Raw genomic sequence first — 57385 nt, forward strand, 5'->3', positions numbered from 1 at the left:
GCCATCGCGGCCGCGGGTATCCCTGCCGTAATCCTCCGCAACAACTGGTACACCGAGAACTACGCCGCCGACGTCGCACGCGCGAAGGAGACGGGCGTCATCGCTGCGAGCGCCGGGGACGGCCGCGTTGCATCGGCAAGCCGTGGCGACTTCGCCGAGGCGGCGGCTGTCGTGCTCACTCAGGACGGTCACATCGGTCAGGTCTACGAGCTTGGTGGAGACGTCGCCTGGAACTTCGACGATCTCGCCGCCGCGGCGTCAGAGGTCACCGGCCGTGAGGTGCGCTACACGCCCCTCACCACCGAGGAGCATGCGACCGCGCTCGAGGCAGCAGGACTCGACGCAGGCACGATCGGCTTCGTGACCACGCTTGACGCGAACATCCGCGATGGGGCTCTCGCCGAGACTGATGGCACCCTCTCGCGGCTGCTCGGGCGCCCCACGACACCCCTCATCGAGGGATTGCGCGCAGCGCTCTGAGCAGTGGATCCGTCGCTCAGGGTCTGCCGGACGACGGGCCGCAACGACGACGACGGCGGCCCCGATGATCGGGACCGCCGTCGTTCGGCTCGGCCGGTGCTCAGTCGAGCCGGTGCTCAGTCCAGGTAGTCCCGGAGGACCTGGGAGCGGCTCGGGTGGCGCAGCTTCGACATCGTCTTGGACTCTATCTGCCGGATCCGCTCGCGGGTCACGCCGTAGACCTTGCCGATCTCGTCCAGGGTCTTGGGCTGGCCGTCGGTCAGCCCGAAGCGCATGGACACCACGCCGGCCTCCCGCTCGGAGAGGGTGTCGAGCACGGCGTGCAGCTGCTCCTGCAGGAGGGTGAAGCTGACCGCGTCGGCCGGGACCACGGCCTCGGAGTCCTCGATGAGGTCACCGAACTCGCTGTCGCCGTCCTCGCCCAGCGGGGTGTGCAGGGAGATCGGCTCGCGGCCGTACTTCTGGACCTCGACGACCTTCTCGGGCGTCATGTCCAGCTCCTTGGCCAGCTCCTCCGGGGTGGGCTCGCGGCCCAGGTCCTGGAGCATCTGCCGCTGCACCCGGGCGAGCTTGTTGATGACCTCCACCATGTGCACCGGGATGCGGATGGTGCGGGCCTGGTCGGCCATGGCGCGGGTGATCGCCTGGCGGATCCACCAGGTGGCGTACGTGGAGAACTTGTAGCCCTTGGTGTAGTCGAACTTCTCCACCGCGCGGATCAGGCCGAGGTTGCCCTCCTGGATCAGGTCCAGGAACAGCATCCCGCGGCCGGTGTACCGCTTGGCCAGGGAGACGACCAGCCGCAGGTTGGCTTCCAGGAGGTGGTTCTTCGCCTGGTGGCCGTCGTTGGCGATCCACTGCAGCTCGCGCCGCATCTTCGGCGAGAGCTCGTCCGCCTCGGTGGCGAGCTTCTCCTCGGCGAACAGGCCGGCCTCGATCCGCTTGGCGAGCTCGACCTCCTGCTCGGCGTTCAGCAGCGCGACCTTGCCGATCTGCTTGAGGTAGTCCTTGACCGGGTCCGCGGTGGCCCCGGCGGTGACGACCTGCTGGACCGGGGCGTCGTCGTCGTCGGTGTCGGAGACGACGAAGCCGGTCTCCTCGACGGCGTCGTCCGCGGCGGCGGCCGGCTCGGCCGGCACGTCCGGGACGGCCTTGAGGGCGGTGGCCTTCTTCGCCGCGCTGGTCTTGACTGCCGGCCGGGCGGCGCCGCCGGACTTGCGGGAACGGGTGGAGGCCTTCTTCGCCGGGGCCGTCGCGGCGGTCACCGGCTGCTCCTGGACCTCGTCCACCGAGTCCTCCGCGGGCGCATCCAGGGTGGACGTGCCGGTCGGACGGGTGGTCTTGGGGGCAGAGGTGGACACAGAGAACCTTTCGGCGGGGGATCTGGGGGCCGACGGCGGAGCGTGGCAGCCCTACAATTATAACCTTGGGCGAACCTGAGAGCGCGCGAAAACCGCTGCGCGCCCCGGTCCTCGACCGTCACTCCCTGCAACGCCAGGGCCTCCGCCGGTATTTCCGGCCGGCTGCCGCCCGTCGGCGCGCCGGTGGCGCCCGGCCGACTGCCCCTCACCCCGCGCCGACCGGCCGCGCCCGACGCCCACGCCGACCGGCCGCGCCCGACGCCCGACGACCGACGCCCGCGCCGACCGGCCGCGCGCCCGGCCGCGCCGATCGTCCCTCAGCGCACCGGCTCGTAGGCCTCCATCGGCGGGCACGCGCAGACCAGGTTCCGGTCCCCGTAGGCGCCGTCGACCCGCCGCACCGGCGGCCAGTACTTGTCCGCCAGCAGCCCGGGCACCGGGTAGACCGCCTCGGCGCGGGTGTACGGGTGGTCCCACTCCTCGGTGAGCGACCGGGCCGTGTGCGGGGCGCCGACCAGCGGGTTGTCCTCCCGCGGCCACTCCCCCGCCCCCACCTTCGCCGCCTCGGCGGCGATCGCCACCATCGCCTCGCAGAACCGGTCCAGCTCGGCCAGGTCCTCGCTCTCGGTCGGCTCGACCATGAGCGTGCCCGCGACGGGGAAGCTCATGGTCGGGGCGTGGAAGCCGTAGTCGATGAGCCGCTTGGCGACGTCGTCCACGGTGATCCCGGTGGCGGCGCGCAGCGGGCGCAGGTCCAGCACGCACTCGTGGGCCACGTACCCGCCCGGGCCGCGGTAGAGCACCGGGAAGTGCGGGTCCAGCCGGGCGGCGACGTAGTTCGCCGCGAGCACCGCCGCGCCGGTGGCCCGGCGCAGCCCCGTCCCGCCCATCAGGGCGATGTAGGCCCAGCTGATCGGCAGGATCGACGGCGACCCGTACGCCGCCGCGGCGACCGCCCCGTCCCGCCGCCCGCCGGGCAGCGCCGTCGGGTGCCCGGGCAGGAACGGCGCGAGGTGGGCGCGGGCCGCGACCGGCCCGACGCCCGGCCCGCCGCCGCCGTGCGGGATGCAGAAGGTCTTGTGCAGGTTCAGGTGCGAGACGTCCCCGCCGAACGCCCCGGGCCGGGCGTGCCCGAGGAGCGCGTTGAGGTTGGCGCCGTCGATGTAGACCTGCCCGCCGGCGTCGTGCACCGCCGCGCACACCCGCCCGACGTGCTCCTCGTAGACCCCGTGGGTGGAGGGGTAGGTGATCATGATCGCCGCCAGGTCCGCGGCGTGCTCGGCCACCCGGCGGTCCAGGTCGGCCAGGTCCACGTTGCCGTTCTCGTCGGTGGCGACGACGACGACCCGCAGCCCGGCGAGCACCGCAGAGGCGGCGTTGGTGCCGTGCGCCGAGGCGGGGATGAGGCAGACGTCCCGGTGGCCCTCCCCGCGGCTGGCGTGGTACCCGCGGATCGCGAGCAGCCCGGCCAGCTCGCCCTGGGAGCCCGCGTTGGGCTGCAGGCTCACCGCGTCGTAGCCGGTCGCGGCGGCCAGCCACCCGGCCAGGTCGCCGACCAGGGCCTGGTAGCCGGCCACGTCGGCGGCGGGCGCGAAGGGGTGGATGCGGGCGAACTCGGGCCAGGTGACGGCGGCCATCTCCACCGCGGCGTTGAGCTTCATCGTGCACGAGCCCAGCGGGATCATCCCGCGGTCGAGGGCGTAGTCCTTGTCGGCGAGCCGGCGCAGGTAGCGCATCATCGCGGTCTCGGTGCGGTGGCTGGTGAAGACCGGGTGGGTCAGGTAGGCGGTGGTGCGCCGCAGGTCCGCGGGCAGCGCCGGGAGGCCGCCATCCGGTCCGACGGCGTCCGGGTCGGTGCGGCCGACGGCGTCGGGGCGGGTTGCGTCCGGGCCCACGGCGTCCGAGCCTCCATCGCTCGGGCGGGTTGCGCCCGCGTCGACGGCGGCCCCGCCCGCCGGGTCGCCGTCGTCCGCCTCCGCGCCCACGGCCGTGAGCACCGCGGCGGCCAGGGTCGCCACCGTCTCCGGCGTCGTGGTCTCGTCGGTGGAGATCCGCACCTGGTCGGCGTCCTCGACCCAGACGGTGATGTCCCGGGCCAGCGCCGCGGCGGCGACGGCCTCCGCCCGGCCGGGGACGGCCAGCTCGAGGGTGTCGAAGAACGTGGCGTGCACCGGCTCGACCCCGCCGGCCCGCAGCGCGTCGGCGAGCGCGACGGCCCGCCCGTGCACCTGCTCGGCGATCGAGCGGAGCCCGTCCGGGCCGTGGTAGACCGCGTACATCGCGGCCATCACGGCGAGCAGCACCTGGGCGGTGCAGATGTTGGAGGTGGCCTTCTCCCGGCGGATGTGCTGCTCCCGGGTCTGCAGGGCCAGCCGCAGCGCGCGCTCGCCGTCGGCGTCCCGGGAGACCCCGACGAGCCGGCCGGGCAGCTGGCGGGTGAGGCCCTCGCGGACGGCGAGGTACCCCGCGTGCGGGCCGCCGAAGCCCATCGGCACCCCGAAGCGCTGGGTGGTGCCCACGGCGATGTCCGCGCCGTACTCCCCCGGCCCGGCTAGCACGGTGCAGGCGAGGAGGTCGGCGGCGACGACGACCAGGGCGCCGGCGTCGTGCGCGGCCGCGGTCAGCCGCTCCAGGGCGGCCCGGTCCGGCACCCGGCCGGACGCGCCCGGGACCTGGACCAGCACCCCGAAGACGCCGTCGAGGTCGGGCTCGGCCAGCAGGTCGGTGACCTCCAGCTCGATCCCGACCGGCGCGGCCCGGGTCTCCAGCACCGCGCGGGTCTGCCGGAAGGTGTCGGCGTCGACGAGGAAGCGGTTGCCCGCGCCGCGCGCCGCGCGGCGGGCCAGCAGCATCCCCTCGGCGGCCGCGGTGGCCTCGTCGAGCATGGAGGACCCGGCCACCGCCAGCCCGGTGAGGTCGATGACCATCGTCTGGAAGTTCAGCAGCGCCTCCAGCCGGCCCTGGGAGATCTCCGGCTGGTAGGGGGTGTAGGCGGTGTACCAGGCGGGGTTCTCCAGGACGTTGCGCTGGATCACCGGCGGGGTGTGGGTGTCGTAGTAGCCCTGCCCGATCATCGAGGTGCGCACGGTGTTGTGGCCGGCCAGGGCCCGCAGCCGGGCCAGCACGGTGGCCTCGTCGGCGGGCTCGGGCAGCCCGGCCGGGACGGTGTCCTCCCGGATGCTGGCCGGCAGGGCGGCGTCGAGCAGCGCGGGCAGGGACTCCGCGCCGACGGCGGCCAGCATCTGGCGCTGGTCCGCTTCGGTGGTCCCGACGTGCCGGTCGGCGAAGCTCCTCACGCGTCCTGCCCCTCCACCAGCGCGGTGTAACCGGCGGCGTCCAGCAGCCCGGCCGGCTCGCCGGCCAGCCGCATCCGGTACAGCCAGCCGGCGCCGTAGGGGTCGGCGCCGATGCCCTCGGGGCTCGCCACGGCGGCCTCGTTGTGCCCGAGGACCTCCCCGTCCGCGGGCGCGACGAGGTCCGAGACCGACTTGGTGGACTCGATCTCCCCGCACGCCTCCCCCGCGCTGAGCGTGCGGCCGACCTCGGGCAGCTCGACGTAGACCACGTCGCCCAGCGCCTCGGCGGCGTAGCTGGTGATGCCCACGGTGGCCACGTCGTTCTCGACGGCGACCCACTCGTGGTCGGTGGTGTAGCGGCGGTCGGTGGGGTGGCTCATCGGTTCTCCTCGGGCGGGGCGGCGGCGGGGCTGGGCTGCCGGTCGGATGGGGCGGGCGGTCGGGCGGGGCGGCGGTAGAAGGGTAGGTCGACGACGGTCATCGGCTGGCGCGTGCCGCGCACGTCGGCCGCCAGGACGGTGCCGACGGCGGCCGCGGCGGGGTCGACGTGGGCGAGCGCGACGGGGTGGGCCAGGGTGGGCGAAAGGACGCCGGAGGTCACCGTGCCCACCTGGGCGTCGCCGTCGTGCAGGATGGCGCCGGCGCGGGCGGCCCGCCGGCCGGTGCCGGCCAGCCCGACCAGGGCGGTGCGGGCCGGCTCCTCCGCGCGGCGGGCGAGGGCGTCCCGGCCGACGAAGTCGTGGTCGAGGTCCACCAGGCGGCCCAGGCCGACGTCGTAGGGGGTGGTGGCGGTGGTGAGCTCGTGGCCGTACAGCGGCATGCCGGCCTCCAGGCGGAGGGTGTCCCGGGCGGCCAGCCCGCAGGGCTGCACCCCGGCGGCGCGGCCGGCCTCGAGCAGCGCCCGCCACAGCCCGACGGCGGAGGACGCCGGCACGGACAGCTCGTAGCCGACCTCGCCGGTGTAGCCGGTGCGGGCGAGCAGCACCGGGGTGCCGGCGACGGTGGCGGTGGTGACGCGGTAGTACCGCAGGGCGGGGACGTCGGCGTCGGTGAGGGCGGCGAGCACGCCGGGGGCGGCCGGGCCCTGCAGGGCGATGAGCGCGCGGGCCTCGGTCCGGTCGGCCACGTGCACGCCGGCCCGGGCGCCGTCGGCGGTGGCGCGGCCGGTGACCTCGTCGAGCACCCGGAGCCGGTTGGCGGCGTTGGCGACGATGAGGAACTCCGCCTCGGCGAGGCGGTAGACGATGAGGTCGTCCAGGATGCCGCCGTCGGCGTCGGTGAGCAGGGAGTACCGGGCCCGGCCGACCGGCAGGGTCGAGCTGACGGTGACCAGGGCCCGGTCCAGGGCGGCCGCGGCGCCCGGGCCGCTGACCTCGATCTGGCCCATGTGCGAGAGGTCGAACAGGCCGGCCCGCTCCCGCACGGCGGCGTGCTCGGCCAGGTCGGAGGTGTAGCGCAGCGGCATCGACCAGCCGGCGAAGGTGGTCATGGTGGCGCCGAGGGCGACGTGCTCGGCGTGCAGGGCGGTGGTCGCGGGGGCCATCAGGAGCTCCGGGGTCGGGACGCGGGCGTCGGTGGACCGTTCGCCCCCTCTGTCACTGGCACCTGAGAGCTTCGGCCCGGCGGGGCCTTGCACCGTGGGCGAGGCCGGTGGCCTGCATTCCAGAGTGGCCTGGCCGTCGCGGTCCGGGGACCTGAGAGATTCCGGGGGTGGTTGCTCCTTCGGTGCGCCGCGTCGGCGCTCTCCCGCGGCGGCTCGTCGCGGCCGGTATGCAGTTGGGTTCGGCGCGCCTCGGCGGGCGCGTCCGTCGGCACGGTACCACCCGCCTCGGCGGGCCGGTCGGCGCGGGCGCCACCCTGGCCTCGGCGGTCCGGGCCGGCCGGCGCGGGTCCCGCGCGGCCGGGGGCGGGACGACGTCAGGACTGGACGGGCTTGACGGCCAGGACGGGGCAGGCGGCGTCGAGCAGGATCCGCTGGGCGTTGGAGCCCAGGATCAGCTTGCCGACCGGGGACCGGCGGCGCAGCCCGATGACGAGCAGGTCCGCCGACGTCTCGGTGACCACGCCGAGGAGCTCCTCGGCGACGTCCTTGCCGCGGCGCAGCCGCACCTCGTAGGCGAGGTCGGCGGCGTCCAGGCGGTCCCGCAGGGCGTCGGCCTGGGCGTCCAGGGTCGTGTCGTCCTCCCCGGGCCGGGCGGAGAGCACGACCACCAGCCGCGTCCCGCGCCGGCGGGCCTCCTCCACCGCCGCGTCGAGGGCCGCCTCGCCCTCGTTGGTCCCGAGGTAGCCGACGACGACAGACATCCGCACTCCGTTCCCGGGCCAGGGCCCGCGCGTAAGGTGGCTGCGACGGTACCCGATCCGGGCGCGGGACCCGCGCGCGTCCGTGGCCCCACCCGTCGGCGGCCGTCAGCGCCGCGTCCAGGGCCGACGGTTCCGGGCGCAGCTACCTCTCCGACCTCCACGGAGTCACCGGAGCCCGTCCCCGCGGGGTCACCGGGCCGTCGGCATCCCGCCGCCGCCGGGTCAGCGCCGGTACCAGGGCGGGGAGATGGCGTGGCTGAGCGCATCGACGACGATCTCGGCGAGGATGTGCCCCGGCTCCTCGGCGAGGGCCTGCTTGGCGTAGACCTGGGCCCGGGTACCGTCCAGCCCCCACCAGGCGAGGAAGGCCAGCAGCCCGAGCGGCGGGCCGGCCGCCCCCTCCGCCGCATGCGCGGCGACCGCGGCGACGAGGGTGGTGGCGCCGTCCAGCGCGCCGCGGTGCTCGGGCTCCGGAGCAGCGTCGAACACCGCGTCGGCGGCCTCCGGGTCGAGGAGTGCCACGCTCGAGCGGCGGTTGCTGTCCACGACGCTGGTGAGGACGGCGTCGCGGACCACCTTGTCCTCCAGGAACGCCAGCAGCCGGCCGAGGGTGGCCGGGTCGGGGGTGGCCGGGCCGGTGGACATGCCCCGGTGGTGCTTCCGGTGCCCGGGCCGGCGGTCGCCGCGCCGACCGCCCGGCGGCCGGTCGGACGGCGCGGCGTCCCGGTCGCTCGGCCGGCCGGTCAGGGCGGTGTCCCAGAGCCGCGCCCCCTCCTCCCGCCACGCGCGCAGCGGCGTCTGGTCCCGTGCCGGCCGCGCGCCGGGGACCCCGAAGGCCGCCCCGCGCACCATCGGCGCGCCACCGGCCCGGGCCCGCGCCGCCACGCCCCGGGCACGCTCGGCCGCCGCCGCGCGCTCTGCCTCGGCCCGGGCCTCCGCGTCGCGGGTGCGGGTGAGCGCCAGGTGCGCACGGCTCGGGAGGGCGGTGTACCCGGCCAGGACCAGGTCGGCGGCGAGGGCGCTGCTCTCCAGCTCGGCGGCCGGCCGTCCGGCCGACGGGCAGCATTCGCACGGCTCGAGGTGGGCGTACCCGCCGGGCGTGACGAGCCAGGTGGTGAACGGTCGAACCAGCGAGGTGGCCTCTTCGAGGGCCGCCAGCGCGGCGCGGACCGTCGGGTTCGTGCGCGCGGCGGGGACGGTGCCGTCGGCATAGAAGACCGCGAGGAGGGAGTCGGCGCCGTCCTCCTGCATGTGCCGGACGAGACTGGCGGCGAAGGCCCGTCCGCCCCGAGCCTCGGTGAGGTCGATGGTGTCGGTCCGGGCGATCATGCCGCCGGTCTGGGTCCGGCCCTTGCCACGCAGGGCGAGCAGGACGACCGAGCGTTCGGGGTGGAACCCCAGCCGGTAGGGCAGGTGAGCGATGAGGTCGCGCGGGTCGGAGGCGCGCAGCACGGTGGTGTCCATGGCTCATGGCACCGCTGGTTCGGCGCGGGCCACCCGCGCCGCCCACAGGCACCACGCAACGCGCAGGAGCGCCGCCGGAGCTGTGGACGGCGGGCGGCTGTGGACGGTCGGCCCGGGGCGGCTGGTCGACCGCGCAGGGCCGACGGGGCCCGGGCGAGCTGCAGAGGCCGCCGTGCGGCCGGCGAGCTGCCGGAACGGCCGGGTGCCCCGCAGGGGCCGCCGGACGTGCCGAGCGAGCTGCGGAGGGTCGGCCGGGGGCCGCCGCGTGCTGCGGGTTAGGGTCGAGCCATGCCGACCGCCCCGCTCGCCGACCTCTGCGACCGGGTCGCCGCCCGGGTCCAGGCCGCCCTCTCCGAGCTGTCCGAGACGTTCGGCGACGTCGACGGGCCGCTGGCCGAGTTCGTCCAGCCCGCCCGGGACCTCCTCTCCGGCGGCAAGCGGCTGCGGGCGCAGCTGTGCGCGGCGGGCTGGCTGGCGGCCGACGCCGCCGAGTACGGCGAGCCGGTCGTGCTCGCCGGGTCCGCGCTCGAGCTCTTCCAGGCCACCGCCCTCGTGCACGACGACGTCATCGACGACTCGCTCACCCGCCGGGGAATGCCCGCCGCGCACCGGCACTTCGCCGCCCAGCACGCCGAGCGATCCTGGCTCGGCAGCCCGGAGTCCTACGGGCAGGCCGCCGCGATCGTGCTGGGCGACCTGCTGCTCGGCGCCTCGGCGATGGAGCTCGAGCGCGCCCGGGACCTGGTGCCCGCCGCGGCCGCCCGCCGCGCCCGGGACATCTACGACGTCATGACCTCCCAGGTGGCGCTCGGCCAGTACCTCGACATCCGCGCCCAGGACATCCCGTGGGGCGAGGTCGAGCGGCCCATCGACGACGCCCTGACCGTCATCCGGCACAAGTCCGCGAGCTACTCGGTCCAGCACCCGCTCACGCTCGGCGCCGCGCTGGGCGGCGCGGACCAGCAGGTCCTGGACCTGCTGGCCGCCGTCGGCGGCCCCCTCGGCGTGGCGTTCCAGCTCCGCGACGACGAGCTCGGGGTCTTCGGGGACCCGGGCCTGACGGGCAAGCCCGCCGGCGACGACCTGCGCGAGGGCAAGCGCACCGTGCTCCTCGCGCTGGCCCTCGAGCGGGCCGACGACCAGGGGCGGGCCCGGCTGCGCCAGGTCGGCAGCCCCCACCTGGGGCCGACGGACATGACCGAGCTGCAGGACCTCATCCTCGGCACCGGCGCGGTCGCCGCCCACGAGGAGCTCATCCAGGCCTACCGCGAGCAGGCCCTGTCGACCCTGGACGGGTCCGCACTGCCCCCCGCGGCCGTCGCCGTCCTCGGCCAGCTCGCCGACGCCCTCACCCGGCGGCACGCGTAGACCGGCCGTAGGCCCGTCCCAACGGGCCGAGCCAGAACGCCAGCCCGGCCGGGGTCAGAACGCGAGCGTCTGGGCGACCCTCCGGACGGCGTGGGTGCGGCCGGCCTGCAGCGCCTGCAGGGGCGTGCTGCCCAGCTCCTCGTCGACGGTGTAGAGCCAGCGGTAGCTCTCCTCGTCGTCGAACCCGTTGTCGGCGAGGAGCGTGAGCGTGCCGCGCAGCGTCGGGAGCGGGCCGGGCGCCTGCTCGTCCCCGCCCTGGAGGAGCTCGACCGGCACGGCCGGGGCGCCGTCGGGCCCGTGCGGCACGGAGAGGAGGCGGTGGTCCCGCAGCATCGCCCGGACGTCGCGCTGCCGGACGCCGAGCAGGTCGGCCACCTCCGGCACCGAGAGCCACCGGGCGGGCTGCTCGTCGGGACGTGGCGGGTCGGCGGAGGGACTGCTCACCGGGGAACCATAACGATCGGGACACGGACGGTCTTGTTGGCACACCACATGTGTCGCTACTGTCACGTTCGTTAACACAGGCCACGGCCGCACGCTGCTGGAACGTCCGATCCGCTCGGGGGACGTGTCGGGCGGGTGCCGGCAGGACAATGGAGGACCGATGACGGCCAAGCGCCGCTCCCGCACCGCAGCACGCACCCCCGGACGCGCCGGCGTCGGGCTCGCCCTGGCCGCCACGACCGCCGTCGGCGTGGTCATGCCGGCGCACGCCGCCCAGGCGGTCAACGGGCCGGCGGTGGTCCACCGCCCGCCGAGCGCGGCGCCGACCGTCCGCCCCGCCATGACGCCGACGATGACCTACCAGGTCCAGGCCGGGGACACGGTGACCCACATCGCCGCCCGCACCGGGTCCAGCGTCGCCGCCATCGCCCGGGCGAACGGGCTGGACTCCCGGGCGCTCATCCGGGTGGGCCAGATGCTGCGGATCCCCTCCCCCGCCACCGCGAGCACCGCCGCGCCGGCCGCCCCGGCGCCGTCGGCCGGCGTGCACACCGTCAAGGCCGGGGAGACGGTCTGGGGGATCGCCCGGCAGCACGGCACCACCGTCGCCGCCATCGTCGCGGCCAACTCCCTGGGCTCCCCGGACCGGATCTACGTCGGCCAGCAGCTCCGCCTCACCGGCGGCGGCACCCCGGCCGCCCCGGCGCCCACGGCCAGCCCGGCCGCGGCGCCGGCCGCCACCTCCTCGTCGGCGGCCGGCGTGCACACGGTCAAGGCCGGGGAGACGGTCTGGGGGATCGCCCGGCAGCACGGCACCACCGTTGCCGCCATCGTCGCGGCGAACTCCCTGGGGTCCCCGGACCGGATCTACGTCGGCCAGCAGCTGCGCCTCGGCGGCGGCGCCCCGGCTCCGACGGCCGCCCCGGCCCAGTCCCCCGCGCCCGCACCCGCGCCGGCCGCCGTCTCGGGCAGCTACACCGTACGGCCCGGCGACACCGTCTCCGCGCTGGCCCGCTCCTGGGGCACCTCGGTGGCCGCCGTCGTCGCGGCCAACAACCTCAGCGCCTCGGCCCTGATCTACGTCGGCCAGCAGCTCACCATCCCGGGCGCCCCGGCGCCGAGCACCGCCGCCAAGCCGGCCACCGACCAGCTCGTGCCCAGCACCTTCCTCGGCCGCACCTACCCCGAGGCCACCGTCGGCGCGGCGAACGCGAACAAGGCCACCCTGCTCGCCGTGGGCGTGCCCTCGCGCGAGCAGATGCAGGCCCTGGTGGTCCAGGTGGCCCGGCAGATGGGCGTCGACCCCGCGCTCGCCCAGGCCCACGCCTACATCGAGTCCGGCTTCAACCACGCCTCGGTCTCCCCGGCCAACGCCATCGGCACGATGCAGGTCATCCCGTCCTCGGGCGAGTGGGCCTCCCAGCTGGTCGGCCGCAAGCTCAACCTGCTCGACCCGCACGACAACGTCGTGGCCGGGGTGGCGATCATCCGTCAGCTCGTGCGCACCTCCCCCGACCTCGACACCGCCATCGCGAGCTACTACCAGGGCGCCGGCTCGGTCCAGCGCAACGGCCTGTACGAGGACACCAAGCGGTACGTGGCGACGGTGCGGGGGCACATGGCCCGCTTCTGAGCCGGTCCCTCCGGATTCGCGAGAACGGCCCGCGGGCACGACCCGCGGGCCGTTGCCGTCGGTGGCGGGACGCGGTCGTGAGCCGGACGGCTGAGCACGCGCTCGTTGCCCTGGCCGACGGCGCCCGGGCCCCTCATCCCGGCCCGGCCCGCCCCGGCGGGCCCCGTCATCCCGGCCCGCCCCGCCCGGCGAGCCCACCGCTCCCGGCCGGCCCGCCCAGCTAGGCTCGCGCCCGTGGACGCCACCACCCTCGACCCGATGATCGGCCGTCTCATCGACGACCGGTACCAGGTCGACGCCCGCATCGCCCGCGGCGGGATGGCCACCGTCTACCGCGCCACCGACCGGCGCCTGGAGCGCACGGTGGCGGTGAAGGTCATGCACCCCCACCTGGCCGAGAGCGCGGAGTTCGTGGCCCGGTTCCGCCGGGAGGCCCGGGCCGCGGCCCGGCTCACGCACCCGGCCGTCGTCGCCGTCCACGACCAGGGCACCACCGGCGACGCCAGCTACCTGGCGATGGAGTACGTCGACGGGCCGAACCTGCGGGACGTGCTGCGCCAGCGGGGCGCGCTGCCGCTCGGGGAGGCGCTGAGCATCGCCGGGCAGGTCCTCGACGCCCTGGCCGCGGCCCACCGGGCCGGGCTGGTCCACCGGGACGTGAAGCCGGAGAACGTGCTCCTCACCGCCGACGGGCGGCCCAAGGTCGCCGACTTCGGGCTGGCCCGGGCGGTCACCGAGGCGACCGCGGCCACCACCGGCACCGTGCTCGGCACCGTCGCCTACCTCGCCCCGGAGATCGTCACCCAGGGCCGCGCCGACCCGCGCGCGGACGTCTACGCCGTCGGCGTCCTCCTCTACGAGCTCATCACCGGCCGGCAGCCGTTCACCGGCGAGGCGCCGATCCAGGTGGCCTTCCAGCACGTCAACGCCCGCATCCCGGCCCCGTCGACGGCGGTGGCCTGGGTCCCGGCCGAGGTGGACGAGCTGGTCGGGGCGCTGACCGCCAAGGAGCTGGACGAGCGCCCGCGCGACGCCGCCGCCGCCCTCGTCCTGCTGCGCCGGTGCGCCGCCGCGCTGGACCCCGCCACGCTCGCCCGCCGGGCGGACGCGGCGCCGGCCGCCGGCACCGGGGACCTGCAGCCCGTCCCGGCGATGGCCGGCGGCGCGGGCGAGACCGAGGCGGTCGAGGTCCGCCACGGCACCGTCGCCCTGCCGATCGGGGCCATCTCCCCCGCCGAGCCCCCGGCCCCGCCGGCCCGGCGCCGGCGCCGCACCTGGCCCCGGCTGCTCGCGCTGCTGGCCGTGCTGGTCGTCCTGGTCGGCGGCGGTGCGCTGTGGTGGTTCGAGGTCGGCCCCGGCGCCCGGGTCGCCGTCCCGGCCGTGGCCGGGGAGGCGGAGGACGACGCCGTCGCCGCCGTCCGCGCCGCGGGTCTGGAGCCCGACGTCACCCGCAGCCACCACGACGACGTCCCCGCCGGCGTCGTCATCGCCGCCGACCCGGCCGACGGCGAGGCCGCCAAGGGCAGCACCGTGGAGCTGTCCGTCTCCCTCGGCATCCTCGAGCTGGAGGTCCCCGCGCTGGTCGACGGCACCCGTGAGGACGCCGTGGCCGCGCTGGCCGCGACCGGCCTGCCGCTCGGCGAGGTCACCGAGGAGTTCCACGCCACCGCGCCGGCCGGCACGGTGCTCGCCGCCACGCCCGCGCCGGGCGAGGTGGTCCCGCACACCACCCCGGTGTCGCTCGTGGTGTCCAAGGGCCGGGAGCCGGTGGACCTGCCCGACGTCACCGGGGAGCCGCGCGCCGACGCCGCCGCCGCCCTCGAGGCGGCCGGCCTGGCGGTGGGCGACCTCACCGAGGAGCACTCCGACACGGTGCCCGAGGGCGCGATCGTCCGGCAGTCCCCGGCCGCCGGGTCGGAGCAGCTCTACCGCGGGGACGCCGTGGACCTGGTGATCTCCCTCGGCCCGGAGCTGGTCGCGGTGCCCGACGTCGTGGGCCAGCAGGTGCAGGCCGCCCGGCAGGCGCTGGAGGGCGCCGGCTTCCGGGTGGAGGTGCAGGAGGTCCTCGGCGGCTTCTTCGGCACCGTCCGGGCGCAGGACCCCGCCGGCGGCGGGCAGGTCCCACGCGGCAGCGTCATCACGCTGACGGTGGTGTAGGGGCGCGGCCGGGGGCGGCGGCTGTGCCCCGGGCGCGCTCCCCGGGTCTACTTCCGCCGGCCGCTGCCCGCCGGCACCGACGTCGAGGCCGGCCCGGCCGCCGTCGGCCCGGCAACCTGCTCCGGCGTCCCGGCGAGGTCCGCCGGGCCAGCCTCCTGAGGCTCCGCCGTCGTCAGGGTGTCCGCGGCGTTCAGCTCGGCCAGCGTCTCCCGGGTGAACCCGAAGAAGTAGGTGGCGGCCCAGCCGGCGAGGTAGCCGACGAGCAGGCCGCCGGCGTAGACGGCGATCGCCGGGCCGATCCCGCCCGAGCCGGTGACCAGCGGGAAGAGCGCCCAGCCGCTCGGGCCGATCGCAGTGGAGCCCACGGTCGTGCCGAGCTGGACGAACGTGCCGATGAACGCCCCGCCGAAGGCGCCGCCGACGCAGGCGGTGACGAACGGCCGGCCCAGCGGCAGGGTCACGCCGTAGATGAGCGGCTCGCCGACGCCGAGGAACCCGGCCGGCAGCGCCGACTTGATCGTCCGGCGCACGCCCTGGTTGCGCCGCAGCCGCATGAAGACCGCGATCGCCGCGCCCACCTGGCCGGCGCCCGCCATCGCGAGGACCGGCAGCAGGATGGTGTAGCCGTCCTGCTCGATGAGCGTGGTGTGGATCGGGATGAGGGCCTGGTGCAGGCCGAACATGACCAGCGGGAGGAACAGCCCGCCCAAGACGAACCCGGCGACCGGCCCGCCCACCGAGAGCAGCCAGTTCGCCGCCGTCCCGATGCCGGTGGAGATCCAGGCGGCGACGGTCATCAGCAGGAAGATCGTGACCAGGCCGGTGACCAGCACGGTGACCGTGGGGACGATGAGCATGCTGAGCGAGCGCGGGGCCCACGAGCGGACCCAGCGCTCGACGTAGGCGCCGAGGACCGCGGCGAGCAGCGCACCGACCACCCCGCCCTGCCCCGGGGAGAGCGCCTCGCCGAGCACGGTGACGTTCGCGACGGCGGCCGAGGGGATGATCGCGGCGATCGCGCCGCCGAGGATGGGGGTGCCGCCGAACTCCTTCGCGGCGTTCATCCCGACGAACACGGCGATCAGGCTCATGAACCCGCCGGCGACCGCGCCGAGGGCGGGGGTGACGCCGGCGAGCCACGGCGCGGAGCCGTTGGTGACCAGGTTCGTCAGGATGCCGTTGACGCCGGCGATGATGCCCGCGGCGATGAGGGCCGGGATGAGCGGCAGGAAGATGTTGGCGATGCGCCGCAGGAAGTTCTTCACCGGCGTCTGGTTCCGCGCCTTCTGCCGGGCCTTGATCTCGGCGCCGCGGGCGCTGAGGTCCTCCGCGCTCGCCCCGGCCGGGCCGGCGGTCAGCGGGGCGTCGGCGGCGGCGCTCATGTGCCGGGCGACGTCGTCCACCAGGCCCGGGCCGAGGACCACCTGCATGGTGTCGTCGACGACGACACCCAGGACGTCCGGGGTGGCCTTCAGCCGGTCGGTGTCGACGGCGGCGACGTCCGCCACGCCGATCCGCAGCCGGGTGATGCAGTTCTCGATGTCGGTGATGTTGCCGGCGCCGCCGAGGGCGGCGGTGATCTCCGCGGCCGTCCTGCTCGGGTCAGCCATGACTCACTCCTTCGGTTCGGGTCTCGTTGGGGCCGGTGGGGCCTGGGCTGGTGGGCGCCGGGCCGCCGGGGCGTGGGCCGGTGGGCGCTGGGCCGCCGTGGCCTGGGCCGGTGGGGCCGGCGTCGGGGAGGCCATCAAGGGCGCGGCGCAGGGAGCCATCGTGCGCGGCCAGGCGGCGGACGACGTCGTCCGGGCCCAGCCCGCCGAGGATCGCCAGGATCGCGCGCTTGGCCTCCCCGCCGTTGGCCGTCAGGGCGGCGTCGACGGCGGCGTCCGGGGCGCCGGTGGCCAGGGCGACGATGCGGCGGGCGCGGGCCCGGAGCTTCTGGTTGGTGGCCCGGACGTCCACCATCAGGTTGCCGTAGGTCTTGCCCAGGCCGACCATCGCGGCGGTCGAGATCTGGTTGAGGACCATCTTCTGGGCGGTCCCGGCCTTGAGCCGGGTGGAGCCGGCGAGGACCTCCGGCCCGACGACGACCTCGATGCCGATGTCCGCCGCCGCGGCCAGCGCCGAGCCGGCGTTGCAGGCCAGGCCCACCGTGCAGGCTCCGACCGCCCGGCCGTGCCGCACCGCGGCGACGGCGTAGGGGGTGCGCCCGGAGGCGGAGATGCCGACCAGGACGTCGTCGGCGCCGAGGCCGATGGCCTGCAGGTCGGCGACCGCCCGGTCGCCGTCGTCCTCGGCGCCCTCGACGGCGGTGGTCAGCGCCGCGGGCCCGCCGGCGATCAGCCCGCGGACCTGGCCGGGGTCGGTGGCGAAGGTCGGCGGGCACTCCGCGGCGTCCAGCACCCCCAGCCGCCCGGCGGTGCCGGCGCCGGCGTAGACCAGCCGGCCGCCGCGGCGCAGGCGCGCCACGGTCGCCTCGGCGGCGGCCGCGATCTGGGCGGTCTGGGTGGCCACGGCGCCGGCGACGGTGGCGTCCTCGCGGTTCATCAGGGCGACCAGCTCGGCGGCCGGGAGGGTGTCGATGGCGGCGAAGCGCGGGTCGACGCCCTCGGTGGTCATGCTCGCCAGGTCCAGGCTCACGGCTGCTCCCCTCGCGGGCCGGCGGTCGGGTGCTCGGTCGGTTCCATCGGGTGGTCCTCCTGCTGTTCCACGGGTTGGTCCTCCTGCGGCCCCACGGGGTGGTCCTCCTGCGGCCCCACGGGGTGGTCCTCCTGCGGGGCGGGCGGGGCGGCGGTGGTCGGTCCGGGCCGGCGGGAGGCGCCGGCGTGCCGCGGCCGCAGCGCGGCGTAGGAGTCGGCGATGGCGCGCTTGGCCTCGTCGAAGCGGCGCTGGGCGACCAGCGTGAACAGGGCGTCGATGACGAACAGCTGGCCGGTGCGCGAGGCCATCGCGGCCGGCCGCAGCGTGGACTCCTGCGCGGCGACGGCGAGCAGGACGTGGTCGGCGCGGGCGATGTCGCTGCGGGGCCGGCTGGTCACGGCCACCGTGGTGGCCCCGCGCGCGGCCGCCTCGGCCATCGGGTCCAGCACGTCGGCGGTGCTGCCGGAGACCGAGATGCCCACGAGGACGTCCCCCGGGCGCAGCACGACGGCGGTGGTCATCGCCTGGTGGCCCTCGGTCACGGCGTGGGCGACCAGGCCGATCCGCTCGAGCTTGGCGGACAGGTCCCGGGCGACGAGCCCGGAAGCACCGATGCCGGCGACGACGGTGCGACGGGCCCGGGCGATCGCGTCGGCGACGGCGGCGAGGGTGGCCGGGTCGAGCCCGGCCGCGGTGTCGCTGATCGCCTGGCGCTCCTCGGCGGCGAGCTTGGCGATGACGTCCGCCGGCGGGTCGTCGCGGGCGACGTCGGAGGTGACGAGGATGTCCGGGCCGGCGGCGAGGCGGCCGGCGGCGCCGGCGACGGCGACCCGCAGGTCCCGGAACCCGGCCAGGCCGAGGGCGCGGGCGAGCCGGATGACGGTGGCGTCCGAGGTGCCGGTCTCGGCCGCGAGGTCGCGGATGGTCAGCCGGGCGGCGCGGGCGGGGTCGGCCAGGATCAGCCGGCCGACGGCGGCCGGCCCGGCGGGCAGGGACGGCAGGAGCCGGCGCAGCCGGGGCAGCAGGTCCGCAGTGGAGGAATTCTCCACACTGGTTGCCATGCCTGGAGCATTTCACCACCCTGGTGCGTGGTCAATCACCGTGGGGCGTAGGCGACCACCGCGGGGCTGCTGCCGGCCGCCACAGAAGTTGCTCGACGTCACGGGACCGACGACGGCCTGGCCCGCCGCGGGGGCGGGCCAAGCCGTCATCGTCCGGGCGTCCGTGTGGTCAGCTCGCCGCACATCTCCCGTTCGCCCGCCGGGCAGCGGGCACAGGTCCCGCGCGGCGGTCATGTATGTCTCGCAGCTCGAGCAACCGCGATGCGTCGAGCTCGCCGGTGCCGGAGCCGGGGCGAGGGCGCAAGGTGGCGGTGCGCGAGGTCCTGAGTTGCGCCCGCGCCCGGGCGCCTGCTCAAACCAGTGACCTCAGCTCGGGGCGCCTGCTCAAACCAGCGACCTCGGCTCGGACCAGCGAGCTCGCGCCGCCGGACGGTGCCGAGTTCGCCAGTCCGAGCCGAGCTCGCTAGTCAGAGCTGGCGAACCCGGCGCACGACCTCGAGCTTGGCACGAACCAGCGAACTCGCGGCCGGGCCGGGGGCGAGGAGGCGGGCGTTGGGGTGGGTGCCAAGGGACAGCTGCGTCAGGTGTCGGAGCGCCGTCGGGCCTCGCTCAGCGCGGCAGCGACCTCGTCGCGGGTCGCCGGGTGCCCGGGGCCCATGTCGAGCAGGCTCTGCGGCGACGCGCCCGCCGGGACGTACAGGCGGGCGTAGGCCGGCTGCCCGTTCTCGTAGCGCCATCCCTCGGCGAGCGGGCCGGCGTCGAGCGTGTCGTAGCCGATCGCGTCCAGGTACTCGGTGACGGTCTGCTTCGCCGCGGTGTCGTCGCCGGCGATGGGCAGGACGGCCCGGTGCGGGTCGCCGGTGGGCCGGGCGAGCTCGCCGAGGTGTCGGAAGTTGATGTTGTTGAACGCCTTGACGACCTTCGACTCCGGCAGGTGCTCCTGCAGCAGCTGCCCGCTCGTGGTCGACTCGTCGTCGAGACGGGGGATCTGCCCGTCGCGCTGGGGGTAGTAGTTGTTCGTGTCGATGACGACCTTGCCGCGCAGCGGCTCCACCGGCACGTCGCGGTAGCTCTTCAGTGGGATGGTGACGACGACGAGGTCGCCCGCTCTCGCTGCCTCCTCCGGCGTCGCCGCGCTGGCGTGGGCGGTGCCGAGGGCGGCCACGAGCGGGAGCAACGTCTTCGGGTCACGACTGTTGCTCAGCACCACGTCGTACCCGGCGGCGATCGAGAGCCGCGCCAGGGTCGCGCCGATGAGTCCGGAACCGATGAAGCCGATAGTGGTCACGAGAACGTCCTCCGAGGTGGTTCGGTGGTGGGATCCGCGCACGCGCCGCGGCCGGTCCCGCCCCTCTGCCGGTCACCGGCGGGGTCGGCGGGCGGTGTCCGCCGCGGTGGCGGTATCCCCCCGGGCTGGTTGCCCTGGCCTCGAGCGTTTCACCGGCGACGAGGGCGGGCAACCGGGCTGAGGCCGCGCTGGACGGTGCGGCCCTTGACGGGGCCGGGCCGTCGGCGTCGCGCCTCGCCCACGACCGCCCGGTGGTGCCGCCCGGCACGAGGCCTGCGAGGGCATCGCGGTCGGCCACCCGCACCCGGGGTCGCCGTCGGCGCACCCGCCCTCACTCCTGGTAGGCGTACCGCTCGGTGCGCCAGGCGTCCCCGCGCAGGTGGTACCCGCGCTGCTCCCAGAAGCCGCGCTCGACCTCGGTGAGGTAGTTCCAGCCGCGGACCCACTTCGGGCCCTTCCACGAGTACAGGTGCGGCAGGACCAGGCGCAGCGGCGCCCCCCGCGCGTCGGTCAGCGGGTCGCCGTCGTGGTGCGTGGCGAGCACCGCCCGCGGGGAGACCAGGTCCTCCAGCCGCACGGTCGCGGTGTAGCCGAACTCGGCGAAGACGAGGACGTGCTCGACGTCCCGGCGCGGCGGGGCGAGCTCGACGACGTCGCGGGCCGCCACCCCGGACCAGCGCTCGTCCAGGCTGGACCAGCCGGACGCGCAGTGCAGGTCCGCGACGACCTCCAGCGGCGGCAGGTCGAGCAGCTCGGCGAGCGTGAACTCGTGCTCGGCGCCGTCCGCGGTGGCGCCACCGACGGTGAAGCGCCACCGGTCGGGGCGGCGCCGCGGGACGGGGCCGTAGTGCATGACCGGCGCCTGGTCCACCAGCCGCTGCCCGGGCGGCAGGAACCGGCCGACGGGCAGCCGGCCGCCGTCACCGGCGCCGTCGCGGAAGCCGTCGGCGTCAGGGTCGCCGTCGCCGTCGGCCGGACCGTCCCGGCGGGCGGGACCACGCCCACCGCCGTCGCCGTCCATCTCCCCCCTGTCCGCCGCCGGGCCCTGCGCTCAGTGCGCCCGGAGCATCTCCGCGACGTCGAAGGCCATCTCCAACGACTGCTGGTGGTTCAGCCGCGGGTCGACGAGCGTCTCGTAGCGGCGGGCCAGGGAGGCCTCGTCCACCTTCTCGCTGCCGCCGAGGACCTCGGTGACGTCGTCGCCGGTGAGCTCCACGTGCAGCCCGCCCGGCACAGTGCCGAGCGCCTGGTGCACCTCGAAGAAGCCGTGCACCTCGTCCAGCACGGTGGCGAACTCCCGCGTCTTGTACCCGGACGGGGAGGTGATGGTGTTGCCGTGCATCGGGTCGCACACCCAGGTCACCGGCCGGCCGTCGCTGGTGACCCGCTCGACCAGGGCCGGCAGCGCCTCCCGCACCGTCCGCGCACCCATCCGGGTGACGAAGGTGAGCCGGCCGGGCTCGCCGTCGGGGTTGAGCTTGTCCATCAGGCGCACCGCGTCCTCCCCGGTCGTCGTCGGGCCGAGCTTGACGCCGAGGGGGTTGTGCACCCGGGAGAGCAGGTCCACGTGCGCGCCGTCGAGCTGGCGGGTGCGCTCGCCGATCCAGAGGAAGTGCGCGGAGGTGTTGTACGGGATGCCGGAGCGGGAGTCGATGCGGGTCATCGCCGACTCGTAGTCCAGCAGCAGCGCCTCGTGGGAGGAGTAGAAGTCCACGGTGCGCAGCGCGTCGAAGTCCACCCCGCACGCCGCCATGAACCGCATCGCCCGGTCGATCTCCGCGGCGAGGACCTCGTACCGGGCGTAGGCGGGGTTGGAGGTGAAGCCGCGGTTCCAGTCGTGCACCAGCCGCAGGTCGGCGTAGCCGCCGTTGGTGAAGGCCCGGATGAGGTTGATGGTCGACGCCGAGCGGGTGTACGCGCCGAGGAGCCGCTGCGGGTCCGGCGCGCGGTCGGCGGCGGTGAACGGGTGGCCGTTGACGGCGTCCCCGCGGTAGGCCGGCAGGCTCACCCCGTCGCGGGTCTCGACGTCGGAGCTGCGCGGCTTGGCGTACTGCCCGGCCATCCGGCCCATCTTGATCACCGGCAGGCTCGCGCCGTAGGTGAGCACCGCGGCCATCTGCAGGATGGTGCGGATCTTGTTCCGGATGTGGTCGGCGGTGGACTCCTTGAACGTCTCCGCGCAGTCCCCGCCCTGGAGCAGGAACGCCTCCCCGCGGCCCGCGGCCGCGAGCTTCGCCCGGAGCGCGTCCGCCTCGCCGGCGAAGACGAGCGGCGGCCGCTCGCGCAGCTCGGCCAGCACCGCGTCCAGCGCCGACCGGTCGGGCCAGGTCGGCTGCTGGGCGGCGGGCAGCTGGCGCCAGTGGTCCAGCCCGGCCAGGACCTCGGCGGGTGCCTCGATACTCACCGGAAGAGGATAAGTCCCGGGCGTGGCCGGGCCGGCCGGCGTCCGGCCGCCGGACCGGCGGCGTGCGGCCGCCGGACCGGCGACGGGTGGCCGCCGAACCGGCCGGCGTGCGGTGCCCGGACCGGCCGGCGCCGCGGCGGTCAGTGCGCGCCGACCGCCACCGGCTCGACCTGCTGGCCGAGGTCGGCCATGAGTTCGCTGAACCACTGCTGGGTGATGTCGAACGCCTTCCCGCCGGCGATGCGCGGGAACGGGATGGCCTTGAGCCGATCCCCGTCCTCCTCGTCGTGGCCGATGACCCCGGAGGTCCCGCCCAGCGCGGCCTCCACCGCGAGGTCGGCCATGCCCTGGATGAGCCGGAGATCCTCCGCGTTGGCCCGGGCCGAGCGGGAGAAGTACCCGGACTTCTGGACCAGGACCTTCTCGGCGCCGAGGAGCTCGGCGAACTGCTTGGCGAACCAGGCCCCGGGGTTGATCGTGTCCAGCTTCACGTGCCCGAACGGGTCGCGCTCGACCTCCTGCCCGGTGGCCTCGAGCTCGGCGACGATGTCCGGGACGCCGGCGCCCTCGGAGAGGAAGATATTGACGTTGCCCAGGGAGTCCATGACGCCGCGCAGCCGCTCCGCCTCGGCCGCGATGTCCAGCCGCATCTCGGGCAGGAAGACGGCGTGGACGTCCCACCGCTCGCGGCTCAGCCCCAGGCTCGGCGCCCACTCCTGGGTGTCCAGCCAGGCGCGGTAGCGCTGCGCCGCCGCGGCGGTGAGCCAGCCGCAGTGCCGCCCCATCACCTCGTGGACGATCAGCATCCGCGGGCTGACGCGGTGCTCGCCGATGATGTTCTGGGCGAACTCGCTGGCCTCCTCGGCGGCGGTCCACGCCCCGAGCGACTGCCGGATCGGCACGATGTCGTTGTCGATGGTCTTGGGCAGGCCGACCACGGTGAGGTGGTACCCGTTCTCCTCCAGGTAGGCGGCCAGGTCGGCGGCGGTGGTGTTGGTGTCGTCCCCGCCGATGGTGTGCAGGACGTCCACGCCGTCGGCGCGCAGCTGCTCGGCGGCGACCGCCAGCGGGTTCTGGCCCTCGGCGACGAGCCCGCGCTCGACGAGGTTCTTGGTGTTGGTCAGCTTCACCCGGGAGTTCCCGATCGGGCTGCCGCCGAACCGGTGCAGGACCGGGGCCTGGCGCCGGGCGGCGTCGTCCACCACCGTCTTCGTCCCGGTCAGCAGGCCGTGGTAGCCGTGCTGGTAGGCGATGATCTCCACCTCGGGCGCGATCTCGGTGTACCGCTGGATGAGCGCACCGACGGCGGAGGACAGGCACGGGGCGAAGCCCCCGGCGGTGAGCAGGGCGACACGACGGACCGACATCGACAACCTTTCCCTCTTGTGGTGCCCGACGGCGGCCGGGCGGCTGGCCCGGGCGGGCCAGGCGGGTGGCCGTGCGCGGGACGGTGCTCATCCTACGGGCGCCGCCCGGCGCCCGGCCGGGCCCAGGTCCCGGTCGTGGCCCGGCTCTCCGGCTCCCAGCCTCGCCCGGCCGCCGACGGATCACCGGCACCCGGTCCGGGGGGCGCACGGCGACCTGCGCTCACCTACAGTTGCGGGCATGGCACGGGGTACCGGCGGCGGCCGCGCCGACGAACCGCTCGACGACGAGGCGGTGGCCGCCCGCTGGGCCGAGCTCACCGCGAGCCTGGCCGACATCGACCTCTCGGCGGACGCCCTGGACCGGGGCGAGGAGGAGCAGCGTCCTGGCGCCCGCCCCGCCGTCGACCCCGGGACCGAGGGCCCCACGCACGCGGGCCCCGGAGGGCACCAGCCGGGGCGTGCCGACGGCGACCGGCCGGCCGGCCCAGGCGCCGGGCATGCCGCGAGCCGGCCGGAGGCCCCGGGCCCGACGGGCGCCCAGGCGCCGGAGACGCCACGACCCGCCGGTGGCGCCAGCGCGGCGCATCCGACCGGGCCCGTGGCCGGCTCGGATCCGACGGACATCCGCGCCCGGCCGGCGGACACGCCCCCGCATCCGACGGACACGCCCACGAGCGGCGGCCGCGACGGCGCCGCCCGGGACGGTGCCGGCGGACCGACGGACGTCCCGGGCGGCACCGCCGCGCCGCCCGGCCCGCGGGACTACTCCCCCGCCGAGGACGAGGAAGGGTTCGTGCCGCCGGAGCCGGAGCCCTGGATCGGCGGCGACCCGGTCCTCCTGCTGGGCTGGTTCGCCACCGTCGGCCCGGTGCTCGTCACCGCGCTGCTGGCGGTGGTCTGGCGGCCGCTGCCCGGCACCGTCCTCGGGGTCGCCGGGCTGGTGCTCATCGCCGGCGTCGCCCTGCTGCTCTGGCGGATGCCGGCCCACCGCGACCACGACGACCCCTCCGGCGGCGCCGTCGTCTGACGGGTCGACACGCCTGGGGCCGCAGCCCGGGCCAGGGCCAGTGCGGCGCCCCACCGGTGCGCGTGCGGCACCGCGGTCAGCGCCGGGCCAGGTCGGCAGCCCCGACCATGCCGGCCTCGTTGCCCATCTCGGCGGCCGCCACGGTCAGCTCCCCGCGGAACCCGCGGGCCGAGAGGTGGCGCTGGTAGGAGTCCCGGACCGGCTCCAGGAGCAGGTCCCCCGCGGCGACCACCCCGCCCCCGATCACGGCGACCGCCGGGTCGAGCACGGCGGCGAGGTCGGCCAGGCCGGCCCCGAGCCAGTACCCGAGCTCGGCGAACAGCTCGATCGCCAGCGGGTCGCCGGCCTCGGCGGCGGCCGTGACGTGGTGCCCGCGGATCTTCCGGCCCGGACCGCCGGCGAGCTCGACCAGGGCCGCGGCGCGGTCCGGGCTGGCGATCGCGGCCGCCCGGGCGGCGCGGGTGAGGGCACGGCCGGAGGCGTACATCTCCCAGCACCCCTCGTGCCCGCAGCCGCAGTAGTGCCCGTGCGGCACCATGTTCATGTGGCCGATCTCCCCGGCGGCGCCGAAGGCCCCGCGCCACAGCCGCCCGTCGAGGATGATCGCGCCGCCCAGGCCGGTGCCGACGGTGGCCATCACCATGTCCTCCACGGCGCGGCCCGCGCCGTAGCGGAACTCCGCCCAGCCGGCGGCGTTGGCGTCGTTCTCGATGACGATGGGCAGGTCGATGCTCTGGGCGAGCCGGGCGCGCAGCGGGTAGTCGCGCCAGGCGATGTTCGGGGCGAAGACGACGCCGTCGCGGCGCGGGCTGACGAACCCGGCGGCAGCCACCCCGACGCCGACGACGTCCCAGCCCACCCGCAGCTCCTGCACCGCCGAGGCGACGGCCAGCTCGATCGCCGCCGGGTCCGTGGGGTCGGTGTCCCGGCGGGTCTGGGCGAGCAGCTGCCCGTCCTCGTCCACCAGCCCTGCGGCGATCTTCGTGCCCCCGATGTCGACGCCGATCGCCTGCATGCCCGCTGCCGCTCCTTGTCCTCGCCGACCTGCCCACGGCCACCAGGAAGGCCACCGCTGCCGCTAGTCTGGCACCACCCGACCGCCTTCCCACTGCCGACGGAGACAGCATGGACGAGTTCACCCTCCCCCGCCGCGTGCACGTGGACCCCACGCGCAGCATCACCGACTACCTCGTGGACTTCGCCCGCAGCACGCCGCAGCGGGTGCTCTACGAGGAGCAGGTCGACGGCGCATGGGTCCCGCACGACGCCGCCTGGACCCTGGCGCGGGTGGAGGAGATTGCCAAGGGCCTGATCGCCGCCGGCATCGGCGTCGGGGACCGGGTGGGAATCATGTCGCACACCCGGCTGGAGTGGACGCTGGTGGACCTGGCGGCGTGGCACGCCGGCGCGGTCCCGGTGCCGGTGTACGAGACGAGCTCGGCCAGCCAGGCGCACTGGATCCTCTCCGACGCCGACGTCGCCGCCGTCGTCGTGGAGGACGCCGGGATGGCGGCGACCGTGGCCGCGGCGCGGCAGGAGGAGGGCGGGCTGCCGCACCTGCGGCACGTGTGGCAGATCGACGGCGGCGGGCTGACCGAGCTGGCGGAGCTGGGCAAGGACGTCCCGGACGAGGAGCTGGCGGCCCGCCGGGCCGCCGTCGGGCTCAGCGACCTGGCCACGATCATCTACACCTCCGGCACGACCGGGCGGCCCAAGGGCGTCGAGCTCACCCACGGCAACTTCGTCGAGCTGTGCCTGGAGGCCATCGAGGAGCTCGGGGTGGTGGTCAGCTCCGAGAACTCCCGCTCGCTGCTCTTCCTGCCCCTGGCGCACGTCTTCGCCCGGTTCGTCGAGGTGCTCGTGCTGCTCGCCGGCCGGCCGCTGGGCCACACCCCGGACACCAAGCAGGCGGTGGCCGACTTCGCCACCTTCCGGCCCACCTTCATCCTCTCCGTCCCGCGGGTGTGGGAGCGGGTGTTCAACGGCGTGGAGGCCCGCACCGGCGGCGGGGTGAAGCTGAAGATCTTCCGGTGGGCGGCGCGCACCTCGATCGGGTACTCCCGGGCGCTGGACAAGCCCGGCGGCCCGTCCGCGGCGCTGCGGGCCCAGCACCGGCTCGCGGACAAGCTCGTCCTGGGCAAGATCCGCGACGCGCTCGGCGGGCAGGCGCAGTACGCCGTCTCCGGCGGCGCGGCCCTGGGCGAGCGGCTGGGCCACTTCTACCGCGGCGTCGGGCTGACCGTGCTGGAGGGCTACGGGCTCACCGAGACCACCGCCCCCACCCACGTCAACCGGCCGGACCGGCTCAAGATCGGCACGGTCGGCCTGCCCCTGCCGGGCACCGAGGTCCGCATCGCGCCCGACGGCGAGATCCTCGTCCGCGGCATCGGCGTCTTCCGCGGCTACCACAACAACCCGGAGGCGAACGCCGCCGCGATCACCGACGGCTGGTTCCGCACCGGCGACCTCGGCTCCATGGACGAGGAGGGCTTCCTGCGGATCACCGGGCGGAAGAAGGAGATCATCGTCACCGCCGGGGGGAAGAACGTCGCCCCGGCGCCGCTGGAGGACCCGGTGCAGGCGCACCCGCTGGTCTCCCAGTGCGTCGTCGTCGGCGACGGGCGGCCGTTCATCGGGGCGCTCATCACCCTCGACGGCGAGATGCTGCCCCAGTGGCTGGCCACCCACGGCCGCGAGGACCGGCTCACGGTGGCCGAGGCGGCCCGGGACCCGCAGGTCCGCGAGCACATCCAGGCCACCATCGACCGCGTCAACAGCAAGGTCTCCCGGGCCGAGTCGATCCGGGCGTTCCAGATCCTCACCGAGGACTTCACCGTCGAGAACGGCTACCTGACCCCGTCGCTGAAGATCAAGCGGAACCGGGTGCTCGCCGACTACGCCGACGTCATCGACCGGTTCTACGCCGACGCCGCCGCCCAGCGGGCCGCGGAGACCGCCGCCTGACCGCGGCCTGCTGAGGACCGTCGCCACGGCAACGGTCTACCCGAGAACCGCCGCCGCGCCCTCGGCTGCCCCGGCCGCGTCCCGACCCGCCGGTGGGGACGGCGTGCCGAAGCGACGATCTGGACGGCCAGCCGGGACGGTGCCCCCTGGACGGCCAGCCGGGACGGTGCCCCGCGGCGGACCAAGATTCCAGACGGTCTCCGTCGCGCCTGCCGGGCGATGTCGGTGCCCGCTCCTACCGTGGCGGCCATGCCCCGCTCCCTCCTCGCCCCAGCACCCGGCCGCCGTCTCGAGCTCGACGGCGCCGACCGGGCCGCGGACGGCCGTGGCGTCCCGGTCCAGCTGGGCCTGGACGAGCTCGGCACCCCGCTGCACGAGGTGACCTTCGTCGTCGTCGACCTGGAGACCACCGGCGGCTCGCCGACCGGCTCGGCCATCACCGAGATCGGCGCCGTGAAGGTGCGCGGCGGGGAGGTCCTCGGGGAGTTCCAGACGCTGGTGGACCCGGGCGGCCCGATCCCGCCGATGATCACCGTGCTGACCGGCATCACCAACGCCATGGTCGTCGGCGCCCCGCCCATCACCGAGGTGCTGCCGGCGTTCCTGGAGTTCGCCGGGCTCGGCGCCGGGAGCGGCGGTCCGAACGGCGGCGGCGCCGGGCCCGGCACCGCGTCTGGGGCCGGCACCGTGCCTGGGGCCGGCACCGTCCTCGTCGCCCACAACGCCCGGTTCGACGTCGGCTTCCTCACCCACGCCACCGAGCGGATGGGCCTGCGCTGGCCCCGTCCGCCGGTGGTGGACACGGTCGCGCTCGCCCGCCGGGTGGTGACCAGGGACGAGGCGCCCAACCACAAGCTGGCCACCCTCGCCGGGCTGTTCTCCGCGCAGGTGACCCCCGACCACCGGGCGCTGCACGACGCGCGGGCCACCGTCGACGTCCTGCACGCCCTGCTCGGCCGGCTGGCCCCGCTCGGCGTCACCCACCTGGAGGACCTGGCCACCGCCAGCGACCCGGTGCCGCACCGCCGCCGCCGCAAGGCGACGATGGCGGACGGGCTGCCGCAGGGGCCCGGGGTGTACCAGTTCCTCGGCCCGGCGCAGGAGGTCCTCTACGTCGGTACCGCCGTCAACCTCCGCCGCCGGGTCCGGCAGTACTTCACCGCCGCGGAGAAGCGGGCACGCATCGCCGAGATGCTCGACATCGCCGTCGCGGTGCGGCCGGTGCCGTGCGCCAGCGTGCTGGAGGCGCAGGTCCGCGAGCTGCGGCTGATCGCCGAGCTGGACCCGCCGTACAACCGCCGCTCGCGGCGCCCGGACCGGCGGCCCTGGCTGCGGCTGACCGCCGAGCCCTACCCGCGGCTGAGCGTGGTGCGGCGGCTGCCGGCCGCGGAGATGGCCGGCGCGCTGGGCCCGTTCCCCTCGGCGGCCGCGGCGCAGGCTGCGATGGAGGCGCTGCAGGAGGTGGCCCCGGTGCGCCGGTGCACCTCCCGCCTGCCCACCGCCCCGCCCGCCGGTGCCCGGGCGTGCGCGCTGGCCGAGATCGGCCGGTGCGGCGCGCCGTGCGTCGGCGGGCAGGACGTGGCCGGGTACGCGACCGCCGTCGCGCCGGTGCGGGACGCGCTCGGGGCGGAGGTCGACGACGCCGTCGCCGGCCTGCACCGCAAGATCCGCACCCTCGCCGCGCAGGAGCGGTACGAGGAGGCGGCCACCGAGCGGGACCGGCTCGCCGCCCTGCTCCAGGGCGCCCGGCGCGCCCAGCGGCTCCGGCCCCTGGTCACCACCCCGGAGGTGGTCGCCGCCCGCCGGGCCGATGCCGGCGGCTGGGAGCTGGTCCTCGTGCGCTACGGCCGCCTCGCCGGCGCCGCGACGAGCGCGCCGGGGGCGGACCCGATGCCCGCCGTCGCCGCCCTGCTGGCCGGCGGGGAGCACGTTCCCGCCCCCGAGCAGGCCTGCGGCGCCGCCCCGGTGGAGGAGTCCGAGCTGGTGGCCCGCTGGCTCGAGCAGCCCGGGGTCCGCCTGGTGTCGCTGGTGCCGGGGCCGGTGCCGCTGGCCTCCCCGGTCCGCGGCGCCCACCGCCACCCGGTGCCGGGCCGGGGATGAGGCCGGCCACGGGTCGTGACCGGCCGAGCGGCAGACGAGGCCGGCGCGAGGTGGCCGAGCCAGCATCGAGCCAGGATGACGCCGGGCCGGGGATGAGGCCGGCCACGGGTCGTGACCGGCCGAGCGGCAGACGAGGCCGGCGCGAGGTGGCCGAGCCAGCATCGAGCCAGGATGACGCCGGGCCGGGACCGATGCCGGGCAGGGGATGATGAGGGCGCAGGGCCCCGCGGGGCCGCCGACGAGCCCCAGGAGGCATCATGCTGACCGCCATCGTCCTCATCGACGCCGACGCCGCCCGGATCCCCGAGGTCGCCCAGGAGGTGGCCGAGCTGGACGGGATCAGCGAGGTCTACTCCGTCACCGGGGACGTCGACCTCATCGCGATCGCCCGGGTGCGTCAGCACGAGGACCTGGCCACCGTCGTCGCCGACCGGCTCGGCAAGGTCGAGGGCGTCCGCCGCACCCAGACCTACATCGCCTTCCAGGCCTACTCCCAGCACGACCTGGAGCAGGCGTTCCACATCGGCCTGGACTGAGCCGGGGCCCGGGCCCCCTCCGGCGGGCGCGGTGCCGGCACTCCCGCCCGGCGGGCGCGGTGCGGCACTCCCGCCCGGCGCGCGGGGGCCGGGCCCCCGCCCCTCGGCGGTCGCCGTCGTCGGCCGCGCGGGCGAGCGCCATCAGCAGGACAGGGCCGCCGTCGTCAGCGGGTGAGGGCGACCCAGCGCTCCAGCAGCGCGGCCGCCGCGCCGGAGTCCACGGCGCGGGCGGCGTGCCCCAGCCCCGCGCGGAGCCGCTCGACCAGCCCAGGCCCGGGCGCGGTGCCGGGGAGCGAGCCGTCGGCCACGAAGGCCGCCGCCGCGTTGAGCAGCACCGCCTCCCGCACCGGCCCGGCCTGCCCGGCCAGCACGCCCCGGGCGACGTCGGCGTTGTAGGCGGCGTCGCGGCCGCGCAGGTCCGCCACGGTGGCCGGGGCGAGACCGAGGTCGGCGACGGCGTCGACGGCGTGCTCGGTCACGACGCCGTCGCGCACCTCCCACACCTGGTTGACGCCGGTGGCGCTCAGCTCGTCCAGCCCGTTGTCCCGGCCGCGGAAGACCAGCGCCGAGGTCCCGCGCCCGGCGAGCACTCCCGCCACGAGCGGGGCCGTCCGGGCGTCGGCGACGCCGATCGCCGCGGCCCGCGGCCGCGCGGGGTTGGTCAGCGGCCCGAGCACGTTGAAGGCCGTGCCCACGGCCAGCTCGCGGCGGGTCGGGACGGCGTGGCGGAAGGAGGGGTGGAAGACGGTGGCGAAGCAGAACGTGATGCCGAGCTGCCGGTAGACCTCGGCGACGCGCTCCACGGGCAGGTCCAGGTCCACGCCGAGGGCCTCGAGCACGTCGGCGGAGCCGGAGGAGGAACTCGACGCGCGGTTGCCGTGCTTGACCACCCCGACGCCGCCGGCGGCGATGACCAGGGAGGCCATGGTGGAGATGTTGACGGTGTGCAGCCGGTCCCCGCCCGTGCCCACGATGTCGACGGCGCCGGGCGGGACGTCGATCGGCAGCGCGTGCGCGAGCATGGCGTCCGCCAGGCCGCGCAGCTCCTCGACCGTCTCGCCCTTGGTGGCCAGGGCGGTGAGGAACCCGGCGAGCACGACCGGGGACGCCTCGCCCCGCATCACCTGGTCCATCGCCCATGCGGTCTGCGCGGCGCTGAGGTCGTGGTGCGCGATGAGGTCGGCGAGCAGCCCCGGCCAGGTCGGGGCGGGCTGGTCCGCGCCGGCCGCCGTCGACGCGTCCGCGCCACCGGCCGGCCGGGCCGCGCCACCGACGGGCGGGGCTGCAGGGGCGGGCTGGGCCGCACCACCGACGGGCTGGGCTACGCCCGCCGGCGTGGGCTGGTCTGCGCTGGCCGCGCTCACCCGAGCCGTCCGCGCAGCAGCGAGGCCACCGCCTCCTGGAGCTCGATCGGGTCGTACGGCGCGGAGACGACGGCGTCGGCGTCCGCCCAGGTGGCGAGCCAGGAGTCCTGCGGGCGACCGGTCAGGATGAGCACCGGCGGGCAGTCGTAGACCTCGGCCTTGAGCTGACGGGCCACCGCCATCCCGCCGACCTTGGCCGCCTCGCCGTCGAGCACCAGCGCCGCGAAGCTCCCCTGCTCGACCTTGCTGACGACGCCGGCGTGCGTGGCGGCCTCGGTCCACCGCACCAGCGGCAGGCCCTTGCCGGGCCGGCGCCCGACGGAGGTGATCACGGCGCGCCGGGTGTCGACGTCGTCGCTGTAGACCAGCAGGTCCACGACCTGGGTGTCCTCGGCGGCGGCCCCGGGGCCGGTCTCGGCGACGGTCATCGTTCCTCCTGGCCGCGCGGGCCGCGGCTGGTCGTCCTGCGGGCGGCGGCCGGCCGCCCCTGCTCCGGCCATGCTAGTGCGCGGCGGTGGGCCCGCCGGTCCTCCCCGCACGCGGCGGTCCGCGCCACCCGGTCCTCCCCCGCACGGGCCGGTCTCCCGGCCCCGACCGTCCTCGTCCGGACGGGCCGGTCCGCCCCCTGCGCGGGTCCGCCCCCGCCGGCGGCGCCGCCCGGTAACCGGGAAACCGGACAACTGCCGTCAACCGGGCAACATCCGTCCGTCCAGCAATTCGGCCAATGGACGCCGACGGGATTTATGAACGGCAGGCATGGCGAATACCGCATGCCTCGCCCAAGGACGGACGCGGCCACCCGCCGTGAGCCGTCGTCCGTCCCCGGCCGGCCCCGGGTGACCCCGGCCAGCCGGGACTCCTCGGTCCGCCGCCGTCCCGCCGTCGAGCCGGTCCGGTCCGCCGCGTCTGCGCCGCACCGCAGGTCACGGGCCTGGTCCGGGAGCTTGTGTGCAGGGAGACCGACCCCCGCCGGGGACCGGCCCCACGTCCGGACCATCCGGACATACCCCGCGCGGTCCTGGCCGTCCGCCGGGGCGGGACCATCGTCCGCCCTCCCCGGATTTCGGCGGAACTACGCTGGCAACCGCCGGGCCTGGCGACGCGCGGGTCGCCGGACTGGCCAACGGGGCACCGATCTGCGCCATAATGACGGCGTGTCGTCAACCAGTGCTGCCCCGAGCGTCGCCCATGTGCAGGTGACTCGCCCGAACACCCTCTCGGTGGGCGTCATCGTCTGGCTGTCCAGCGAGCTGCTCTTCTTCGCCGGGCTCTTCGCCATGTACTTCACCCACCGCTCGGTGGCCGGGCCGGAGCTCTGGGCGGAGTCCAGCAGCCAGCTGAACTTCCCCTTCGCCCTGGCCAACACGACGATCCTGGTGCTCAGCTCGGTCACCTGCCAGATGGGCGTCTTCGCCGCCGAGCGCTTCCAGCAGTCCCGCACCGGCTCCCTCCTCAACCCCGCCCGCTGGGGCATGCAGGAGTGGTACACCCTGACGTTCCTCATGGGGGCGGTGTTCGTGGCCGGGCAGGTCACCGAGTACACCGAGCTCATCCAGCACGGCCTGAAGATCTCCACCAGCTCCTACGGGTCGGTCTTCTACATCACCACCGGGTTCCACGCGCTGCACGTCATCGGGGGGCTCGTCGCCTTCCTCTACGTCCTCCTCCGGTCCTTCAACGCCCGCCGGTTCGGTCACCTCGAGGCGGGCGCGGCGGTCGTGACCTCCTACTACTGGCACTTCGTCGACGTCGTCTGGATCGCGCTGTTCTTCGTGATCTACGTCCTGGACCACCTCATGGTCCAGTGACCGTGCCGCCGTCGTCCGCCCCGCCGCCCGCCCACGACCCGAACGAGGACCCATCGTGAAGGCACTCGCCGCCAGCCGCCGGCACCGGTTCGCCCCCGCCGTCCTGCTGCTGCTCGCCCTGCTCCTGACCGGCGCGCTGTACGCCGTGCTCGCCCCGCGCCCGGCCACCGCCGCCGCCGAGGACCCCCAGGACGTGGCCGCGGGCGAGACCCTGTTCGAGGCGAACTGCTCCACCTGCCACGGCATGGAGGCCGAGGGCACCGACCTGGCCCCCTCGCTCATCGGGGTGGGTGCGGCGTCGGTGGACTTCCAGGTCTCCACCGGCCGGATGCCGATGGCCAACAACTCCCCGCAGGCCGAGGCCAAGCCGCCGGTGTTCCGGGACGAGCAGATCAGCCAGCTCGCCGCCTACGTCGCCTCCCTCGCCCCCGGGCCCGCCATCCCCACCGCCGAGCAGGTCGACCCGGCGGGCGGCGACCCGGCCAACGGCATGGAGCTGTTCCGGACCAACTGCGCGATGTGCCACAACGCCGTCGGCGCCGGCGGCGCGCTGAGCGAGGGCAAGTACGCCCCCAAGCTCTTCGAGGCCACCGGGACCCAGATCTACGAGGCGATGCTCACCGGGCCGCAGTCCATGCCGGTCTTCAACGACGCCAACATCAGCCCGGAGGGCAAGCAGGACATCATCGCCTACCTCTACGCCCAGCGCGAGACCTCCCCCGGCGGGATCACCCTGGGCTCGCTCGGCCCGGTCGCGGAGGGCCTGTGGGCGTGGATCATCGGCATCGGCGGCCTCATCGGCGTCGCCGTGTGGATCGGAGCGAAGACCTCGTGAGCGTCAACCAGTACCACGGCACCACCCCCGAGGCGCCGGAGCGGTTCGAGAACCCCGGCCCCGAGCCGCACCGCACCCGGCTGGCCGACACCGACCCGCGGGTGGCCAAGCACGCCGAGCGGGTCGCCGCCCTGATCTTCACCGTCTCGCTGCTGGCCTCCGTCGCCGCCGTCGTCGGCTACTTCCTGGTCCCCCTCGACGCCACCCTGGGCACCCTGCGGCTGTCCACCGTGGTCCTCGGCACCGGGCTGGGCGTGGGCATGCTCGGCATCGGCGTGGCAGCCATCTACTGGTCCAAGACCCTGATGAGCAGCGCCGAGCACGTGGAGGAGCGCCACCCCCAGCGCTCCGAGGACGCCACCCGCGACGTCGCCGCCACGATGATGCTCGACGGCGTCGCGGACTCCGGCATCGGGCGGCGCCCGCTGCTCAAGGGCGCCCTCGTCGGGGCGCTCGGCCTGGCCCCGCTGCCGTTCCTCGTCCCGCTGGTGGGCAATCTCGGCGAGGACTGGGACGTGGCGAAGTTCCGGCACACCGCCTGGGGGGACGTCCCCTCCGGCACCGGCGGGCGCCTGCCCGGCGGCGGGGTGGGCCGCCGCCTCGCGATCGACCCGTCCGACACCCCCATCCGGGCCGCCGACGTGACCATCGGCTCGGTCTTCCACGTCATCCCGCACGGCCTGACCGAGCAGGAGGACTTCCTCGAGGAGAAGGCCAAGGCCGTCGTCCTGCTCGTCCGGATGGACCCGCGCGACCTGAAGGTCCCGGCGGACCGGGCCGACTGGTCCTACGACGGCATCGTCGCCTATTCCAAGATCTGCACCCACGTCGGCTGCCCGGTCGCCCTGTACGAGCAGCAGACCCACCACCTGCTGTGCCCGTGCCACCAGTCCACCTTCGACATCGCCGACCAGGCCAAGGTCGTCTTCGGGCCCGCGAAGCGGCCGCTGCCGCAGCTGCCGATCACCGTCGACGACGAGGGGTACCTCGTGGCCCGCCACGACTTCACCGAGCCGATCGGTCCGAGCTTCTGGAGCCGAGAGCGATGAGCACGACCACCGCCAAGAACCACCCCGTCCAGGTCGGACCGGGGATCGCCAAGACGGCGGACTACCTCGACACCCGCGTCGGGATCGCCAAGGCCGTCAAGTTCATCTCCCGCAAGGTCTTCCCCGAGCACTGGTCCTTCATGCTCGGCGAGATCGCGCTGTGGAGCTTCGTGGTGCTGGTCCTCACCGGCATCTTCCTGACGATGTTCTTCGTCCCCTCCATGGCGCACACCACCTACCCCGAGGACGCCCTGCCGGTGTCCATGCAGGGCGTGGCGATGTCCGAGGCGTTCGCCTCGGTGCTGCACATGTCCTTCGAGGTGCGCGGCGGGCTGCTGATGCGCCAGATCCACCACTGGGCGGCCCTGCTGTTCATGGCCGCGATCGTGGTGCACATGTTCCGGGTCTTCTTCACCGGCGCGTTCCGCAAGCCCCGCGAGCTCAACTACCTGGTCGGCTTCACCCTGCTCCTCCTGGGCCTGGCCGCCGGCTTCTCCGGGTACTCCCTGCCCGACGACGTCCTGTCCGGCAACGGCCTGCGCATCGCCGACGGCGTGCTGCGGGCCATCCCGATCATCGGCGCGCACGCCTCCTACGCCCTCTTCGGCGGCGAGTTCCCCGGCACGGACATCATCCCGCGGCTGTTCACCGTGCACATCCTCCTCGTGCCCGCCCTGATCATCGCCCTGGTCACGGTGCACCTGCTGCTCATGGTCGTGCACAAGCACACCCAGTACCCCGGCGTCGGGCGCACCAACACCAACGTCGTCGGCTACCCCGCGTTCCCGATCTACGTCACCCGGATGGCCGGGTTCTTCTTCACCGTCTTCGGGTTCCTCGCGCTGATGGGCACGTTCCTGTCCATCAACAGCGTCTGGAACTACGGCCCCTACGACCCCTCCCCCGTCTCGGCCGGCGCCCAGCCCGACTGGTACATGCTCTTCCTCGAGGGCGCGCTGCGGATGATGCCCGGCTGGGAGATCGTCATCGGCGGCTACACCCTCTCGCTGAACGTGCTCATCCCCGGCGTGGTCGTCCCGGGCGTGCTGTTCACGCTGCTGGCCGTCTACCCGTTCCTGGAGCGGGCCGCCACCAACGACCTGCGCGAGCACCACGTGCTGGACCGCCCGCGCAACGTCCCGGTCCGCACGGCGATCGGCGTCGCCATCATCACCGAGTTCGTCATCCTCGTCCTGGCCGGGTCCAACGACATCATGGCCACCCACTTCGACCTCTCCATCAACGACATCACCTGGACGTTCCGGGTGCTGTTCTTCGTCGGCCCGGTCATCGCCTTCATCGTGACCAAGCGGCTCTGCCTGTCCCTGCAGCGGCGCGACCGCGAGCTCGCCCTGCACGGGCACGAGACCGGCCGGGTGGTCCAGCTGCCCAACGGCGCCTTCATGGAGGTCCACAAGCCGCTCAGCGACGAGGAGCGGTGGCTCCTGGTGGCCCACGAGCCGTACCGCCCGCTGGAGCTCGAGCCCGCCACCGACCGCAACGGGGTGGACCGCCCCGGGTACCGCCGGGACGCCCTGCGGCAGCGGCTCTCCCGGTTCTTCTACGAGGACCGCGTCGAGCCGGTCACCCCGGCCGAGGTGACCGCCCAGCACCACGGCGGGGAGATCATCGGCGACGACGGCCCGCGCCACGCCGTGCGCGGCGGCACCGTCGAGCTCGAGGCGGAGGTCCCGCGCGAGCACCACGACGACGGCGCCAGCAACGGCAGCAAGTCGATCGCGACCCTGGTGGACGAGCGCCGCTGAGGCGGTCGTCTTCCTCAGGTACGTCCCGACGGCGGCCGGTCCCGGACGGGGGCCGGCCGCCGTCGTGCGCGCGGCAGCCTCCGTCAGCCTCCGCGGGCCCAGTGGCACCCTCGGCCACCGGCATACCCCGGACGCCTGCGCGCCGGTGCTCCCCGCCGTGCGACGGCGCTCCGGTGCCTCCCACCGTGCGACGGCGCGTCGGTGCTCCCCGCCGTGCGACGGCGCACCAGTGCTCACCGTGGGACGCCGCGCCGGTGCTCACCACCGTCTGACGCCACTGTTCATGCTCCTGGCCGTCCCCGCCTTGCCGGTGCCGGAGGCACCCGCGCACAGGGCGCGTGCCGCGCCTGCCCGCCCCAGCGCGGGGCCCGCGGGTCGTCCCGCGGGCCGACCTGCGCGCACCTGGCGGTACGGCATAGGTTGGACCGTACGGGCGGCGACGAACGCCGCCACCGTCCATGCCACCGGTGCCCAGCGCACCCCGACCCGCCAGGAGGACATTCATGGCGACCTACACGCTCCCGGAGCTCCCGTACGACTACGCCGCGCTGGAGCCGCACATCTCCGGCAAGATCATGGAGCTGCACCACGACAAGCACCACAAGACCTACGTGGACGGCGCGAACACGGCGCTGGAGAAGCTGGCCGCTGCGCGCGAGTCCGGCGACCTGGCGTCGGTGAACCTGTACGAGAAGAATCTCGCGTTCAACCTCGGTGGCCACATCAACCACACGATCTTCTGGAACAACCTCTCGCCGGAGGGCGGCGGGGAGCCGGAGGGCGAGGTCGCCGCGGCCATCGCGGACTCGTTCGGCGACTTCGAGAAGTTCAAGAATCACTTCACGATGAACGCCACGGCGATCCAGGGCTCGGGGTGGTCGGTGCTCGCCTACGACTCCCTCTCCGGCAAGCTGGTCATCTTCCAGATGTTCGACCAGCAGAACAACGTGCCGGTGGGCACCATCCCGCTGCTGCAGCTGGACATGTGGGAGCACGCGTTCTACCTGGACTACCTCAACGTTAAGGCCGACTACGTCAAGGCGTGGTGGAACATCGTGAACTGGCAGGACGTCGCCCGGCGGCTGGCCGCGGCCACCGCGCAGGCGCCGGGCCTCATCGTCCCGGCCGGGGTCCGCTGACCGACGACCCAGCACGCTGACCGGGCGGGTTGCCCGCCGGGCGGCCGGCAGCCGTCCGGCGGGCACCGGTGCCCAGTCGACCCCACCGCCCGGTGGCCACCGCCGCCCGGCCGGCGTCAGTAGAAGGGCCGCGCAGGGCATCCTGCGGGGCCCTCCCTGTGCCGGACCGGGCCGGCGGCCAAGCCACGGACCTCGGGGCCGCGGAGGCTCAGTGCACGTGCTGTCCCCGGGAGAACTCGGTGACCTGGAAGACCAGGCCGCCGAGGGCGACGACCACCCCGATGCCGGTCAGCCACCAGCCGACGGCGGTGCCGAGGAACGCCAGCGCGGCGCCGCCGCCGATGACCAGCGGTGCCCAGCTGTGCGGGGAGAAGGTGCCGACCTCGCCGGCGCGCTCCTCGATCTCGGCGGTGGGGTTGTCCTCGGGGAGCGGGTCCAGCCGCCGGCCGGTGATCCACAGGTACGCGGAGACCAGCGCGCACATGGCGCCGAGCATCAGGAACCCCACGCTGCCGACCGGCTCCCACCCGGACAGCCATCCGTAGATCAGCCCGACGGGGACGAAGAACGCGATCCCGGCGGCGAAGACGGTGGCTTCGAACCGGAGGGGGACGACGTGCTCCGGGACGTCCTGCTCGGCGGTGTGCCGCCCTTCCTCGCTCGGCCGGCGGTCGTTGCGGCGCCGCCGCTCGCTCGGCGGGCGCTCGTCGTGGCGCTGCTGCTGGGTCACCGCTCGTCCTCCTCGGCCCGGCCCTCCCGGCGCTCGTCGTCCGGGCGGGGTTCGTCGAGCACGCCGGTGCTGGTCCGGCGGCCCTCCCGCTCACGCAGCACGCCTTCGCGCCCGCCCGTCTCGGGGCTGGCGAACACCGAGTCGAGCACGTCGCGGTTGGGCTCGGGGTGGTCCATCGCCGCGACCTCGGGGTGGTGCAGGTCGAAGGCGGGCCGCTCGGAGCGGATCCGCGGCAGGGCGACGAAGTTGTGCCGGGGCACCGGGGATCCGGTGGCCCACTCCAGCGAGTTCCCGAAGCCCCATGGGTCGTCCACGAAGACCGTGCGCGGGCCGCGGGAGGTCTTATAGACGTTGTACAGGAACGGCAGCGTCGAGGACGCCAGGATGACGGCGCCGATGGTGGAGATCTGGTTGTACAGGGTGAAGCCGTCCTCCGGCATGTAGTCCGGGTACCGGCGGGGCATCCCCTGGGCGCCGAGCCAGTGCTGGACCAAGAACGTCATGTGGAAGCCGATGAACAGCAGCCAGAAGCTGATCTTCCCGAGCCGCTCGTCGAGCATCCGGCCGGTGAACTTGGGCCACCAGAAGTAGAAGCCCGCGTACATCGCGAACACCACGGTCCCGAAGACGACGTAGTGGAAGTGGGCGACGACGAAGAAGGTGTCGTGGACCTGGAAGTCCATGGCGGGGCTGGACAGGATGATTCCGGTGAGCCCGCCGAACAGGAACGTGACGAGGAAGCCGAGGCTGAAGAGCATCGGGGTCTCGAAGGTGATCTTGCCCCGCCACATCGTGCCGATCCAGTTGAAGAACTTCACGCCGGTGGGGACGGCGATGAGCATCGTCATGAAGGAGAAGAAGCTCAGCATGACCCCGCCGGTGGTGAACATGTGGTGCGCCCACACCGAGACCGACAGCGCGGAGATGGCGATGGTGGCGAACACCAGGCCCTTGTACCCGAAGATCGGCTTGCGGGAGAAGACCGGGATGACCTCGGAGATGATGCCGAAGAACGGCAGCGCGATGATGTACACCTCGGGGTGGCCGAAGAACCAGAACAGGTGCTGCCACAGCAGCGCGCCGCCCGCCTCTGGGTTGTAGATCTGCCCGCCGAGCACCCGGTCCACGAGCAGCCCGAACAGCGCCGCGGCCAGCACCGGGAATGCCATGAGCACCAGGACCGAGGTGAGCAGGACGTTCCAGGTGAAGATCGGCATCCGGAACATCGTCATGCCCGGCGCCCGCATCGTGATGATGGTGGCGATGAAGTTCACCGACCCGAAGATCGTCCCGAAGCCGGTCATCGCCAGGCCGACGATCCACAGGTCCCCGCCGAGCCCGGGCGAGAACGCCTCGGAGGAGAGCGGCACGTACGCCGTCCAGCCGAAGCTGGCCGCGCCCTTGGGGGTGAGGAACCCGGCGATGGTGATCAGCCCGCCGAAGAGGAACATCCAGTAGGAGAACATGTTCAGCCGCGGGAATGCCACGTCCGGCGCGCCGATCTGCAGCGGCATGATGATGTTCGCGAACGCGGTGAACAGCGGCGTCGCGAACAGGAACATCATGATCGTGCCGTGCATCGTGAAGAACTGGTTGTACTGCTCCTTGGACTGCAGGAGCATGCCTGGCTCGAAGAGCTCGATGCGGATGAGCAGCGCCAGGACGCCGCCAAACATGAAGAACAGGAACGCGGTGATGAGGTAGAGGTACCCGATCACCTTGTGGTCGGTGGAGGTGAGCCAGGAGACGACCGTCCGGCCCAGGCTCTGCCGCCGCGGGGGCAGCCCCGGAATGACTTCCGGACGGGTCTCGATGGTGGCGGCCATCACTCCTCACTCCCCTGGGAGTCGGTGTCGGCGGACGTGCTGTAGCTCTTGTTCAGCTCCTCGCCGAGCCGGCCGGTCTGGCCGGCGGCGCGGTACTCGTCCATCTTGGCGTCGTAGGTGTCGGGGTCGACGACCTCGACGTTGAAGAGCATCTCGGAGTGGAACTCCCCGCACAGCTCGGCGCACTTGCCGGAGAAGGTGCCCTCCTCCTGCGGGGTCACCTGGAACTGGTTGACGCGTCCGGGCAGCAGGTCGACCTTGTAGAGGAAGGAGGGGATCCAGAAGGCGTGCGCGACGTCGCGGGTGCGCACGGTGAACTCCACCGTCTCCCCGGCGGGCAGGTAGAGGGTGGGCAGCGTCTCCTCCACGCCCTCCTCGCCGGTGAGGTTGACCCGCTCGCCGGAGGAGTGCACGTCGTCGCTGAGGTAGTTGAAGTCCCAGCTCCACTGCTTGCCGTAGACCTCGATCTCGACGTCGGGCTCCTTGGCGGTGTCCTGGAACTCCCCGGTGACCCGGGTGGAGAAGAAGAACAGGGTGCCGATCATGAGGATCGGGACCACCGTGTACATGAGCTCCAGCGGCACGTGGTAGCGCAGCTGGACCGGCAGCCGGTCGTCGTTCTTCCGCTTCCGGTAGACCACGATGCACCAGATCGTCAGGCCCCAGACCAGCACGCCGACGGCCAGCGCGGCCAGCCACGCCCCGTTCCACAGGTCGATGAGCCCGCCGGTGCGGTCCGTCAGGCCGCGCTCGCTGGGCAGGAAGCCGACGTCGATGCCCTTGCCGGGCTCGCTCGGGAAGCTCTCCGCCGGCGCGCAGCCGGCGAGGGCCAGCGCCGCGCCGGCGCCCAGCAGCAGGGCCTGCACCCGGCGGCGCCTGACCGGGTGCGGTGACGGGGTGTGCACGAGTTCTCCGACCTTCCACGCAGCGCGTGCCCCGGGCCGAGCACGCGCAGGCCCAGGACCTTCGTCCTTCGCGGTCACCCTAGCCGGTCCGGGGCCTGGGGGGCAGCCGACGCGGCGGGCGGAGGAGTCCTCGTGACCTGCAGTCCCGTCGTCGGTGGTGCGGGTTGTCCGGTACGTCCGGGTTTCTCCGGCCGGCGAAAGCGGGGCGCGCACGTCGACCGCTGGGCGGGAGTCGATGGCGACCGTCCGGGCCGGGTCCGAGCGGGTGCCGGTGGGGGTCGTTGGCGGTCGCGACCGAGGCCCCCGGCCGGCCGCGGGCCTCGGTCGCGGCGGCGGGCATCGCGACGGCGACGGCGCGCTGACGGCTGGCGGGCCGACGGCGGGCCCACGACGCGGGCGCCTCCCCCGCCGTGCCGACTGCGGTCGCCCTAGCGCCGCACCACCCGCCCATGGCCGATGGGCAGGACGTTCGGGGCGTGGGTCAGGCCGCGTCAGCAGGCGCGGGTCAGGCGACCTCGCCGACCAGGTGGACGACGCCGGCGTGCTCGAGGAGAGCACCGGCAAGCAGCGCAACCGGGTCTGGCGCATCCCGGGACTAGGACGACGAACCTCGCGCGAGGTCAGCCCGGCGCGAGGCGTACAGATCGGCAAGGAAGGCTTCCCATTCCTGGTCCGACCCGAACACCTCCGGATGGGCCATGTCGTCCACCGACGTGACCGGCTCCACACCCTGCAGGCCCGCCAGCTCCTCGACCGAGACGTCGTCGGCAGGCCACGTCGGTGCCGCTTCGGCGTGATCAGACGTCATGGCCGCACCCCTTCCGCGCGACGCGATTCTTCCACGCTCTCTGCCCGGAGAGCCTCCGGAACGTCTGCACGTGGTGCACCGGTCCCGGGACGTCGGCGCCGAGGGCGGCCGGGGGCAGGTGAGCAGCGAGAAGCCCCGCTGGTCTGCGCCAACGGGGCTTCTCGGTTCTCGCCGGTCGGGCTGGCGGGATCTGAACCCACGAACGCTTGACCCCAGGCAGCAGCACCACGTACGCCGATGCAGGGCGATGTCCCAGCCGCGAGAACGGCGTGGAACGGCGGGCGTCAGGCGCGCCCTGGGGGCGTCAGGCGGCGTTGGGGGCGTGAGCACCCAGGACGTCGACGACGGCGGCCAGGCCGGGCGAGGCGGGAGCGTTCTCGCTGGCTTCCTGGGCGGGGAGCTGGAAGACGACGCGGGAGCCGACCGGGGTGCCGGCGAGCTGGTCGAAGACCGTCCCCTCCCCGATGCGCACGAACTGGGGGCCGGCCTCGTTCCACGTCGAGGACTGCTTGCTGTTGTCCCAGAGCGTCTCGGCGAACTGGACCGCGATGATGGTGCCGGCCTCGGCCGGGACGGGCTCGCCGCTCCCGGTCGCGACGACCGTCACGACGGGCTCCGCGGGCGCGGCGGCGCCCTCGGCCACGGTGATCGAGGTCTGCTCGCCGGGCCCGCCCTCGACGGTCACCGGCAGCTCGGGGGCCGGCTCGACAGGCGTGGCACCGGCGTCACCCGCGGCGTCCGCGGCGTAGGTGCCGAGGACGTCGACGACGAAGACCAGGGAGTCCCCGGCCTTGATGACGCCGCCCTCCGGGGGCTCGTCGCCGTAGCCGAGGTCGGCCGGGATGGCCAGCAGCACCCGGTCCCCGACGTGCGTGCCGGTCAGGCCCTCCTTCCAGCCCTTGACGACGCCGTTGAGGTTGAAGTTGGCCGGCGCGCCGCGCTCGAAGGAGCTGTCGAAGACCTCGCCGTCCCAGACCTGGCCCACATAGTTGGCCACCACCGTGTCGTCGGCGCCCACCTCGGCGCCGTCGCCGGCCTCCAGCACGTCCACCTGCAGGTCGGCGGGTGCGCCGGAACCCGGGAAGGTGATGGTGGGCGCCTCGCCGAAGGCGCCGTCGACCGTCGGCAGCTCGGTGCCCGCCGGGGTCGCCTCGGCGGTCGTGGTCTCCTCGGCGCTGGCACTCGCCTCGTCCCGCGGGGCGGGGTCACCGCCGCCGCAGCCGGCGAGGGTGAGGGCGGCGGCCGCGGCGAGGGCGGTCAGGACGGTCGGACGTCGGTGCACAGGTTCTCCAGGTCGGGCTGGCCGGTGGCCGCCGGACGGGTAGGGGGCGGGCCGGGCGGCCGATGGCCGGGCGCGGCCAGCGGGTGGCTGGGCGCGGTCAGCGGTGGCCGGCCGCGGCCAGCGGGTGGTTGCGGTCAGCGGTGGCCGGCCGCGGCCCGTGGTGGGCCGGCTGCGGCCGGTGCGTGGCCGGCCCAGGGCTGGGCGGAGTCCGGCCGGGCAGCACGACGGCGGCCCCGCGCTGGTGCTCCCGCGCGGGGCCGCCGCCGTCGGCCGGTGCCGGTCAGTGGAAGGAGTCGCCGCAGGCGCAGGAGCCGGTGGCCTGGGGGTTGTCGATGGTGAAGCCCTGCTTCTCGATGGTGTCGGCGAAGTCGATCGTCGCCCCGTCGAGGTAGGGGACACTCATCCGGTCAACGATGACCTCCACGCCACCGAAGTCGCGGACGGCGTCGCCGTCGAGGAAGCGCTCGTCGAAGTAGAGCTGGTAGATCAGGCCGGAGCAGCCGCCGGGCTGCACGGCCACCCGGAGCCGCAGGTCGTCGCGGCCTTCCTGCTCCAGCAGCATCCGGACCTTCTGCGCGGCGGCGTCGGTGAGCTCGACCGCGTGGGTGGCGAGCTGCTCGGTGGTCTGGGTCATGGGTTCACTCCGCATCGGTCGGTGGCACCGTCAGGGTCTCGAACCCCCGGGCCGGCGTCCTTGTTCCCTCAGCGTACGTCCTCCCCCTGGTCGGTGCACCGACCTGCGCCCGGCACGTCCCGCCGCCCGCGCGGTCAGGGCGACCAGGTCCGGGCCAGCCGCGCCGCCCGCGCGGTCAGCGCCGCCGGGCCGGGCGGGTCGGCCGGCGGGTCCTCCCGGCGGCGCTCGAGCACCTCGTAGGTCCCGGCCACGCCGATCTGGGAGACCTCCCGGCGGCTGGTGTGGACCTCCTCGGCGACGACGACGACGGGCAGCGCGTGCGGCAGCGCGGCGCGGGCCACGGTGGCGACCACCGACGCGGTCAGGCTGGGGGCGTCCAGGACCCGGGCACCGGTGAGCACCAGGTCCGCGGCCGCGACGGCGTGCCCGAGCCCGACCGCGTCGGCGACGACGTCCGCGCCGGGCAGGGCCCGGGCGCCGAGCAGCAGCAGCGCGAGGGCGGCGCCGCCGCCGGCGCCGGACCGGTCGGCCCGGGCCAGCCCGGCCGGGCGGGCGGTGGCGGCTGGCCCGGGATGGTGGTGGCCCGCGTGCGGAGACGCGCCGTCGTCTGGGACCACGCCGAGACGGCTGTCCCGACCGTCCCCGGCCGCCGCGGGACCGCCGCCCCGCTCGCCGGCGCCGGCGAGCAGCGGCAGGCCGCGCCGCGGCGCGGGCAGGGTCTCGGCCGCGCGCTGGAGCACGTCGGCGGCGTGGCCGAGCGCCCGCTCGAGGTCCTGGGCGGCGGCCGGGCCGACGTCGGGGTCCCCGCCGAGGATCGCGCCGGCGCCGTGCAGCCCGAGCAGCGGGGCGTCGTCGGCCACGGCCAGGACGACGTCGGCGCCGGCCAGCCGGTCCCGGGCGGCGCCGAGCGCCGCGGCGGCGGCGGGCGGGGTGAGCGCGCCGAGGGCCAGCCCGCCGGCGGTGAGCTCGGCGGCGAGGGACGGGGCCCGCCCGGCCGCGCCGCCGGCGAGCGCGGCGAGCAGCCCGGCGCCGGCGTCGTGCGTGGCCGCCCGCGGCCCGAGACCGACGACGACGCGGGCCGCCCCGGTGTCCACGGCCGCGGCGAGCAGGTGCCCGAGGCCGGCGCTGGTGCCGGTCCGGGCGGCGGCCCGGCGGTCGGCCGGCGGCAGCAGGTGCGGGCCCAGCGCCTGGTCGGCCTCGACGTAGACGGTGCCCCCGCCGGGCCCGGGCACGTGCAGGACGGCGGCCGGCACCGGCTCCCCGAGCGGGCCGGGGACGGTGGTGGGGATCAGCCCGCCGCCGCCGGCGGCGGCGACGACGTCGAGCAGCCCGGCGGAGCCGTCCGACAGCGGCAGGGTGGTGACCGCGTCCGGCGGCGCGGTCGCAGACCAGCCCCGGGCCAGGGCGACGGCGGCCGCGGTGGCGGTGAGGTTGCCGCCGAACCGGTCCGGGGCGAGGAGGACCCGCATCAGGCCCGGCTCAGACCTGGCCGGCGAGGCGGGCCAGCAGCAGCGCCTCGGCCAGCACCACCCGCTCGAGCTCGCCCAGGTGGACCGACTCGTCCTCGCTGTGCGCGCGCGAGTCCGGGTCCTCCACGCCGGTGACAAGGATCTTCGCGGCCGGGAAGACCTCCTGGAGCTCGGCGATGAACGGGATGGACCCGCCGACGCCGATGTCCACCGGGTCCCGGCCCCAGGCCTGGCGGAACGCCCACCGGGCGGCGGCCATCTCGGCGGTGTCCTCCTCGGCGGCGAAGGCCCGGCCCCGCTCCCCCGGGGTGACCGTGACCTGGGCGCCGAACGGGGCGTGGGCGCGCAGGTGCTCGTGCAGCGCCCGCTCGGCGTCGGCGGGGTCCTGGCCGGGCGGGACGCGCAGGGAGAGCTTGGCCCGGCACACCGGGGCGATGGTGTTGGAGGCGTGGGCGACAGTGGTGGCGTCCAGCCCGATGACGGACAGCGCGGGCCTGGTCCACAGCCGGGCGGCGAGGTCCCCGGTGCCGGCCAGGCGGTAGTCCGGCACGACGCCGGCGTCGGCGCGCAGGTCCGCCTCCGGGTAGTCCACCGCCGCGGTGCTCCGCCCGCCCAGGCCGGCGACGGCGACGTCCCCGGCGTCGTCGTGCAGCGTGGCCAGCAGGCGGGCCATCAGGGTGACGGCGTCCAGGATCGGGCCGCCGTACATGCCCGAGTGCACCGCGTGGTCCAGCACCCGGACCTCGACCGTGCAGTCCACCAGCCCGCGCAGGGAGGTGGTCAGGGCGGGCGTGCCGACCCGCCAGTTGTTGGAGTCGGCGACGACGATGACGTCGGCGGCGAGCCGGTCGCGGTGGGCGCGGAGGAAGTCGGTGAACGTCGGGGAGCCGATCTCCTCCTCGCCCTCGACGAAGACGGTGACGCCGACGCCGAGGTCCTCCCCGAGCACCCGCAGGGCGCCGACGTGCGCCATGATGCCGGCCTTGTCGTCCGCCGCGCCGCGCCCGTACAGCCGCTCCCCGCGCTGGACCGGCTCGAACGGCTCGGTGGTCCAGCCGGCGGCGTCCCCGGGGGGCTGGACGTCGTGGTGGGCGTAGAGCAGGACGGTGGGGGCGCCGTCGGGCCCGGGCCGGTGGGCGAGGACGGCGGGCCGGCCGTGCGCGCCGCCGGGGACGTCCAGGGTGAGCACGTCGGCGCTCGTCCCGGCCGCGCGCAGCAGCCGGGCGACGGCGTCCGCGGAGCGGTGCACGTGGCCCTGGTCGAAGGCCGGCGCGGACACGCTCGGGATGCGGACCAGGTCCATCAGGTCGATGCGCACCCGGGGGAAGGCCTCGTGGGTGCGCCGGGCGAGCTCCTCGGCGGTGGTCACGGCTCCGAGGTTATCCCGCACCGGTGAACTACCCTGCTGGGGTGATCGGTCGCCGCAGCTCCACCCCCGTCGAGCCCGAGCCGGAGCCCGTCGCCGCGGGCAAGGGCCGGCCCACGCCCAAGCGCAAGGAGGCCGAGGCCCGCAACCGGCGCCCGCTGGTGCCGAACGACCGCAAGGAGGCCCGCCGGATCGCCCGGGAGAAGCGCAACGAGGCCTATGCGCGGCAGCGGCAGGCGATGATCACCGGCGAGGAGCGCTACCTGCCGCCGCGGGACAAGGGGCCGGTGCGCCGGTACGTGCGCGACTGGGTCGACGCGCGGTGGTCGGTCGCCGAGTTCTTCCTGCCGCTGGCCCTGGTGATGATGGTCGCGATGCTCGGGCTGGGCGCGCTGCCGCGGCTGGCGCCGCTGGCCACGGTGCTGGTGCTGGTGGTCTACGCGGTCCTGCTGATCGCCATCGTCGACTCCCTGATCATGGTGTGGCGGCTCAAGCGGCGCCTGGCGGCGAAGTTCGGGGCGGACGCCCTGCCGCGCGGGACCGGCATCTACGCCTTCACGCGGTCCTTCTACTTCCGGCGGATGCGGCAGCCCAAGCCGCAGGTGGGCCGGGGCGAGTACCCCGCCTGACCCGGGGGCCGGCGAGCACCCGGTCTGATCCGGCGCTGGCGAGCCCCGGCCGGCGGCGGGCGGCGCGCCGTCGCCCGGTTCAGCGCCCGACCAGGGCCCGGTTCAGCCGGCCCGGCCAGGCCGGACCTTCGTACACGAACGCGGAGTAGGCCTGCAGCAGGTCCGCCCCGGCGGTCAGCATCGCCTCGGCGTCGGCGACCGTGGTGATGCCGCCGACCCCGACGACGAGCGGCCCCGGCCCCAGCCGGTCCCGCAGCCGGCGGACGACGGCGCGGGACCGCTCCCGCAGCGGCGCCCCGGACAGCCCGCCGGGCCCGAGGTCGTGCTCGAGGGTGGTGTTGGTGGCCACCACCCCGGCCAGGCCGAGCTCGCGGACCAGGTCCGCGACGGCGTCGACCTCCGCCCCGGGCAGGTCCGGGGCGATCTTGACCAGCAGCGGGACGGGCCGCGCGGCGGCGTCGTCCGCGGCCTCCGCCACCGCGGTGAGGATGGGCCGCAGCTGCTCCACCGCCTGCAGGTCCCGCAGGCCCGGGGTGTTGGGCGAGGAGACGTTGACGACGAGGTAGTCCACCCAGCGCGCCACCGCCCGGGCGGCGGCGGCGTAGTCCGCCACCGCGCCGGCCAGCGGGACGGCCCGGGACTTGCCGATGTTGGCGCCGACGACGACGGAGCGGCCGCGGCGGGTGCGGCGCAGCCGGCGGAGCTGCTCCCCGGCCGCGGCCGCGCCGCGGTTGTTGAAGCCCATCCGGTTGCGCAGCGCACCGAGGTCGACGTGCCGCCACAGGCGGGGCCGGTCGTTGCCCGGCTGGGGCCGGGCGGTGACGGTGCCGACCTCGACGAAGCCGAAGCCGAGCATGTCCATCCCGAGCACGGCGTCGGCGTCCTTGTCCATGCCCGCGGCCAGGCCGAGCACGCCGGGGACCGGCCGGGCGAGCGGGCCGACCGCCGCCGGTCGCGCGGGGCGGCGCCCCAGGGTGGCCCGGACCAGCCCGGCCAGGCCGGGCACCCGGGCGACGCCGCGGATCGCCGCCAGCGCGAGGTGGTGGGCCCGTTCGGGGTCGAGGCGCACCGCCAGGGTGCGGAAGAGCAGCCGGTACACGGGCCGAGGGTAGCGAGGCGTCAGCGGCGCTCGGCGCGGGCGGCCACCCGGGCGGGGCTGGAGTGCCACAGCCAGCCGAGCCCGAGGACCGGCAGCACGGCGGGGACGTAGCCGTATCCGCTGCCGAACCGGGACCAGACGGTGTCGTGCGGGAAGAGGTCCGGGCGGACCAGGCTGAGCGTGCCGACGGTGAGCACCCCGACCAGCTCGAAGCCGACGGCGGCCCAGCCCAGCCGGCGCATCCGGCGCCCGTTGTGGGCCAGGGCGACGGTGGCCAGCACGTAGACGACGCCGGCCGCCGCGGACAGGCCGTAGGCCAGCGGCGCCTCGGCCGCGGCGCGGACCAGCTGCACGGTGGCCCGGGCGGTCGCGGCGACGGCGAAGATGCCGTAGACCAGGATGAGCACCCGGCCCAGGCCGTAGGCGGGGCGGCGGTCGTCCACCGCCGAGGTGGTGCGCACCCCGCCGTCCTCGCTCACCTCAGGCCGTCCACAGCTGCCACACCCGCGCCTGCATGGCCAGCAGCGCCACGCACACCGCCACCAGCACCACCGAGCTCCACCGGGTGCGGTCGGCCATCGCCCAGACCGCGGCCACCGGGAGCAGGCAGACGGCGGTGACCAGGTACCCCCAGAAGGTCCACGGGTCGGCCACCGCCCGGCCGCGCAGCACCAGGACGAGCGCGACGACGCCCTGCGCCACCAGCGCCGCCTCCACCACCGCGGCGCCGATGAGCTGGACGAGGATCACCGCGCGGTCCCGGATGGTGAACCAGGTCGCCCACAGGCCCAGCACGCCGGTGAGGGCGGCGGCGAGGACGACGGCGAGGAGCACCCGGGGATGCTAACCCGGGGGCGGGCTAGCATCGGGGCCGTGACAGACGTGACCCTCACCGCCAAGGACCCCGCCAAGATCAGCGCCGACGCGCTGGTGCTCGCCGTCTCTCCCGGGCCCGACGGCCCCCGCCTGCTCGGGGACCGGCTGCCCGGGAAGGTGGCCCGGACCCTCGCCGCGGCGCTGCCCGCGCTCGGCGTGACCGGGAAGGCTGATGAGGTGGTCCGGGTCCCGGTCGACGGCGTCGCCGCCGGCGTCGTCGTGCTCACCGGCACCGGCCCGGCGGACCTGGGCACCGAGGGGCTGCGCCGCGCGGCCGGCGCCGCCGCCCGCGCGCTCGCCGGGGCGGGCAGCGCGGTGCTCGCCCTGCCCGCCGAGGACCCGGCCGCCGTCGGCGCGGTGGCCGAGGGCGCCCTGCTCGGGGCCTACGCCTTCCGGGACTACCGGCCCACCGAGAGGGCCCCGCTGGCCGAGGTGCAGGTGGCCACCGAGGTCGGCGCCCGGGCGGCGCGGGCGGCGCTGGACCGGGCCCGCGCGGTCGGCGCCGGGGTGCGCGCGGTCCGCGACCTCGTCAACGCCTCCCCCCGGCACCTGTACCCGGAGACGTTCGCCGACGCCGCCCGGGCCGCCGCCGCGGGCACCAAGGTCAGCGTGCGGGTGCTGGACGAGGAGGACCTGCGCGCCGGCGGCTACGGCGGGCTGGTCGCCGTCGGGCAGGGCTCGGCCCGCCCGCCGCGGCTGGTCCGGGTGGAGTGGGCCCCGGCCCGGGCCCGGGCGCACTACGCCCTGGTGGGCAAGGGCATCACCTTCGACTCCGGCGGGCTGTCCCTCAAGCCGCCGAAGAGCATGGAGACGATGAAGTCGGACATGGCCGGGGCGGCGACCGTGCTGCACACCGTCCTGGCGGCCGCCGCGCTCGCCCTGCCGGTGCGGGTCACCGGCTGGCTCGCGCTGGCCGAGAACATGCCCGGCGGCGGCGCGCAGCGGCCCTCCGACGTCATCACGATGCGCGGCGGGACCACCGTGGAGGTCCTCAACACCGACGCCGAGGGCCGCCTGGTGCTGGGCGACGCGCTGGTCGCCGCGTGCGAGGAGGGCCCGGACGCCGTCGTCGACATCGCCACGCTCACCGGCGCCCAGGTGGTGGCCTTGGGCAACCGGGTGGGCGCCGTCATGGGCACGGCCGGCCTGCGGGACCGGGTGGTGGCCGCCGCCGGCGCCGCCGGGGAGCAGATGTGGCCGATGCCGCTGCCGCCGGAGCTGCGCGAGTCGCTGAAGTCCCCGGTCGCGGACCTGGCCAACATCGGCGACCGGTTCGGCGGGATGCTCGTCGCCGGCCTGTTCCTGCGCGAGTTCGTCGGGGAGACCCCGTGGGCGCACCTGGACGTGGCCGGCCCCGCCTTCCTCGAGGGCGAGCCGTACGGGTACACCCACAAGGGCGGCACCGGCATGGGGCTGCGGACCCTGCTGACGCTGCTCGAGGAGGCGGCGGCCGGCTGACCCGGCCGCCGGGGTCCCGCTGCCCATGCCCGAGTCCGCCTGACCGCGCGGGCACGCTCTCCGCTCGGGCACGACCCAGGCATTGTTCGTGAGCTGCGGACAGTAGGCCGCGTCCGTGTGGTACTTGTGGCCCAGTCAATCGGGGTTGAAGCCGCCACAAGTACCACACGGACGAGCCTCGACTTGCTCGCTGCCCGGCTGCACCACACTCTCGAGGCCGGGATCGGCCATCTCGCCGGCACCGACGTCCTCATCATCGACGGCTTCGCCCGGTGCCCCTCGACGCGACCCTGACCGACGACTCCTACGAGCTCGCCGTCGAGCGCCCACCGGGAGGCGAGCACGCTCTCGGCACTCGCCGGATCGCTGTCCGGATCCGCGTCCTGACGAGCAGTGGGAGGATGCAGAGACATGGCGCGCATCGCAGTGGGAGTTTCCGCAGGGTTGGCGACGGTCATGGGCATCGTGGGTGCTGTCGTCCGCCACGGCCCCGGGGCGCTTGCAATCGGGATGGTCCTTGTCGTCGCCGCGCTGGGCGCGATCTTGCTCCACGCGGTCCTGAACCCGGAGAGTTACGGCGAGCCCCGGTTCAGCAGGCGGTTCTACCGGGTGTGGACTGCTGCGGTGCCTCTGCTGGCCGCTGCCGCACTCCTAACCAACGCAGCCTCCTCGGCCGCAGCAAGCGGGCTTGCCTACTGGTCGGGGTTCGCAGCCGTCGCGATGCTCGCCGGTGCAGTGGTGGGCCACCGCTCGACACGCGCCGCTGACTCAGCTCGCTGAGGCTCTCCAGCCCCCTGGGGCTGAGGCCGAGGGCCAGCCCCGGGAGCTGCTGGGGTTGATCCCACCGGAGGTTCTTGGCTCTTCGTGGTCCCACGATGGCAGTGGATGCCCCGCCCATCGCGAGCGGTTCGGGCTGCCGCCGGGACAGTGGCGCCGGGTGGGCGTACGCGGGCGGTCGGGCTACCTCTCGCAGACGATCCCGTCGCTGTCGGCGTCGCGGTACCAGTCGTACTCGGGGTCGGTGCCCGAGAGGTAAGGGCCGTAGCCGGCGGAAATGGCGTCCTTGCACGTGTCGAACCTCGGGTCGGTACCGGCAGCCGGAGCAGGGGCAGGAGCGGCGGGCGGCGGCTCCGGCGCAGGCGCAGGTGCGGGAGCCGGTGCAGGCGCGGGCGCAGGTTCGGGTGCAGGCGCGGGTGCAGGTGCAGGTTCGGGCACCGGTACCGGCACCGGCACAGGTGCCGGTGCCGGCACCGGTGCCGGCGCCGGGTCAGGTGCAGGTGCCGGCGCCGGGTCAGGTGCAGGTGCAGGTTCTGTCTCCGGGGCAGGTGGCGGCGCGGCCATGAGCTCGGCCGTCTCTCGCTCCGGCAGCGGCTCGTCCGGGCAGCGGGAGAGGACGCGGACCATCGCCTCCCGCTCGGCCTCGGTCACCCACAGGTCGTACTCGGCCTTCACGGCGACCTGCCGGGCGACGTAGGCGCAGCGGAATCCGCTGTTGGGCGGCAGCCAGGTCGCCGCATCGCCGTCGCCCTTCTTGCCGTTGAGAGAGCCGTCGACGGCGAGCAGGTTGAGCGGGTCGTTGCCGAACTCGCGCAAGCGGGCGTGGTCCCAGGACTGGGCGCCCTTCTGCCAGGCGTCGGACAGGGCGACGACGTGGTCGATCTGGACCTTGCCCGAGGTGTCCGAGCCGCGGACGAAGGCGATGGCCTCGCCGGTGTAGGGGTCCTGCAAGGTGCCGCGCTCGACGACACAGCCGTTGGTGCCCGGGGCGACGGTGACCTCGGTGACGTCTCGGCGGAGGATGTCGTTGCGCACGTCGCAGCCGTTGCGGTCCTGGTCGTACTCGCGGTAGGCGAACAGGTCGCGGTCGTAGCCGGTCTTCGGTGCGCGGCCCTTCACCTCGAGCTCGCCGACGGCGGCCAGCGCGGTACCCGCGGCCGCGTCCCGGATCGCCGCCTCCACCGCCGACGTCGGGCTTGGGGTCTGTCCTCTGACGGTGACCCGAGCCACCACCGGCTCCGCCGCACGAGGCTCACCGTCGTCCGTGGTCGGGGGAGCCGCCAGGCCGCCGGCGAAGGTTAGGGCCGCTCCGGCCGCCATGGCCACGGCCCCTCCCTTGCGCCCGCGAGCCCAGCGGGGCCACCGTCCGGTCACGACGGCGAGGAACCCGGCGACGAGCGCGCCGAGCCCGAGCATCAGCAGCAGGCCGGTCAACCCGTCGGCCACGACCCCGAGGAGGGCGAGCACCCCAAAGGTGACCGCCGCGGCGACCCAGGGTCGTCGCGGCCGCGGCGCCCCCTGCCCGCCCGGTGGCGGTACCTCGGGTCCGCCCGGTGGCCGCCCGCCCGGTGGCTGCCCTTCCAGCGTCCGTCGCTGGGCTTCTGGGCCGTCCAGCCGCACTCGGGGCGCTCGAGCGTCTGCGGTCGGCCGGTCCGGATGGTCCGGATGGTCGGGTTGGTCGGGCTGACTCACGATGATCATCCAAGGGAGAGGCGGCGTTGCCGGCGGATGAGCCGGTTGTCAACGTCCGATTCTGCTCCCGATTCTGGGCGGTGCGGGCCCGAATCGTCGCGAGGGCACCGGCCGATCTGGCCGCGACCCTGTGAGCCGGCGCCCTCGCGGCCCACCGGAACGAGCCGCCACCGCGCGGACGCGGCAGCAGCCGGTGCTGGTCTACATCGACCCCGTCCATCTTGACGCCGCAGTCCGTCGCCAGAGCGCCAGTAGTCAGGCTCATGGTTGGGCCCGTGGCGGCCGTCCGTCACAACGGACGGTCTCACTATCCACTGGCAGCGCCTCCGGCGATGCCGCGCAGCTGACGTGGATCCGCGGGTAGCCGCGCCCAGGTCTCGCGGCGGAGAACGACGGGAAGCTCGTTGGCTGGTAAGTGGTCCTCGAAGAGGGCGAGAGTCTCGCCCAGGCCGCCGGCGGACGGCGCGATGATGCCGTGCAGTTGCATCCGGTAGGCCGCCTGCGCGACACGCTGGCACTTCTCGTACTCGTCGACCGCGCTGGAGAGATGGTCCAACGTCAGCGAGACGGCGTCCCGGCTGCTGGCTTGACGCAGGTCAAGCACGTTAGTTACGGCAACCTGGCAGGTCCAGAGAGTGCGCGGGCCGACCTCGTCTCCGGTCATGCCCTCGACGTCGTCAACGAGGTGGCGGTACGCCTCGATCGTGACACTGGCGGTCGGTCGCCCGAGGTAGAGCACCGGGAAGGCACCGGCTGGTCCCCACCGTCCTCCAGCCGGACTGCCGGACAGCGTGGTGACGCGTGGGCTGCAGTGCCGCTGGAACACACCGTCGATGGCGCTGGTCTTTGCGCGGGAGACTGCCACCGCCAGGCTAACCACTACATGGCACCCGTGTGCAGGCGTTCAATGGCCTCGAGGACGACGTCGAACTGCCCGGCCTCGAGCAGATCGATCGGACGTTGACCGCCTAGGCCGCGGTTACGACCGTGCAGCCAAATCTCGACCCCGTCCTCGGTGTAGACGTCACGCAAGTGGTCCACAACGTACTTCAGTTCGAGCAACCGTGCACGACTGTCCCCTTCTGGGCGGCTGGAGCCGGAGGCCCACCGCTGCACCTGGCGCTCACTCACCCCTGTAAGCGTCCCAATCTCCGCGTTGGTCAACGCGCTACCCCGTAGCTCGCTGACCACCCGCGGATACATCACGTCTGCCGCTGGCTGGCTCACGCGTCACGTCCTTCCTGCCTCGGTCGTCGGAGCCCATCCATGCCCATCCTGGTGTCGGCTCACATGTCCGCGCACGTGTCGGGGCTCGTGTCGCCCCTGGTGTCGGATCGTATGCCGTGCAGCGGTGTCGAACAAGGAGATGGCCATGCCGGCTGAACTGCTGATCCATCCTGGACGCCAGGACCACCTAGTGGTGGCGGACCTCATCGCGCCCGGGGGCGCTGGCCGATCCTTGGGCGCGCGCCCGCCGATCAGCCGCCTAGTGCTCGACGTGCGGGGAACCGGCAGATCTGGCGGGGCCCGTAGGCCGGCGCGCCTCCCCTCGCGGTTCGCCGGAAGGGCCGGTGACCGAGCGTGCGCGCGCCGGTCGACGACGAGCACTGCAACGGTGGTACGGGCAGCGGCGCCGGCCGGGCGCACCGGGTATCGGCGCCGACCGCGCGGACGGGTGAGCAGGCAGTGCTGGTCGACGTCGACCCCGTCCAGCGTGACGCCGCCATACGATCCAGGGCGTCGTCAGCTCACCCGCAAGTCTCGTGGCCCAGTGGCGTGACGAACTCTCGACCTGCGTGGCTCATGAGACTCCCGGCCTATCCCGCGGGGGTCGCAGCGGAAACGACCGTGGGTACGCGGAACGCGGGTCCGCCGGTCAATCCTGGGCCGTCGACTCTTCCCATAGTTGGAGCGTGAACTCTTGGGTGGGCACTTCGACCCGGAGCCGACACAACAGCTCTTCCGCGTCCCGGCGATGGCGTTCGAGCTGAGAACTGTCCGGCCAGCCGCGCTCGTAGTCGAAGTCAGCGTTGAAGCGCTCCGCCCAGGCCCGAAGGTCTGCCCGGAGCCCCTCGGACAACGGTAGGTCATCAGGCTCCATCGGCCCGCCCCTACCGTCCCAGAGCGGCCAATCGACGGAGTAGTCGTTCATCAGACGGATCACAATGACGGACCCGAGACGGAGCAATTACGGTCCGGTTGTTAGCAGAGATCACCCGCCCGCTCCCACAAGACTTCCGCGAGACACCCGGGCCGTCTCGCGCCCGACGACTTCATGGCTTGAGGCGTCTCCGCCGCGCGCGGGGGTCAGCAGCATGCTGTCGCTACGTGCCGGCGCCGGGCCACCGACGGCCGGCCGAGGGGCCGTGCCACCCGGCCGGCAGCGCCGGGACCCTCAGCGCCGGCCCCGGTGCGCCGAGCTCCACCGCCGCATCCGCGCCGGGTAGCCGGTGAGGTGCACGTCGTAGATCGGGATGCCGAGCTCGTGGGCGAGGCTGCGGGCCTCGGCCGGGCCCGGCACCCGGCGGCGGGTCCACTCCCCGTCCTTGGCGACCAGCACCACGGTGTGCGGGTCGTGCGCGGTGACCGGTTCCAGGTACGCCTCCACCCCGGTCCGGGTGGCGGTGAAGTTGCGCAGGTGGGCGAGCGTCTCGGCGCGCGCGGCGCCGTCGTCGGCTCGCTGCCGCGGGCGCTGGCGGCGACGGAACAGACTCATGGGTGCCCAGCGTAAGCGCCGCCGTCGCCGGCCCGGGCCCGGCGGGCTGTGACCGGCCCGTCAGCCAACGGGCGGGCCCGGGCCCGGGGAGGGTGGAACAATGGCTCGGGACCCCGGACACGGGTCGGACGTAGTGCGCTCAAGGAGAGGTACGTGGCTGATACGCAGGAGTACGACATCGTCATCCTCGGAGGGGGCAGCGGCGGCTACGCGGCGGCCCTGCGGGGCGCCGAGCTCGGGCTGAAGGTCGCCATGGTGGAGGCCGACAAGGTCGGCGGGACCTGCCTGCACCGCGGGTGCATCCCCACCAAGGCGCTGCTGCACTCCGCGGAGGTCGCCGACACCATCCGCGAGAGCGAGACCGTCGGGGTCCACGGCAGCTTCGACAGCATCGACATCAACAAGGTCAACACCTACAAGGCCGGCGTCGTCTCCCGCCTCTACAAGGGCCTGCAGGGCCTGGTCTCGGCGCGCAAGGTCGACGTCATCGCCGGCTGGGGCCGGCTCGTGGCCCCGGACACCGTCGAGGTCGACGGCACCCGCTACCGCGGCAAGCACGTCGTCCTGGCGTCGGGCTCCTACTCCCGCACGCTGCCCGGGCTGGAGCTCGGCGGCCGGATCATCGCCTCGGAGCAGGCCCTCGAGCTCGACACGGTCCCGCGCAGCGCGATCGTGCTCGGCGGCGGGGTCATCGGCGTGGAGTTCGCCTCGGTGTGGCGCTCCTTCGGCGTCGACGTCACTATCATCGAGGCCCTGCCGCACCTCGTGCCCGCCGAGGACGAGGTGCTGTCCAAGGGCCTGGAGCGGGCGTTCCGCAAGCGCAAGATCGCCTTCCACACCGGGACCCGGTTCGAGAGCGTGGAGCAGAACGACGACGGCGTGAAGGTGCGCACCGCCGACGGCAAGACCTACGAGGCGGACCTGCTGCTCGTCGCCGTCGGGCGCGGCCCGGCGACGGCGGACCTGGGGTACGAGGAGCAGGGCATCCCGATGGAGCGCGGGTTCGTGCTCACCAACGAGCGCCTGCACACCGGTGTCGGCAACGTCTACGCCGTCGGCGACATCGTCCCCGGCCTGCAGCTGGCCCACCGCGGCTTCGCCCAGGGCATCTTCGTCGCGGAGGAGATCGCCGGGCTCAACCCCGCGCCGATCGTCGAGTCCGGGATCCCCCGCGTGACCTATTGCGAGCCGCAGGTCGCCTCGGTCGGCATCACCGAGGCCCAGGCCCGGGAGGTCTACGGCGCCGACGGCGTGAGCACGGTGGAG

At 74.8% G+C, this 57385-nt stretch carries 50 protein-coding genes and 1 riboswitch (2 of these 51 only partly in view); of the genes, 17 read left to right on the plus strand and 33 right to left on the minus strand.

The features are described 5' to 3' along the window. Window positions 1-480, plus strand: the 3' portion of a protein-coding gene (locus tag MF406_RS10290) for an SDR family oxidoreductase (protein ID WP_242892837.1). It extends 375 nt beyond the left edge of the window; 480 of the gene's 855 nt are visible here — the last part of the coding sequence; its start codon lies beyond the left edge, outside the window; its stop codon occupies window positions 478-480. 116 nt (window positions 481-596) lie between these two features. On the opposite strand, the gene MF406_RS10295 is transcribed toward MF406_RS10290, so the two are convergent. The 6 genes from MF406_RS10295 to MF406_RS10320 form a co-directional block, all read right to left on the minus strand. Next, window positions 597-1841 (minus strand): RNA polymerase sigma factor, encoded by a 1245-nt coding sequence (locus tag MF406_RS10295; RefSeq protein ID WP_305852951.1) that lies wholly within the window; start codon window positions 1839-1841, stop codon window positions 597-599. A gap of 317 nt (window positions 1842-2158) precedes the next feature. Further along, entirely contained in the window at window positions 2159-5137 is a 2979-nt protein-coding gene (locus MF406_RS10300) for a beta-eliminating lyase-related protein (protein ID WP_256463887.1), read from the minus strand. Next, window positions 5134-5517: a glycine cleavage system protein GcvH gene (gene gcvH / locus MF406_RS10305; protein ID WP_242892840.1), complete on the minus strand. Its 384-nt coding sequence runs from the start codon at window positions 5515-5517 to the stop codon at window positions 5134-5136. Before gcvH ends, MF406_RS10300 begins: the two co-directional genes overlap by 4 nt. After that, window positions 5514-6680 (minus strand): glycine cleavage system aminomethyltransferase GcvT, encoded by a 1167-nt coding sequence (gene gcvT / locus MF406_RS10310; protein WP_242892843.1) that lies wholly within the window; start codon window positions 6678-6680, stop codon window positions 5514-5516. The genes gcvH and gcvT overlap by 4 nt, the downstream gene beginning before the upstream one ends. A 129-nt stretch (window positions 6681-6809) precedes the next feature. After that, window positions 6810-6896: riboswitch (glycine riboswitch) on the minus strand. 158 nt (window positions 6897-7054) lie between these two features. Then, window positions 7055-7441, minus strand: coding sequence for a universal stress protein (locus MF406_RS10315; protein WP_242892845.1), 387 nt, complete (start codon window positions 7439-7441; stop codon window positions 7055-7057). A 222-nt stretch (window positions 7442-7663) separates the two neighbouring features. Continuing rightward, window positions 7664-8905 (minus strand): DUF4192 domain-containing protein, encoded by a 1242-nt coding sequence (locus MF406_RS10320; protein WP_242892847.1) that lies wholly within the window; start codon window positions 8903-8905, stop codon window positions 7664-7666. A gap of 288 nt (window positions 8906-9193) precedes the next feature. On the opposite strand from MF406_RS10320, the gene MF406_RS10325 reads away from it, so the two are divergent. After that, window positions 9194-10273 carry a polyprenyl synthetase family protein gene (locus MF406_RS10325; RefSeq protein ID WP_242892860.1) on the plus strand — a complete coding sequence of 360 codons (1080 nt, stop codon included), beginning with the start codon at window positions 9194-9196 and terminating at the stop codon, window positions 10271-10273. Between the two features lie 54 nt (window positions 10274-10327). On the opposite strand, the gene MF406_RS10330 is transcribed toward MF406_RS10325, so the two are convergent. Continuing rightward, window positions 10328-10717 carry an Rv2175c family DNA-binding protein gene (locus MF406_RS10330; RefSeq protein WP_242892861.1) on the minus strand — a complete coding sequence of 130 codons (390 nt, stop codon included), beginning with the start codon at window positions 10715-10717 and terminating at the stop codon, window positions 10328-10330. Window positions 10718-10877: 160 nt separating this feature from the next. Here MF406_RS10330 and MF406_RS10335 point away from each other — a divergent pair, with 160 nt between their 5' ends. Beyond that, window positions 10878-12350, plus strand: coding sequence for a LysM peptidoglycan-binding domain-containing protein (locus MF406_RS10335; protein WP_242892879.1), 1473 nt, complete (start codon window positions 10878-10880; stop codon window positions 12348-12350). 234 nt (window positions 12351-12584) lie between these two features. After that, window positions 12585-14507 (plus strand): Stk1 family PASTA domain-containing Ser/Thr kinase, encoded by a 1923-nt coding sequence (gene pknB, locus MF406_RS10340; protein ID WP_371744465.1) that lies wholly within the window; start codon window positions 12585-12587, stop codon window positions 14505-14507. Window positions 14508-14554: 47 nt separating this feature from the next. Here the strand turns inward: pknB and MF406_RS10345 are convergent, their stop codons facing one another. The 7 genes from MF406_RS10345 to MF406_RS10375 all read right to left on the minus strand — a co-directional run bounded on the left by MF406_RS10345 (window position 14555) and on the right by MF406_RS10375 (window position 23264). After that, window positions 14555-16117 (minus strand): PTS transporter subunit EIIC, encoded by a 1563-nt coding sequence (locus MF406_RS10345; RefSeq protein ID WP_242892882.1) that lies wholly within the window; start codon window positions 16115-16117, stop codon window positions 14555-14557. After that, window positions 16110-17144 carry an N-acetylmuramic acid 6-phosphate etherase gene (gene murQ, locus MF406_RS10350; RefSeq protein WP_242892898.1) on the minus strand — a complete coding sequence of 345 codons (1035 nt, stop codon included), beginning with the start codon at window positions 17142-17144 and terminating at the stop codon, window positions 16110-16112. The genes MF406_RS10345 and murQ overlap by 8 nt, the downstream gene beginning before the upstream one ends. After that, complete coding sequence (locus MF406_RS10355; protein ID WP_242892900.1) at window positions 17141-18205, minus strand: MurR/RpiR family transcriptional regulator; 1065 nt, start codon at window positions 18203-18205, stop codon at window positions 17141-17143. The genes murQ and MF406_RS10355 overlap by 4 nt, the downstream gene beginning before the upstream one ends. A gap of 580 nt (window positions 18206-18785) precedes the next feature. Beyond that, window positions 18786-19493: an NADPH-dependent F420 reductase gene (locus MF406_RS10360; protein ID WP_242892902.1), complete on the minus strand. Its 708-nt coding sequence runs from the start codon at window positions 19491-19493 to the stop codon at window positions 18786-18788. A 331-nt stretch (window positions 19494-19824) separates the two neighbouring features. Continuing rightward, window positions 19825-20514 carry a molybdopterin-dependent oxidoreductase gene (locus MF406_RS10365; protein ID WP_242892904.1) on the minus strand — a complete coding sequence of 230 codons (690 nt, stop codon included), beginning with the start codon at window positions 20512-20514 and terminating at the stop codon, window positions 19825-19827. A gap of 30 nt (window positions 20515-20544) precedes the next feature. Beyond that, window positions 20545-21897, minus strand: a complete 1353-nt coding sequence (locus tag MF406_RS10370) for a class II 3-deoxy-7-phosphoheptulonate synthase (protein ID WP_242892905.1) — start codon at window positions 21895-21897, stop codon at window positions 20545-20547. Between the two features lie 140 nt (window positions 21898-22037). Beyond that, the gene (locus MF406_RS10375; protein WP_242892907.1) at window positions 22038-23264 is read right to left on the minus strand and encodes a pyrophosphate--fructose-6-phosphate 1-phosphotransferase; all 1227 of its coding nucleotides are present in this window, start codon (window positions 23262-23264) and stop codon (window positions 22038-22040) included. 238 nt (window positions 23265-23502) lie between these two features. Between MF406_RS10375 and MF406_RS10380 the strand changes: the two genes are divergently transcribed. Next, on the plus strand, window positions 23503-24291 hold the full coding sequence (locus MF406_RS10380; RefSeq protein ID WP_242892909.1) for a hypothetical protein: 789 nt from the start codon (window positions 23503-23505) through the stop codon (window positions 24289-24291). Window positions 24292-24367: 76 nt separating this feature from the next. Here MF406_RS10380 and MF406_RS10385 read toward each other — a convergent pair whose 3' ends face one another. Beyond that, the gene (locus tag MF406_RS10385) at window positions 24368-25306 is read right to left on the minus strand and encodes an ROK family glucokinase (RefSeq protein WP_242892911.1); all 939 of its coding nucleotides are present in this window, start codon (window positions 25304-25306) and stop codon (window positions 24368-24370) included. 110 nt (window positions 25307-25416) lie between these two features. Here MF406_RS10385 and MF406_RS10390 point away from each other — a divergent pair, with 110 nt between their 5' ends. From MF406_RS10390 to MF406_RS10400, 3 genes are all read left to right on the plus strand, one after another. After that, complete coding sequence (locus MF406_RS10390; protein WP_242892913.1) at window positions 25417-27255, plus strand: long-chain fatty acid--CoA ligase; 1839 nt, start codon at window positions 25417-25419, stop codon at window positions 27253-27255. A 249-nt stretch (window positions 27256-27504) separates the two neighbouring features. Continuing rightward, complete coding sequence (locus MF406_RS10395; RefSeq protein ID WP_242892922.1) at window positions 27505-29355, plus strand: DEDD exonuclease domain-containing protein; 1851 nt, start codon at window positions 27505-27507, stop codon at window positions 29353-29355. A 257-nt stretch (window positions 29356-29612) separates the two neighbouring features. Next, complete coding sequence (locus tag MF406_RS10400; protein WP_242892925.1) at window positions 29613-29891, plus strand: Lrp/AsnC family transcriptional regulator; 279 nt, start codon at window positions 29613-29615, stop codon at window positions 29889-29891. A 164-nt stretch (window positions 29892-30055) separates the two neighbouring features. Here MF406_RS10400 and trpD read toward each other — a convergent pair whose 3' ends face one another. Both trpD and MF406_RS10410 read right to left on the minus strand, forming a co-directional pair. Continuing rightward, window positions 30056-31081 carry an anthranilate phosphoribosyltransferase gene (gene trpD / locus MF406_RS10405; protein ID WP_242897767.1) on the minus strand — a complete coding sequence of 342 codons (1026 nt, stop codon included), beginning with the start codon at window positions 31079-31081 and terminating at the stop codon, window positions 30056-30058. Between the two features lie 170 nt (window positions 31082-31251). Further along, window positions 31252-31683 carry a hypothetical protein gene (locus MF406_RS10410; protein ID WP_242892928.1) on the minus strand — a complete coding sequence of 144 codons (432 nt, stop codon included), beginning with the start codon at window positions 31681-31683 and terminating at the stop codon, window positions 31252-31254. A gap of 726 nt (window positions 31684-32409) precedes the next feature. Here MF406_RS10410 and MF406_RS10415 point away from each other — a divergent pair. The 5 genes from MF406_RS10415 to MF406_RS10435 all read left to right on the plus strand — a co-directional run bounded on the left by MF406_RS10415 (window position 32410) and on the right by MF406_RS10435 (window position 37852). Next, window positions 32410-33063, plus strand: a complete 654-nt coding sequence (locus MF406_RS10415; RefSeq protein WP_242892930.1) for a heme-copper oxidase subunit III — start codon at window positions 32410-32412, stop codon at window positions 33061-33063. Window positions 33064-33118: 55 nt separating this feature from the next. Further along, window positions 33119-33898 carry a c-type cytochrome gene (locus MF406_RS10420; protein WP_242892932.1) on the plus strand — a complete coding sequence of 260 codons (780 nt, stop codon included), beginning with the start codon at window positions 33119-33121 and terminating at the stop codon, window positions 33896-33898. Continuing rightward, window positions 33895-34947, plus strand: coding sequence for a ubiquinol-cytochrome c reductase iron-sulfur subunit (locus tag MF406_RS10425; protein ID WP_242892934.1), 1053 nt, complete (start codon window positions 33895-33897; stop codon window positions 34945-34947). Before MF406_RS10420 ends, MF406_RS10425 begins: the two co-directional genes overlap by 4 nt. Further along, on the plus strand, window positions 34944-36713 hold the full coding sequence (locus tag MF406_RS10430; protein WP_242892936.1) for a cytochrome bc complex cytochrome b subunit: 1770 nt from the start codon (window positions 34944-34946) through the stop codon (window positions 36711-36713). Before MF406_RS10425 ends, MF406_RS10430 begins: the two co-directional genes overlap by 4 nt. A 503-nt stretch (window positions 36714-37216) precedes the next feature. Continuing rightward, on the plus strand, window positions 37217-37852 hold the full coding sequence (locus MF406_RS10435) for a superoxide dismutase (protein ID WP_242892944.1): 636 nt from the start codon (window positions 37217-37219) through the stop codon (window positions 37850-37852). A 208-nt stretch (window positions 37853-38060) separates the two neighbouring features. On the opposite strand, the gene MF406_RS10440 is transcribed toward MF406_RS10435, so the two are convergent. The 8 genes from MF406_RS10440 to MF406_RS10475 all read right to left on the minus strand — a co-directional run bounded on the left by MF406_RS10440 (window position 38061) and on the right by MF406_RS10475 (window position 46875). After that, entirely contained in the window at window positions 38061-38582 is a 522-nt protein-coding gene (locus tag MF406_RS10440) for a cytochrome c oxidase subunit 4 (protein ID WP_242892946.1), read from the minus strand. Continuing rightward, complete coding sequence (gene ctaD / locus MF406_RS10445) at window positions 38579-40408, minus strand: cytochrome c oxidase subunit I (RefSeq protein ID WP_242892958.1); 1830 nt, start codon at window positions 40406-40408, stop codon at window positions 38579-38581. The genes MF406_RS10440 and ctaD overlap by 4 nt, the downstream gene beginning before the upstream one ends. Continuing rightward, window positions 40408-41313 carry a cytochrome c oxidase subunit II gene (gene coxB, locus MF406_RS10450; protein WP_242892971.1) on the minus strand — a complete coding sequence of 302 codons (906 nt, stop codon included), beginning with the start codon at window positions 41311-41313 and terminating at the stop codon, window positions 40408-40410. The genes ctaD and coxB overlap by 1 nt, the downstream gene beginning before the upstream one ends. A 595-nt stretch (window positions 41314-41908) precedes the next feature. After that, the gene (locus tag MF406_RS10455) at window positions 41909-42121 is read right to left on the minus strand and encodes a hypothetical protein (RefSeq protein ID WP_242892973.1); all 213 of its coding nucleotides are present in this window, start codon (window positions 42119-42121) and stop codon (window positions 41909-41911) included. A 304-nt stretch (window positions 42122-42425) separates the two neighbouring features. Continuing rightward, a complete protein-coding gene (locus tag MF406_RS19105) occupies window positions 42426-43403 on the minus strand; it encodes an FKBP-type peptidyl-prolyl cis-trans isomerase (protein WP_371744468.1) in 978 nt (325 codons plus the stop codon). A gap of 280 nt (window positions 43404-43683) precedes the next feature. Next, on the minus strand, window positions 43684-44037 hold the full coding sequence (locus MF406_RS10465; RefSeq protein ID WP_242892976.1) for an iron-sulfur cluster assembly accessory protein: 354 nt from the start codon (window positions 44035-44037) through the stop codon (window positions 43684-43686). 134 nt (window positions 44038-44171) lie between these two features. Further along, window positions 44172-45506, minus strand: coding sequence for a glycerate kinase (locus MF406_RS10470; RefSeq protein ID WP_242892979.1), 1335 nt, complete (start codon window positions 45504-45506; stop codon window positions 44172-44174). Window positions 45507-45516: 10 nt separating this feature from the next. Next, window positions 45517-46875, minus strand: coding sequence for a dipeptidase (locus MF406_RS10475; protein ID WP_242892981.1), 1359 nt, complete (start codon window positions 46873-46875; stop codon window positions 45517-45519). A gap of 41 nt (window positions 46876-46916) precedes the next feature. On the opposite strand from MF406_RS10475, the gene MF406_RS10480 reads away from it, so the two are divergent. Then, window positions 46917-47501, plus strand: coding sequence for a DUF3043 domain-containing protein (locus MF406_RS10480; protein ID WP_242892983.1), 585 nt, complete (start codon window positions 46917-46919; stop codon window positions 47499-47501). 79 nt (window positions 47502-47580) lie between these two features. Here the strand turns inward: MF406_RS10480 and MF406_RS10485 are convergent, their stop codons facing one another. From MF406_RS10485 to MF406_RS10495, 3 genes are read right to left on the minus strand one after another with little or no spacing between them, the layout of a single operon-like run. Next, window positions 47581-48600: a quinone-dependent dihydroorotate dehydrogenase gene (locus tag MF406_RS10485; protein WP_242892985.1), complete on the minus strand. Its 1020-nt coding sequence runs from the start codon at window positions 48598-48600 to the stop codon at window positions 47581-47583. Between the two features lie 20 nt (window positions 48601-48620). Next, window positions 48621-49079 carry a hypothetical protein gene (locus MF406_RS10490; RefSeq protein ID WP_242892987.1) on the minus strand — a complete coding sequence of 153 codons (459 nt, stop codon included), beginning with the start codon at window positions 49077-49079 and terminating at the stop codon, window positions 48621-48623. Between the two features lies 1 nt (window position 49080). Beyond that, window positions 49081-49434 (minus strand): hypothetical protein, encoded by a 354-nt coding sequence (locus MF406_RS10495; RefSeq protein WP_242892988.1) that lies wholly within the window; start codon window positions 49432-49434, stop codon window positions 49081-49083. 39 nt (window positions 49435-49473) lie between these two features. On the opposite strand from MF406_RS10495, the gene MF406_RS10500 reads away from it, so the two are divergent. Next, a complete protein-coding gene (locus MF406_RS10500) occupies window positions 49474-50934 on the plus strand; it encodes a leucyl aminopeptidase (protein ID WP_371744469.1) in 1461 nt (486 codons plus the stop codon). 411 nt (window positions 50935-51345) lie between these two features. Further along, the gene (locus MF406_RS10505) at window positions 51346-51714 is read left to right on the plus strand and encodes a hypothetical protein (RefSeq protein WP_242892993.1); all 369 of its coding nucleotides are present in this window, start codon (window positions 51346-51348) and stop codon (window positions 51712-51714) included. A 180-nt stretch (window positions 51715-51894) separates the two neighbouring features. On the opposite strand, the gene MF406_RS10510 is transcribed toward MF406_RS10505, so the two are convergent. The 5 genes from MF406_RS10510 to MF406_RS10530 form a co-directional block, all read right to left on the minus strand. Continuing rightward, window positions 51895-53178 carry a DUF1524 domain-containing protein gene (locus MF406_RS10510; protein WP_242892996.1) on the minus strand — a complete coding sequence of 428 codons (1284 nt, stop codon included), beginning with the start codon at window positions 53176-53178 and terminating at the stop codon, window positions 51895-51897. Window positions 53179-53710: 532 nt separating this feature from the next. After that, complete coding sequence (locus tag MF406_RS10515; RefSeq protein WP_242892999.1) at window positions 53711-54268, minus strand: RES family NAD+ phosphorylase; 558 nt, start codon at window positions 54266-54268, stop codon at window positions 53711-53713. Window positions 54269-54282: 14 nt separating this feature from the next. After that, window positions 54283-54630: an antitoxin Xre/MbcA/ParS toxin-binding domain-containing protein gene (locus MF406_RS10520; RefSeq protein ID WP_242893002.1), complete on the minus strand. Its 348-nt coding sequence runs from the start codon at window positions 54628-54630 to the stop codon at window positions 54283-54285. Window positions 54631-55279: 649 nt separating this feature from the next. Next, entirely contained in the window at window positions 55280-55555 is a 276-nt protein-coding gene (locus MF406_RS10525; RefSeq protein WP_242893005.1) for a hypothetical protein, read from the minus strand. Between the two features lie 243 nt (window positions 55556-55798). Continuing rightward, complete coding sequence (locus tag MF406_RS10530; protein WP_242893008.1) at window positions 55799-56119, minus strand: oxidoreductase; 321 nt, start codon at window positions 56117-56119, stop codon at window positions 55799-55801. A gap of 153 nt (window positions 56120-56272) precedes the next feature. Here MF406_RS10530 and lpdA point away from each other — a divergent pair, with 153 nt between their 5' ends. Next, a protein-coding gene (lpdA, locus tag MF406_RS10535; protein WP_242893010.1) for a dihydrolipoyl dehydrogenase crosses the window boundary here: on the plus strand, window positions 56273-57385 show its 5' portion. It continues 267 nt past the right edge of the window; the window shows 1113 of its 1380 coding nt (coding positions 1-1113); the start codon lies at window positions 56273-56275; its stop codon lies beyond the right edge, outside the window.

Source organism: Georgenia sp. TF02-10 (assembly GCF_022759505.1).
GTDB lineage: Bacteria > Actinomycetota > Actinomycetes > Actinomycetales > Actinomycetaceae > TF02-10.

Coding starts and splice junctions, on each gene's coding strand:
- gcvH (WP_242892840.1), bottom strand. CDS start 5,517: ATGAGCCACCCCACCGACCGCCGCTACACCACCGACCACGAGTGGGTC.
- gcvT (WP_242892843.1), bottom strand. CDS start 6,680: ATGGCCCCCGCGACCACCGCCCTGCACGCCGAGCACGTCGCCCTCGGC.
- MF406_RS10315 (WP_242892845.1), bottom strand. CDS start 7,441: ATGTCTGTCGTCGTCGGCTACCTCGGGACCAACGAGGGCGAGGCGGCC.
- MF406_RS10320 (WP_242892847.1), bottom strand. CDS start 8,905: ATGGACACCACCGTGCTGCGCGCCTCCGACCCGCGCGACCTCATCGCT.
- MF406_RS10325 (WP_242892860.1), top strand. CDS start 9,194: ATGCCGACCGCCCCGCTCGCCGACCTCTGCGACCGGGTCGCCGCCCGG.
- MF406_RS10335 (WP_242892879.1), top strand. CDS start 10,878: ATGACGGCCAAGCGCCGCTCCCGCACCGCAGCACGCACCCCCGGACGC.
- MF406_RS10345 (WP_242892882.1), bottom strand. CDS start 16,117: ATGGCTGACCCGAGCAGGACGGCCGCGGAGATCACCGCCGCCCTCGGC.
- MF406_RS10355 (WP_242892900.1), bottom strand. CDS start 18,205: ATGGCAACCAGTGTGGAGAATTCCTCCACTGCGGACCTGCTGCCCCGG.
- MF406_RS10365 (WP_242892904.1), bottom strand. CDS start 20,514: ATGGACGGCGACGGCGGTGGGCGTGGTCCCGCCCGCCGGGACGGTCCG.
- MF406_RS10375 (WP_242892907.1), bottom strand. CDS start 23,264: ATGTCGGTCCGTCGTGTCGCCCTGCTCACCGCCGGGGGCTTCGCCCCG.
- MF406_RS10380 (WP_242892909.1), top strand. CDS start 23,503: ATGGCACGGGGTACCGGCGGCGGCCGCGCCGACGAACCGCTCGACGAC.
- MF406_RS10385 (WP_242892911.1), bottom strand. CDS start 25,306: ATGCAGGCGATCGGCGTCGACATCGGGGGCACGAAGATCGCCGCAGGG.
- MF406_RS10390 (WP_242892913.1), top strand. CDS start 25,417: ATGGACGAGTTCACCCTCCCCCGCCGCGTGCACGTGGACCCCACGCGC.
- MF406_RS10395 (WP_242892922.1), top strand. CDS start 27,505: ATGCCCCGCTCCCTCCTCGCCCCAGCACCCGGCCGCCGTCTCGAGCTC.
- MF406_RS10400 (WP_242892925.1), top strand. CDS start 29,613: ATGCTGACCGCCATCGTCCTCATCGACGCCGACGCCGCCCGGATCCCC.
- MF406_RS10410 (WP_242892928.1), bottom strand. CDS start 31,683: ATGACCGTCGCCGAGACCGGCCCCGGGGCCGCCGCCGAGGACACCCAG.
- MF406_RS10430 (WP_242892936.1), top strand. CDS start 34,944: ATGAGCACGACCACCGCCAAGAACCACCCCGTCCAGGTCGGACCGGGG.
- MF406_RS10435 (WP_242892944.1), top strand. CDS start 37,217: ATGGCGACCTACACGCTCCCGGAGCTCCCGTACGACTACGCCGCGCTG.
- ctaD (WP_242892958.1), bottom strand. CDS start 40,408: ATGGCCGCCACCATCGAGACCCGTCCGGAAGTCATTCCGGGGCTGCCC.
- MF406_RS10455 (WP_242892973.1), bottom strand. CDS start 42,121: ATGACGTCTGATCACGCCGAAGCGGCACCGACGTGGCCTGCCGACGAC.
- MF406_RS10465 (WP_242892976.1), bottom strand. CDS start 44,037: ATGACCCAGACCACCGAGCAGCTCGCCACCCACGCGGTCGAGCTCACC.
- MF406_RS10470 (WP_242892979.1), bottom strand. CDS start 45,506: ATGCGGGTCCTCCTCGCCCCGGACCGGTTCGGCGGCAACCTCACCGCC.
- MF406_RS10505 (WP_242892993.1), top strand. CDS start 51,346: ATGGCGCGCATCGCAGTGGGAGTTTCCGCAGGGTTGGCGACGGTCATG.
- MF406_RS10525 (WP_242893005.1), bottom strand. CDS start 55,555: ATGAACGACTACTCCGTCGATTGGCCGCTCTGGGACGGTAGGGGCGGG.
- MF406_RS10530 (WP_242893008.1), bottom strand. CDS start 56,119: ATGAGTCTGTTCCGTCGCCGCCAGCGCCCGCGGCAGCGAGCCGACGAC.